This is a genomic window from Novosphingobium sp. GW835-FHT14H07, from assembly GCF_058793515.1.
Window position 1 is genome coordinate 1 of record NZ_JBXAFX010000021.1, and the last position, 56,841, is coordinate 56,841.

General features: G+C 63.5%; 52 protein-coding genes and 1 tRNA gene (1 of these 53 only partly in view). 21 read left to right on the forward strand and 32 right to left on the reverse strand.

Annotation, left to right across the window (positions count from 1 at the left end; genetic code table 11):
- Positions 1-152: 152 nt before the first annotated feature.
- From AC1Q5P_RS16260 to AC1Q5P_RS16270, 3 genes are all read right to left on the reverse strand, one after another.
- Positions 153-341, reverse strand: coding sequence for a hypothetical protein (locus AC1Q5P_RS16260; RefSeq protein WP_039337629.1), 189 nt, complete (start codon positions 339-341; stop codon positions 153-155).
- Between the two features lie 202 nt (positions 342-543).
- The gene (locus AC1Q5P_RS16265; protein ID WP_492519541.1) at positions 544-1,911 is read right to left on the reverse strand and encodes an alkaline phosphatase family protein; all 1,368 of its coding nucleotides are present in this window, start codon (positions 1,909-1,911) and stop codon (positions 544-546) included.
- A 2-nt stretch (positions 1,912-1,913) separates the two neighbouring features.
- Entirely contained in the window at positions 1,914-4,226 is a 2,313-nt protein-coding gene (locus AC1Q5P_RS16270) for a TonB-dependent receptor domain-containing protein (protein WP_492519495.1), read from the reverse strand.
- A 177-nt stretch (positions 4,227-4,403) separates the two neighbouring features.
- Between AC1Q5P_RS16270 and AC1Q5P_RS16275 the strand changes: the two genes are divergently transcribed.
- The 4 genes from AC1Q5P_RS16275 to AC1Q5P_RS16290 all read left to right on the forward strand — a co-directional run bounded on the left by AC1Q5P_RS16275 (position 4,404) and on the right by AC1Q5P_RS16290 (position 12,084).
- Complete coding sequence (locus AC1Q5P_RS16275; protein ID WP_492519542.1) at positions 4,404-6,590, forward strand: RNA degradosome polyphosphate kinase; 2,187 nt, start codon at positions 4,404-4,406, stop codon at positions 6,588-6,590.
- Positions 6,591-8,042: a Ppx/GppA phosphatase family protein gene (locus AC1Q5P_RS16280; RefSeq protein WP_492519496.1), complete on the forward strand. Its 1,452-nt coding sequence runs from the start codon at positions 6,591-6,593 to the stop codon at positions 8,040-8,042. It begins immediately after the preceding gene.
- A 164-nt stretch (positions 8,043-8,206) separates the two neighbouring features.
- A complete protein-coding gene (locus AC1Q5P_RS16285) occupies positions 8,207-11,005 on the forward strand; it encodes a TonB-dependent receptor (RefSeq protein WP_492519497.1) in 2,799 nt (932 codons plus the stop codon).
- Positions 11,005-12,084, forward strand: coding sequence for a phytase (locus AC1Q5P_RS16290; RefSeq protein WP_492519498.1), 1,080 nt, complete (start codon positions 11,005-11,007; stop codon positions 12,082-12,084). The genes AC1Q5P_RS16285 and AC1Q5P_RS16290 overlap by 1 nt, the downstream gene beginning before the upstream one ends.
- A 42-nt stretch (positions 12,085-12,126) precedes the next feature.
- Here the strand turns inward: AC1Q5P_RS16290 and AC1Q5P_RS16295 are convergent, their stop codons facing one another.
- Positions 12,127-13,818, reverse strand: coding sequence for an MFS transporter (locus tag AC1Q5P_RS16295; protein WP_039337633.1), 1,692 nt, complete (start codon positions 13,816-13,818; stop codon positions 12,127-12,129).
- A 273-nt stretch (positions 13,819-14,091) separates the two neighbouring features.
- Between AC1Q5P_RS16295 and AC1Q5P_RS16300 the strand changes: the two genes are divergently transcribed.
- Positions 14,092-14,715, forward strand: coding sequence for a response regulator transcription factor (locus AC1Q5P_RS16300; RefSeq protein WP_039337634.1), 624 nt, complete (start codon positions 14,092-14,094; stop codon positions 14,713-14,715).
- Here AC1Q5P_RS16300 and AC1Q5P_RS16305 read toward each other — a convergent pair.
- Positions 14,689-18,039 carry a hybrid sensor histidine kinase/response regulator gene (locus AC1Q5P_RS16305; RefSeq protein WP_492519499.1) on the reverse strand — a complete coding sequence of 1,117 codons (3,351 nt, stop codon included), beginning with the start codon at positions 18,037-18,039 and terminating at the stop codon, positions 14,689-14,691. The genes AC1Q5P_RS16300 and AC1Q5P_RS16305 overlap by 27 nt on opposite strands.
- A gap of 77 nt (positions 18,040-18,116) precedes the next feature.
- Positions 18,117-19,562, reverse strand: coding sequence for a S8 family serine peptidase (locus tag AC1Q5P_RS16310; RefSeq protein ID WP_492519500.1), 1,446 nt, complete (start codon positions 19,560-19,562; stop codon positions 18,117-18,119).
- A 162-nt stretch (positions 19,563-19,724) separates the two neighbouring features.
- Between AC1Q5P_RS16310 and AC1Q5P_RS16315 the strand changes: the two genes are divergently transcribed.
- Both AC1Q5P_RS16315 and AC1Q5P_RS16320 read left to right on the forward strand, forming a co-directional pair.
- Positions 19,725-20,231, forward strand: coding sequence for an RNA polymerase sigma factor (locus AC1Q5P_RS16315; protein ID WP_492476622.1), 507 nt, complete (start codon positions 19,725-19,727; stop codon positions 20,229-20,231).
- Entirely contained in the window at positions 20,228-20,971 is a 744-nt protein-coding gene (locus tag AC1Q5P_RS16320; protein WP_492519501.1) for an anti-sigma factor family protein, read from the forward strand. Before AC1Q5P_RS16315 ends, AC1Q5P_RS16320 begins: the two co-directional genes overlap by 4 nt.
- Before the next feature lie 35 nt (positions 20,972-21,006).
- Here the strand turns inward: AC1Q5P_RS16320 and AC1Q5P_RS16325 are convergent, their stop codons facing one another.
- The 9 genes from AC1Q5P_RS16325 to AC1Q5P_RS16365 all read right to left on the reverse strand — a co-directional run bounded on the left by AC1Q5P_RS16325 (position 21,007) and on the right by AC1Q5P_RS16365 (position 31,762).
- Positions 21,007-22,164, reverse strand: coding sequence for an OprO/OprP family phosphate-selective porin (locus tag AC1Q5P_RS16325; RefSeq protein WP_492519502.1), 1,158 nt, complete (start codon positions 22,162-22,164; stop codon positions 21,007-21,009).
- A complete protein-coding gene (locus AC1Q5P_RS16330; RefSeq protein WP_492519503.1) occupies positions 22,161-22,979 on the reverse strand; it encodes an alpha/beta hydrolase in 819 nt (272 codons plus the stop codon). Before AC1Q5P_RS16330 ends, AC1Q5P_RS16325 begins: the two co-directional genes overlap by 4 nt.
- Complete coding sequence (locus AC1Q5P_RS16335; protein ID WP_039337639.1) at positions 22,976-23,911, reverse strand: ABC transporter transmembrane domain-containing protein; 936 nt, start codon at positions 23,909-23,911, stop codon at positions 22,976-22,978. The genes AC1Q5P_RS16330 and AC1Q5P_RS16335 overlap by 4 nt, the downstream gene beginning before the upstream one ends.
- Before the next feature lie 23 nt (positions 23,912-23,934).
- Entirely contained in the window at positions 23,935-25,059 is a 1,125-nt protein-coding gene (locus AC1Q5P_RS16340; protein ID WP_492519504.1) for a P-loop NTPase family protein, read from the reverse strand.
- 85 nt (positions 25,060-25,144) lie between these two features.
- Entirely contained in the window at positions 25,145-26,143 is a 999-nt protein-coding gene (locus AC1Q5P_RS16345; protein ID WP_492519505.1) for a hypothetical protein, read from the reverse strand.
- Between the two features lie 271 nt (positions 26,144-26,414).
- Positions 26,415-27,809, reverse strand: coding sequence for an alpha,alpha-trehalose-phosphate synthase (UDP-forming) (locus tag AC1Q5P_RS16350; RefSeq protein ID WP_492519506.1), 1,395 nt, complete (start codon positions 27,807-27,809; stop codon positions 26,415-26,417).
- Entirely contained in the window at positions 27,806-29,590 is a 1,785-nt protein-coding gene (locus tag AC1Q5P_RS16355) for a glycoside hydrolase family 15 protein (protein ID WP_492519507.1), read from the reverse strand. Before AC1Q5P_RS16355 ends, AC1Q5P_RS16350 begins: the two co-directional genes overlap by 4 nt.
- Positions 29,587-30,297 (reverse strand): trehalose-phosphatase, encoded by a 711-nt coding sequence (gene otsB, locus AC1Q5P_RS16360; protein WP_492519508.1) that lies wholly within the window; start codon positions 30,295-30,297, stop codon positions 29,587-29,589. The genes AC1Q5P_RS16355 and otsB overlap by 4 nt, the downstream gene beginning before the upstream one ends.
- Positions 30,298-30,427: 130 nt before the next feature.
- Positions 30,428-31,762 (reverse strand): SLC13 family permease, encoded by a 1,335-nt coding sequence (locus AC1Q5P_RS16365; RefSeq protein ID WP_492519509.1) that lies wholly within the window; start codon positions 31,760-31,762, stop codon positions 30,428-30,430.
- A 127-nt stretch (positions 31,763-31,889) separates the two neighbouring features.
- Between AC1Q5P_RS16365 and AC1Q5P_RS16370 the strand changes: the two genes are divergently transcribed.
- The 10 genes from AC1Q5P_RS16370 (at position 31,890) to AC1Q5P_RS16415 (ending at position 38,270) form a co-directional block, all read left to right on the forward strand.
- Positions 31,890-32,732 (forward strand): hypothetical protein, encoded by an 843-nt coding sequence (locus AC1Q5P_RS16370; RefSeq protein ID WP_492519510.1) that lies wholly within the window; start codon positions 31,890-31,892, stop codon positions 32,730-32,732.
- 639 nt (positions 32,733-33,371) lie between these two features.
- Entirely contained in the window at positions 33,372-34,616 is a 1,245-nt protein-coding gene (locus AC1Q5P_RS16375) for a tyrosine-type recombinase/integrase (protein WP_492519511.1), read from the forward strand.
- Positions 34,613-34,927, forward strand: a complete 315-nt coding sequence (locus tag AC1Q5P_RS16380) for a hypothetical protein (RefSeq protein WP_492519512.1) — start codon at positions 34,613-34,615, stop codon at positions 34,925-34,927. Before AC1Q5P_RS16375 ends, AC1Q5P_RS16380 begins: the two co-directional genes overlap by 4 nt.
- Positions 34,924-35,670 carry a hypothetical protein gene (locus tag AC1Q5P_RS16385; RefSeq protein ID WP_492519513.1) on the forward strand — a complete coding sequence of 249 codons (747 nt, stop codon included), beginning with the start codon at positions 34,924-34,926 and terminating at the stop codon, positions 35,668-35,670. Before AC1Q5P_RS16380 ends, AC1Q5P_RS16385 begins: the two co-directional genes overlap by 4 nt.
- 114 nt (positions 35,671-35,784) lie before the next feature.
- Entirely contained in the window at positions 35,785-35,970 is a 186-nt protein-coding gene (locus AC1Q5P_RS16390) for a helix-turn-helix domain-containing protein (RefSeq protein WP_492519514.1), read from the forward strand.
- A gap of 184 nt (positions 35,971-36,154) precedes the next feature.
- Positions 36,155-36,358 (forward strand): hypothetical protein, encoded by a 204-nt coding sequence (locus AC1Q5P_RS16395; protein ID WP_492519515.1) that lies wholly within the window; start codon positions 36,155-36,157, stop codon positions 36,356-36,358.
- Entirely contained in the window at positions 36,355-36,645 is a 291-nt protein-coding gene (locus AC1Q5P_RS16400) for a hypothetical protein (RefSeq protein WP_492519516.1), read from the forward strand. The genes AC1Q5P_RS16395 and AC1Q5P_RS16400 overlap by 4 nt, the downstream gene beginning before the upstream one ends.
- 368 nt (positions 36,646-37,013) lie before the next feature.
- On the forward strand, positions 37,014-37,469 hold the full coding sequence (locus AC1Q5P_RS16405) for a hypothetical protein (protein ID WP_492519517.1): 456 nt from the start codon (positions 37,014-37,016) through the stop codon (positions 37,467-37,469).
- A 2-nt stretch (positions 37,470-37,471) separates the two neighbouring features.
- Positions 37,472-38,158 carry a hypothetical protein gene (locus AC1Q5P_RS16410; protein ID WP_492519518.1) on the forward strand — a complete coding sequence of 229 codons (687 nt, stop codon included), beginning with the start codon at positions 37,472-37,474 and terminating at the stop codon, positions 38,156-38,158.
- Entirely contained in the window at positions 38,067-38,270 is a 204-nt protein-coding gene (locus AC1Q5P_RS16415) for an HGGxSTG domain-containing protein (RefSeq protein WP_492519519.1), read from the forward strand. The genes AC1Q5P_RS16410 and AC1Q5P_RS16415 overlap by 92 nt, the downstream gene beginning before the upstream one ends.
- 7 nt (positions 38,271-38,277) lie before the next feature.
- Here AC1Q5P_RS16415 and AC1Q5P_RS16420 read toward each other — a convergent pair whose 3' ends face one another.
- Both AC1Q5P_RS16420 and AC1Q5P_RS16425 read right to left on the reverse strand, forming a co-directional pair.
- Positions 38,278-38,781, reverse strand: coding sequence for a hypothetical protein (locus AC1Q5P_RS16420; RefSeq protein ID WP_492519520.1), 504 nt, complete (start codon positions 38,779-38,781; stop codon positions 38,278-38,280).
- Positions 38,782-39,238: 457 nt separating this feature from the next.
- Positions 39,239-39,328, reverse strand: a tRNA-Ser gene (locus AC1Q5P_RS16425).
- A 177-nt stretch (positions 39,329-39,505) separates the two neighbouring features.
- On the opposite strand from AC1Q5P_RS16425, the gene hspQ reads away from it, so the two are divergent.
- Positions 39,506-39,886: a heat shock protein HspQ gene (gene hspQ / locus AC1Q5P_RS16430; RefSeq protein WP_062345547.1), complete on the forward strand. Its 381-nt coding sequence runs from the start codon at positions 39,506-39,508 to the stop codon at positions 39,884-39,886.
- 46 nt (positions 39,887-39,932) lie between these two features.
- Here the strand turns inward: hspQ and AC1Q5P_RS16435 are convergent, their stop codons facing one another.
- On the reverse strand, positions 39,933-40,811 hold the full coding sequence (locus AC1Q5P_RS16435; RefSeq protein WP_492519521.1) for an ABC transporter permease: 879 nt from the start codon (positions 40,809-40,811) through the stop codon (positions 39,933-39,935).
- A 110-nt stretch (positions 40,812-40,921) separates the two neighbouring features.
- On the opposite strand from AC1Q5P_RS16435, the gene AC1Q5P_RS16440 reads away from it, so the two are divergent.
- Positions 40,922-41,620, forward strand: coding sequence for a GcrA family cell cycle regulator (locus tag AC1Q5P_RS16440; RefSeq protein WP_492477626.1), 699 nt, complete (start codon positions 40,922-40,924; stop codon positions 41,618-41,620).
- Between the two features lie 85 nt (positions 41,621-41,705).
- Positions 41,706-42,869 carry a GGDEF domain-containing protein gene (locus tag AC1Q5P_RS16445; protein WP_231735576.1) on the forward strand — a complete coding sequence of 388 codons (1,164 nt, stop codon included), beginning with the start codon at positions 41,706-41,708 and terminating at the stop codon, positions 42,867-42,869.
- A gap of 28 nt (positions 42,870-42,897) precedes the next feature.
- Here the strand turns inward: AC1Q5P_RS16445 and AC1Q5P_RS16450 are convergent, their stop codons facing one another.
- From AC1Q5P_RS16450 to AC1Q5P_RS16485, 8 genes are all read right to left on the reverse strand, one after another.
- On the reverse strand, positions 42,898-43,116 hold the full coding sequence (locus tag AC1Q5P_RS16450; protein ID WP_322788221.1) for a hypothetical protein: 219 nt from the start codon (positions 43,114-43,116) through the stop codon (positions 42,898-42,900).
- 356 nt (positions 43,117-43,472) lie between these two features.
- A complete protein-coding gene (locus AC1Q5P_RS16455) occupies positions 43,473-43,946 on the reverse strand; it encodes a hypothetical protein (RefSeq protein ID WP_492519522.1) in 474 nt (157 codons plus the stop codon).
- A 131-nt stretch (positions 43,947-44,077) separates the two neighbouring features.
- The gene (gene pnp, locus AC1Q5P_RS16460) at positions 44,078-46,393 is read right to left on the reverse strand and encodes a polyribonucleotide nucleotidyltransferase (RefSeq protein ID WP_039337766.1); all 2,316 of its coding nucleotides are present in this window, start codon (positions 46,391-46,393) and stop codon (positions 44,078-44,080) included.
- 162 nt (positions 46,394-46,555) lie between these two features.
- The gene (gene rpsO / locus AC1Q5P_RS16465; protein WP_039337765.1) at positions 46,556-46,825 is read right to left on the reverse strand and encodes a 30S ribosomal protein S15; all 270 of its coding nucleotides are present in this window, start codon (positions 46,823-46,825) and stop codon (positions 46,556-46,558) included.
- A 5-nt stretch (positions 46,826-46,830) separates the two neighbouring features.
- Positions 46,831-47,742, reverse strand: coding sequence for a tRNA pseudouridine(55) synthase TruB (truB, locus tag AC1Q5P_RS16470; protein ID WP_492519523.1), 912 nt, complete (start codon positions 47,740-47,742; stop codon positions 46,831-46,833).
- A gap of 2 nt (positions 47,743-47,744) precedes the next feature.
- Positions 47,745-48,452, reverse strand: a complete 708-nt coding sequence (locus AC1Q5P_RS16475; RefSeq protein WP_492519524.1) for a site-2 protease family protein — start codon at positions 48,450-48,452, stop codon at positions 47,745-47,747.
- Complete coding sequence (locus AC1Q5P_RS16480; protein ID WP_492519525.1) at positions 48,449-49,000, reverse strand: GNAT family N-acetyltransferase; 552 nt, start codon at positions 48,998-49,000, stop codon at positions 48,449-48,451. Before AC1Q5P_RS16480 ends, AC1Q5P_RS16475 begins: the two co-directional genes overlap by 4 nt.
- The gene (locus AC1Q5P_RS16485; protein WP_492519526.1) at positions 48,997-49,587 is read right to left on the reverse strand and encodes a thymidine kinase; all 591 of its coding nucleotides are present in this window, start codon (positions 49,585-49,587) and stop codon (positions 48,997-48,999) included. Before AC1Q5P_RS16485 ends, AC1Q5P_RS16480 begins: the two co-directional genes overlap by 4 nt.
- 52 nt (positions 49,588-49,639) lie before the next feature.
- On the opposite strand from AC1Q5P_RS16485, the gene AC1Q5P_RS16490 reads away from it, so the two are divergent.
- The gene (locus tag AC1Q5P_RS16490; RefSeq protein WP_492519527.1) at positions 49,640-50,218 is read left to right on the forward strand and encodes a YceI family protein; all 579 of its coding nucleotides are present in this window, start codon (positions 49,640-49,642) and stop codon (positions 50,216-50,218) included.
- Between the two features lie 3 nt (positions 50,219-50,221).
- Here AC1Q5P_RS16490 and rbfA read toward each other — a convergent pair whose 3' ends face one another.
- From rbfA to rimP, 6 genes are all read right to left on the reverse strand, one after another.
- Positions 50,222-50,620, reverse strand: a complete 399-nt coding sequence (gene rbfA, locus AC1Q5P_RS16495) for a 30S ribosome-binding factor RbfA (RefSeq protein ID WP_039337760.1) — start codon at positions 50,618-50,620, stop codon at positions 50,222-50,224.
- 2 nt (positions 50,621-50,622) lie between these two features.
- Entirely contained in the window at positions 50,623-51,159 is a 537-nt protein-coding gene (locus AC1Q5P_RS16500; protein WP_492519528.1) for a DUF1697 domain-containing protein, read from the reverse strand.
- A 430-nt stretch (positions 51,160-51,589) separates the two neighbouring features.
- Positions 51,590-54,178, reverse strand: a complete 2,589-nt coding sequence (infB, locus tag AC1Q5P_RS16505) for a translation initiation factor IF-2 (protein ID WP_492519529.1) — start codon at positions 54,176-54,178, stop codon at positions 51,590-51,592.
- Positions 54,179-54,183: 5 nt separating this feature from the next.
- Entirely contained in the window at positions 54,184-54,918 is a 735-nt protein-coding gene (locus AC1Q5P_RS16510; RefSeq protein ID WP_039338735.1) for a DUF448 domain-containing protein, read from the reverse strand.
- The gene (gene nusA / locus AC1Q5P_RS16515) at positions 54,899-56,533 is read right to left on the reverse strand and encodes a transcription termination factor NusA (protein ID WP_039338736.1); all 1,635 of its coding nucleotides are present in this window, start codon (positions 56,531-56,533) and stop codon (positions 54,899-54,901) included. The genes AC1Q5P_RS16510 and nusA overlap by 20 nt, the downstream gene beginning before the upstream one ends.
- 3 nt (positions 56,534-56,536) lie before the next feature.
- On the reverse strand, positions 56,537-56,841 hold the 3' portion of the coding sequence (gene rimP / locus AC1Q5P_RS16520) for a ribosome maturation protein RimP (protein WP_492519530.1). It continues 256 nt past the right edge of the window; 305 of the gene's 561 nt are visible here — the last part of the coding sequence; its start codon lies beyond the right edge, outside the window — the gene reads right to left on this strand; it ends in the stop codon at positions 56,537-56,539.

Genomic DNA, 56,841 nt, shown 5'->3' on the forward strand with positions numbered 1-56,841 from the left:
GGCCATGGAAGCCGCCGGCATCAAGGTCTCCGCCTCGCCCTCGCTGCTGGGCGAGACGCTGGCCGAGGTGCTGAAGGAAAGGGTGTAAACCCAACGCCTTGTGGCAAGAACATCAGAGCCCCTGCGAAAGCGGGGGCTCTTTTTCTTGTGCGTCAGGCCCGCCGCCGTGCCGCAGCCTCAGTGGCATCTGCGCGAAAAGGCAGTTCTTCGTAGGCCGGGGTAAAACCAAGCCGGCGATAGAGTTCGGGACGGAGGTAAGGAAAGGCGTCGCCGGCGTCTTCGTGGACGCGGGCGCATTCCCCCAGGAATGTGTCGATCGTGCGAAAAAGGCCGCGTTTCATGGTTTGCCAATTGTTAGCGGGAATGCGCCGTAGACTTTTGCGGCAGGCCTGCTGAGTCGCGCCAACGCATTCCAATCTCGTCAAGATTCCGCAACGTGGTCGCCATCCGGAGAGCTTTCCAACTCTTTCGGACTCTCGGGCAACTCTACCCCAACTCTCCGGGGCAGAGCCCCAACTCTCCCCGGAGATTGAAGGGCAAAGCCTATTCGCCGACCTTCACAGCAGGGACCTGTGCATCGGGCAGTTTCGCCCCCATGGCATTGGCCAAGGTCGGAGCGATCGCGCGCATATCGATCTCGCCCAGACTGCGCCCCCTGGCCACGCCCTTGCCCATCACGAGGAAGGTCGATCGCATCTCGGGCATTGCCGGAAAATAGCCGTGCATCCCCTTGTAGCGCGAGGGTTTCGAGAGCGGCGCGTCGACCGCAAAGTTCCCTGCCAGTGCGCCCGGCTTCAGATCGACGAAGAAGCTGGCCTGCGGATTGCCACCCAGTCTGGCAATCTCCGCCCTGTCGATGACCTTTGCGATCTTCGCCTGTGGATCGGCGGCAAGCTTTTCCAACAGTGCTCCGACCAGACCGCTGAGCGCGGCGTCATCGGGGCGGGCGAGGACGATGGCGATCGAGCCGCCCGACGGCCACGGCATGGCGTCCCACGATGCAACCTTGCCGTCGGCGCCAAGCTTGATGAGGCCAGCGTCGATGAAGGGGCGGAACAGGTTCACTTCGGTGTCGGTGGCGACGAAGCCGTGGTCGCTGACCAGCGCGATTGTCGCGTCGGGGCGCGCGGCGAGTTCGGCGGCGACGAGCTTGCCGACAGCGGCATCCAGACGTTCGAGCACGGCGTTCGCCTCTGCGCTCCCCGGGCCAAAAAGGTGTTCCTCATGGTCGAGCGCCGCGAGGTAGACCGTCAGGAACTCCGGCTTCTTCGTCTCGATCAGGCGCACGGCGAACTTCGTGCGGTTCTCGTCCGCCTCGACACCTTCGTCGATCCCGTCGGCATAGGCGCCGCAATCGTGTTCGAGCGCTTCGTAGAGGCCGTCCGTCGCCAGCGCGCGGATCAGCTTGCGGTCATCGCCGTGGCCCGAACGCCAGATCTGCGGCATGTTCCAGGTGAGCGACTTGACCCCGACGCTGACTGGCCAGTGGACGTTGCCGGTGGTGAGGCCCGCCGCCTTGGCGGCGTCCCACAGCGTGGGCGCGGTGATGTCCTGCGCGTACCAGTACCAGCCGCCGTAGTTGATCTGCCTGGGATCGAAGGTGGTGTTGCTGACGATGCCGTGCATCGCCGGGGCGACGCCGGTGAGCAGCGTAGTGTGACTGGGATAGGTGACAGTGGGAAGATTGCCCATCACACCAGTGGCATAGGCCCCTTCCTTGAGGAACCGGCGCAAGTTGGGAATCCTGAGGCCACGCTTGTCGGCTTCAAGCACGTCGCCGGGGCGCAGACCGTCGATCGAGATCAGCAGGACGGACTTGCGCGCTTCCTGGGCCTTAACGACGACGGGCGCCGTGCTACCAAGCAGCACGACGCCCGCAATCAGGGCCCTTGCAGATGAAAGGCCGCGCATCATCAGAAGCCCGCCTTGAGCGTGACGAAGACCTGGCGTGGCGCGCCCGCCAGCAGGGTCTGGTTGTCACCGCTGAAGCCGAAGCCGTTCGAGCCGATTGTGGCGACATAACGCTTGTCGAACAGGTTCACCGCGTTCACCTGCAGTTCGATCGGCTGGCGCTGGCCGATGTTCAGGCGATAGCCGATGGTGGCATCGACGAGCGCGCGACCGGGCACCGACTGGTCGTTGAGGTAGGTGAAGTAGCGCTTCGACATCCAGTTCACCCCGACCCGTCCGAACACGGTGTCGCTGTCATACGACAGTTCGCCGCGCAGCAGGTGCTTGGGGGTATCGACCACGGTCTTGCCCTTGGTGGGACGGATCGTGGTGACGCCTCCTGCAGTGATGACGACATCATCGCGGTACGTGGTATCGTTGTAGCTGTAGGACGCGAAAGCGCCGAAGCCACCCGGCAGCTTGACGTCCACTGCCGCTTCGATGCCGAGCGCGCGGACCGAACCGACGTTCTGCAGGGCGTTGGTGGCCCCGACGATGCCGAGCGAAGTCGGGATGACCAGCAAGCGATCGCGGAAATCGACATAATAGCCTGCAAGCGAGGCATTCACGATGCCGGTGTTGTACCGCAAGCCCGCTTCGTAGGTGTCCGAGCTTTCCGGCTTGATCGTGTCCTTGATCGCATCGAAGCCAGCCTGCGTTGACGAGAACGGGCCGCTGGTGGTGGAGGCCTGATAGGCGCGCGTCACCTGCGTAAAGCCCGCAAAGGCTTCGAGACCGTTGCCGAACTTGTAGTTCAGGCCGACATGCGGCTGGAACCAGTCCTCGACCTTGAGGTCGCCGGTGGCGCGGCTGTTGGTGTTGACCAGCGCAAAGGCGTTGGTGTCGACCGAGTAGCCCTTCCAGCCCAGATTTACCTTCAGATCGCCAAGGTCGATATCGTCCGAGACGTAGTATTGCAGCGTGTCGGTTTCGAACGCGATGGACCACTGTGTGAAGAATGGGTTGCGCTGGAAATCAAGGTGATCGCGGCCCGGATTGGTGCGGCTTTCGTATCCATAGAAGCGGCGCGACTGGATGAAGTCGTTCTTTTCGTACCAACCGCCGATCAGCAGCTGGTTGAAGCCGAATTCGCCCGTCCACGAGGCGAACACGCCCTTGCGCTTGATGTCGTATTCGGTCGTGCGGATCGACATCGGCACGCCCGATGGACTGGCCAGATACGGCGTGCCCCAGGTGCCCTGCCCGTCGTTCTCGTGGTAATAGCCCTTGACGGCGAGCTTGCCGGTATCGCCGGTCTGGATGGTCAGGCCCAGCGCGGCAAGCGTATCCTTGCGCAGACCGGAGGCGTCGTAATAGGCGTCATCGGCGATGATGAACGGCGACGGATAGGTGGTTCCTGCAGCGGGATTGGTCGGCGTGACGCCGCTGTAGCCCGTATTCGCGGCAATATCGGCAATGTTGATGGCTTCGGCATAGCGCGAGGGGCCGAAGTTGTCCCAGTCATAGCCGAGACGATCGATCATCTCGAGGCTGAGATCCTGGTAGTCCTGCTCGGCGCGGTCGGAATAGCTGATGTAGCCATCGAGATCGACGGTTTCGCCCAGCGGCAGCACGGCCTTGGCATTGGCCATGAACGTGCGCTGCTTGCCATCGCCCTTCCACTTCTTGCCATCCTGATACTGTACCGAGGCATAGCCGCGCGCGCCGTCAGCCGTGCCGAGCGCGACACGGACGAAACCACGGTATGTCTCCGCCGAACCATAGGAGGCTGAAACGTCGGCGCCGAGCACGTCCTTGGGATCGATCGAGAAGAACTCGAGCGTGCCGCCGAGGTTGTTGGTCGACTGTGCCGCAATCGAGCCCGATCCCTGGCTGACGCGCGTGACGCCAATGTTCTCGGGGCTGATCGCGCGGCTGATGTGGAGGCCGTTGGCATTGCCGTAGGACATGTCGCCCAGCGGAATGCCATCAAGATTGAAGCCAAGCTGGTTCTGGCTGAAACCGCGGATCGTGACGCGCGTGGACCATTCGTAATTGCCGAAGGCGTCGGCCGACTGGAAGTTGACCGAGGGCAGCTTTTCGATGGCCTTCAAGGGGCTGGTGCCCGAGGCGAGGATGGTCAGCTCCTGCGTGGAAAGTTCCTGCACCTGGCGGGTCTGGCCCGAACCCAGGACGACGATTTCGGCGTTGGCGGAATCCGCAGCGGCAGCCGCGTCAGCAGCTGGGGCGACGTCTTCTGCGGCAAAAGCCGGGGCAGCCACTGCAAAAGCAGCGATGGGCGAAGCGCTGGCGAGCAGCACGGCGACGATACGCATGGTGTTATCCCTCATAGACCACATCGGTGTGGCGAGGGCCTGCTAGGCGTGTGCTGTTGCAGGATGATGGAGATTCGGCGTCAGATCAGCGACATCGGCGTGACGATGAGTTGACAGCAATCATCCGGAACAGGACTGTCACGCGACTGTAACGCGAGATGCGCAATGGCCTTGAAGATGTCAGCGGGGGAAAGCAGCGTGCAGATTGAAGACTTGCCGCCGGTTCAGGAGCGGTTCTTCAATCGCGAGCTGAGCTGGCTGGCCTTCAACCGGCGTGTCCTGGCCGAGGCAGTCAACCCCGACTATCCCTTGCTGGAGCGGCTGCGCTTTCTTTCGATCAGCGGCAGCAATCTCGACGAATTCATGATGGTGCGCGTGGCAGGGATCGCTGCGCAGGTCCGCCGCCAGATCGACGAGCTTTCGATCGACGGAAAGACTCCGCAGCAGCAGCTGGGTGCGCTGCTGGACGCGGTGAAGGACCTGATCGATTCACAGCAGGACGTGCTGGCCGACCTGAAGGACGAACTGGCCGAGGCCAGCATCCGCATCATAGACAACGATGCCCTGAACAAGGGCGAGGCCGAGTGGCTGCGCGACTACTTCGAGGAGCACGTTGTCCCTGTCCTGACGCCGCAGGCGATCGACCCGGCGCACCCCTTCCCGTTCATCGCCAACCAGGGCACCGGCATCCTGTTTCAGCTGCAGCGCACCGCCGATGGTGCAGCAGTGACGGAAATGATCCTGATCCCCCCTGCCCTGCCGCGCTTCGTGCGTCTGCCGGGGCCCAAGGCCTCTTGGGTGGGGATCGAGGAACTGGTTCGGCGCCATGCGACACTGCTGTTTCCGGGGTTCAAGATCCTCGGTAACGGCACCTTCCGCGTGCTGCGTGACAGTGACATCGAGATCGAGGAGGATGCCGAGGATCTGGTGCGCTACTTCCGCACCGCCATCCAGCGGCGGCGGCGGGGCAAGGTGATCCTGCTGCACCTGCAGGAGAACTTCGACGCCGACGCCGAGAAGCTGCTGCGGCAGCAGCTCAGGCTCGATCACGCGCTGGTCATCAAGAGCCGGGGACTTCTGGCGATCAGCGGGCTTTCCGCGGTGATCGAAGAGGACCGCCAGGATCTGAAGTTCGATCCATACAACCCTCGCTATCCCGAACGCATTCTCGAGCATGACGGCGACTGCTTTTCCGCCATCCGCGAGAAGGATCTGGTGATCCACCACCCGTACGAAAGCTTCGAGGTGGTGATCGACTTCCTGCGGCAGGCCGCAGCCGACCCTGACGTGGTGGCGATCAAGCAGACGCTTTATCGCGCCGGCAAGCAGTCAGCCGTGATCGCAGCGCTGATCGCTGCGGCCGAGGCGGGCAAGTCGGTGACGGCGGTGGTCGAACTCAAGGCGCGCTTCGACGAAGAGCAGAACCTGATGTGGGCGGCACAGCTGGAACGCGCGGGCGTTCAGGTCATCTACGGCTTTGTCGACTGGAAGACCCACGCCAAGGTGAGCATGGTGGTGCGGCGTGAAGCCCAGAGCAATGGCGGTAGCGGATACCGGACCTACTGCCACTTCGGCACCGGCAACTATCACCCGATCACCGCGCGCATCTATACCGACCTGTCGTTCTTCACCGCCGATCCGCGCATGGGGCGCGATGCCGGGCAGCTGTTCAATTTCGTGACGGGCTATGTCGAGCCCAAGCACACCGAACTGCTGGCGATCAGCCCGATCAACCTGCGCGAGAAGCTTTACGAATGCATCGAGCGCGAGGTGACGCTGGCGAAGAAGGGCCGCCCGGCGATGATCTGGGCCAAGCTCAACCAGCTGACCGATCCCGACCTGATCGACCGGCTCTATCTTGCCAGCATGGCAGGCGTGGAAATCCGGCTGGTGGTGCGCGGGATATGCTGCCTGAAGCCCGGCGTGCCGGGGCTTTCGGAGACGATCGAGGTCAAGTCGATCATCGGACGCTTCCTCGAACACAGCCGCATCTGGGCCTTCGGCAATGGCGCCAACCTGCCGAACAAGCGGGCGCGGGTGTTCATCTCGTCGGCCGACGGGATGAGCCGCAATATGGGTCGGCGGGTGGAAGTGCTGGTGCCGGTGAAGAACCCGACCGTGCATGACCAGATCCTTGACCAGGTGATGCTGGCGAACCTGCTGGATACCGAGCAGAGCTGGGAATTGGGGCCGGATGGCGAGTACGAGCGGTTCGAGAAGCCAAAATCCGACAATGCCCCCTCGTTCAACCTCCACGGCTATTTCATGACCAACCCGTCGCTTTCAGGGCGCGGTGCGGCGCTTTCCAAGGGAAGAAAGGTACCAAAGCTTGCGTTGCGGCGCGGGGCGGCTAACCGTGGCTGAGTGAAGGCTCGACAGACCATCTACGATTGGACGCAATCGCGCGCGATCATCGACATCGGCTCCAACACCGTGCGGCTGGTGGTCTATGGCGGACCGCCGCGCGCGCCGGTGACGCTGCTGAACGAGAAAGTGACGGCCAAGCTCGGCAAGCACGTGGCCGAAACGGGCAGGCTTTCGGACAAGGCGGTGGAGAGCGTGCTGGCGGCACTGCGGCGCTACAAGGCTCTGCTTGACCTTGCACGGGTGCCGCGCGTTGACGTGGTGGCGACGGCTGCGGCGCGCGATGCGACAAACGGGCCAGAGTTCCTGGCGCGCATTCGCGAAATCGGCTTTGAGCCGCGACTACTTTCGGGCGATGAAGAGGCCGAGACGAGCGCGACGGGCGTGCTTGGTGCATTTCCGGGGGCTTCGGGGATCGTTGGCGACCTTGGCGGTGGCAGCCTCGAACTGGTTGACATTGCTGCTGGCGGGACGAGCCATGGGGTAAGCCTGCCGCTGGGCTCGCTGCGCCTGCCCGCGTTGCGGGCGCGGGGCGACAGGGTGTTCGTGCGAGAGATCAGCCGGATGCTGGCGGGGGCCGACTGGGTGGCCGAGCCCGAAGCGACGCTCTACCTCGTCGGCGGGTCAATGCGTGCGCTGGGCCGTGCGATGATGGTGCAGCTGGACTGGCCGCTGGATGACACCCACGGCTTCGCGCTCGATGCCGGCAAGGCGCTGGAGCTGGCAAAGCGGTTCGCGCGGCGGGGGCAGGCGCTGCAGCAGATCGATGGCGTTTCGGCGAGCCGGGCCGCAAGCATTCCCGACGCCGCGGCGTTGCTGGCGGTGCTGCTGCAGAAGCTGGAGCCGAAGGGCATCGTGTTCTCGTCATGGGGCCTGCGCGAGGGCGTGCTGTTCGGATCGCTGCCCGACGCGGTGCAGCGCGAGAATCCGTTGCTGGCCGGAGTCAGCGCCTTCGTAGAGCCGCTTGGCGTCGATGCAGTGCTGGTCGCGGCGACGGTGGCGGCGATGAGGGAGGTTGCGGCGCTGGCGGACTCGGCAGTCGGGCGTGCGGCGGTGATGCTGTGCCTTGCCGCCGGCAGGGTCGAGCCGAACCTGCGGCGCGAGCTGCCGATGGAATGGGGCCTGCAGAAGCGCTGGGTGGGCGTGGACAACGCCGGGCGCGCCGCGCTGGCCAGCGCCTTGCGGGCGAGCCTTGGCAAGGGCGGTGCCGGCCAGGTGCCGTGGAGCGCCCTCGCCCCGGACGACCTGCTGTTCGAGGCGCGGACCCTTGGACATGCGGCGCGGCTGTGTCGGCGGCTGAGCGCGGGATCGGCGCGGGTGCTGGAAGAGGTGCGACTGCGGGCCGAGGGCGACACAATCGTGATCGACAGCCCTGACCCGGACCTTGTCGGCGACAGCGCGTTGCGCGACCTGCGCGAGCTGGTGCAGCACTGCAACTTGCCTGCCGCCTGACATTTTGCGTGACAGCTTGTCGCGTGTGAACCGAACACGCGCCCTTCTTTCCGCAATTGTTACGGCTGTTTGAAACGCATTCTTCGTTCTGCCTTCGAACTGTCGCGTGACCGTCAAACGCAGTGCCTAGGGGCTCCCCAGCCAAGTCATTCAGGGGGCTTACCATGACATCTGTATTTTCCGCGGCGAGCAGCCGCACCCTTGTTCGTGCGATGCTGCTGGGTTCGGTTGCCGCACTCGCTTCCACGCCAGCCTTTGCCGAAGACCTCGCCGCCGAGGAAAGCGCCGAGACGCCGATCGTGGTGACCGGCGAGCGTCCGATTGCCGAATCCGAAGCCGCCGCGCTCGACGTGCAGAAGAAGTCGGATTCACTGGTGACGGTGTTGTCGTCCGACGGCGTCGGCCGCCTGCCCGACCAGAACATTGCCCAGGCCACCAGCCGCCTGCCGGGCGTTGCCATCGAGCGCGATCAAGGCCAGGCGCGTTACATCTCGCTGCGCGGTGCGCCGAACTACTGGACCACGTTGAGCTTCGACGGGATCAATGTCGTCAGCCCCGAGGGGCGCGATGCGCGGTTTGACTCGATCCCCTCGGCCATTGCCAAGCAGGTCATCGTGTCCAAGGCGGTAACGCCGGACATGCCGGGCGAGACGGTTTCGGGCAACGTCAACGTCATCACCCGGTCGGCCTTCGATTTCGACGGGCTGCACGTGCAGGGCAAGGCCGGGATCGGCTATGCCGAACTCGGCGACCGGCGCGAATACGAAGGATCGCTGGTGGTATCGGATCGCTTCAAGGCAGGCGACGGCGAAATCGGCGTGCTGCTCTCGGGCAGCTTCTTCGAACGCAACATGATCACCGACAATTTCGAGATCGACTGGGAGCGCGTCAGCCAGGATCAGCGCCCCGGCAACGGCACGCGCTTCTGGGCGCGCGAGACCGAGAACAAGCTCTATCGCCTGCGCCGCCGCAACTGGTCGGTGTCGGGGCGCATGGACTGGAAGCCCGACAGCCAGAACACGATTTCGCTGCGTTCGATCTACACGATCTTCACCGACGACGAGGCGCGCGACAACTACATCTTCGACATGGATGACAAGCAGAGCGACCTTCCGAACAGCTCGGCCGCCTGCCCGACCACGGTCAACACCATGCCGACGACGACTGGCTATGCCGACGTGTGCATCGGCAACACGCCGCTGAAGGGCACAGTCTACGGAATCGACATCAACCAGCGCTCGACGCTCCGCGCGTTCCGGCAGTCGATCTTCACCAATACCCTCGAAGGCACGCACGAGTTCTTCGAAGGCTGGAAGGTGAACTGGCTGGGCAACTACACCGAGTCCAAGGACGACCGTTCGGTGGTGGGCGAAGCGCGCTGGAACAGCCCTTCCACGCGTTCTGCCCGTCCGACGATAGCTTATGACTTCACCAATCCCGGCCGCAACACGCCGCTGCTGTTCACCACCGTGCAGCTTTCCAGCCCGACGCGCTACACGGCGGGCAATGCGGTTACGGCGATCGACACCTTCGCCAAGCCTCTTGCCGAGTTGCGTCTGCTTGACGCGGTGGACACGACCAAGGCCTATACTGGCCGGCTGATCGTGGCGAAGGACACAAGCTTCCTTGGCAGCGATGCCACATTCAAGCTGGGTTTCCAGTTCGACCAGCGCACCAAGATAGTGGACGAAAGCCAGATCTCGCTGACAGCGGCGGGCGACTTCGCCACGATCGGGATTCCCACCAACTACAACGACTTCTCGCTTGATCAGGCGTTCCTCGGCGCGATCCCGATGGGCTACAACTTCCGGTATTTCGATACCGACAAGATGCGCCAATATGCCGATGCGGCGCGGGCCAATTTCACCTTCACGCCCAACACCGCGAACATCTATGACGTGCGCGAGCAGGTCTTTGCCGGATTTGCCATGGGCACGCTGCGGTACGACTGGGGTTCAATCGTCGGCGGTGTCCGTGTCGAACACGTGAAGAACCGCGGGATTGCCGAGGCCGACATCGCCGGAACCAAGGGCATTGTCACCGCCGAGGCGAGCCAGACCCTCGTTTTCCCGAGCCTTCACCTCAATTATGACTTAGCCGAGGACAAGAAGTTCAGGCTTTCGTTCAACAGCGGCGCGGCGCGTGCGGACTATGACCAGATCCGCCCGAACGTGACCGTGAACGATGCGAACCTGACGATCTCGGGCGGCAATCCCGGCGTGAAGCCGGAACGCGCCTATGGCGTGGATGCCTATTTCGAATGGTACGTGCGTCCGCAGGGCTACCTGATGGCCGGCGTCTTCTACAAGAAGGTCGAGGACGTGCTCTATTCGCAGCGCCGCACCTTCAATTCGGACGTGCTCAACAGCGGTGGCGTGGATCGTTCGCAGTACACCTTCACCGGCATCACCAACGGCGGTGACGGGCGCATCTTCGGCTTCGAGGTGGCGGCGCAGCTGCAGCTGGAACCGTGGACCGAAAGCCTTGGCCTGCCAGACTTCATGGGCGGCTTCGGCGTCAGCGCCAACCTCACGTACAACGACAGCGAGGTGACCAAGCCTGCGGTGGGCGACGTCCCTGCCCGCAAGGTACGGCTGCCCGGCACGTCCGACTGGGTCTACAACCTTGGCGCCTATTACGAGAAGTACGGCCTGTCGCTGCGCCTGCAGTACCAGCGCCGCAGCACCTGGCTTGATGGCTATGCCGACGACCTGACCGATGCCGGCGATACCTATTGGGCCGCCGACGACGAACTCGATTTCTCGGCACGCTATGCGATCACGAAGAACTTCGAGGTCTATTTCGATGCCTCCAACCTGCTGAACAAGCCGGGCCGCCGCTATTCCGAGCCGGGTAACCTGCTGACCGCCACGGGAATCCCGACGCCGCACACCGACATCTACACCATCGAGTACGAACGCTTCGGCCGTCGCTATGCGGCGGGCGTGCGGGTGAACTTCTGATGGCCGCTTTCGCCAAGTTCGTCACGGCAGGATCGGGGGCTTTGCTCCCGGTCCTGTTCCTCTCTTCTTGCGCCAGCGTGGAGGAGTTCCCGCGACCATCCTATCCGGCGGTGGACGTGGCAGCGACGGCTGAGACCGCGCCGGTCGGATCCGCCAATGCCGATGCCGCCGATGACCCGGCGATCTGGCGCAATGCTGCTGATCCCGCGGCCAGCCTGATCGTCGGCACCGACAAGAAGGCGGGGCTGTATGTCTATGGCCTTGACGGCAAGGTGCGCGATTTCGTCGCGGCGGGTGCGCTCAACAATGTCGACTTGCGCGAGGTGCGGCCCGGCTTCGTGCTGGTGGCGGCAAGCGACCGCAGCGACTTGGCTGAGCCTAAGATCGCGCTGTTCCGGCTGGATGGCGCGACGGGCAAGCTGACCAGCCTTGGCGTGAGGAGCTTCCTTGGGGCCGGTCACGCTCCAGCCGAGGCCTATGGCTTCTGCATGGGCAAGGCGCTGGCTGCAGGCGAACTGGCGCGGGCCTATGTCGTGCTCAAGGACGGCACGGTGGCGGAAAGCGCACTAGAAGAGGTTGGCGGCATGATCACCGCGCGGCATCTGCGCTCTATCCGCTTCCGCACGCAATCCGAGGGATGCGTGGTGGATGACCGCACCGGCCTGCTCTACGTGGCCGAGGAGGACGTTGGCATCTGGCGGGTCGACTTGCGCGCCGCGGTCCTTCAGGCGGATGCCTTTGCCATGGTCGGCGCGGAAAAGGGGCTGGCAGCCGATGTCGAAGGGCTGGCGCTGGCACCCGAAGGACGGGACGGCGGAATGCTCGTCGCATCAAGCCAGGGTGACAATGCCTATGCGCTGTTCGATCTGACCACAGCGCAACCGCGCGGCCGCTTCCGCATTGCCGCAGGCCAGTTCGGCGCAACCAGCGATACCGACGGGATTGAACTGATGCTTGGGGACTTCGGCCCTGCCTTTCCTACTGGCCTGTTCTTGGCGCAGGATGGCGATAACGCGCCGCGCGCGCAGAACTTCAAGATGGTGCCGTGGCAGGCGGTGCTGGACAACCTCAAGCCATAAGCGGTGCGACGGGGGCGTCTTCGGAAGCCCCCGCGCTCCGCGTCAGTCGTCGATGCTGCGCTTGTAGGTTTCCGGCAGGAAGACCAGGCCGATCACGCAGGTGGCAGCGGCGACGATCACCGGGTACCAGAAGCCGTAATAGATATCCCCGTTGGCCGCGACCATGGCAAAGCCGATGGCGGGTAGCAGGCCGCCGAGCCAGCCGTTGCCGATGTGGTAAGGCAGGCTCATCGAGGTGTAGCGGATACGGCTGGGAAACAGTTCAACCAGCATCGCCGCGATCGGGCCATAGACCATGGTCACCAGCAGCACGAGGTAGAACAGGATCGCAACGACCAGCGGCTTGTTGATCTCACCGGGATCGGCCTTGGCGGGATAGCCAACCGTCTCCAGGCCAGTCGCAACCTCCTTGGCGAAGGCGGCGATGGCGGCTTTCTTTTCCTCGCCGGCAACCTTGCGCGGATCGGGCGCCGCCAGTGTCGTGGTTCCGATCAGGATCGTGGCCGGCGTTCCCGCAGCAGCGGCGACGTTTTCGTAGTTCACGGCCGCCTTGGCGAGCGCGTTCTTGACGATGTCGCAGCTGGTCGTGTCGAACTTGTTGGCGCCGACCGGGTCGAACTGCGAGGAACATTCCGCCGGATCGGCCATGACCTTGACCGGGGCATTGGCCTGGGCATGGGCGAGCGCCGGGTTCGCCGCTGCGGTCAGTGCCTTGAACGCCGGGAACATGGTGAGCGCAGCCAGCGCACACCCCGTCAAGATGATCTTCTTGCGGCCGATCTTGTCGGACAGCCAGCCGAAGAACAGGAAGAACGGGGTGGCACAGGCCAGCGCGATAATGATCAGGGTATTGGCGGTCAGGCCATCCACCTTGAGCATCTTCTCGAGGAAATACATCGCGTAGAGCTGTCCGGTGTACCAGACCACCGCCTGTCCGGCGATGGCGCCGAAGAACGCGATCAGCACGATCCTGAGGTTCTTCCATTCGCCGAAGGCTTCGGACAGCGGGCGCTTGGAGGAGGTGCCTTCCGCCTTCATCTTCTGGAACACGGGTGATTCATGCAGCTTGAGGCGCAGCCACAGGCCGATGCCCAGGAACAGGCCCGAAAGCAGGTACGGCACGCGCCAGCCCCAGTCCTTGAAGGCCGCTTCGCCAACGCCGGTGACAGGCGAGCGTACGAGGATCACGATCAGCAGCGCCATGGCAAGGCCCGCCGTGGCGGTGATCTGGATCCAGCTGGTATAGAGGCCGCGCTTACCCTCGGGCGCGTGTTCGGCAACGTAAGTCGCCGCGCCGCCATATTCGCCGCCAAGAGCAAGGCCCTGGAACATGCGCAGCACGACCAGCATGATCGGCGCGGCGACGCCGACGCTTTCATAAGTGGGCAGGCAGCCGACGAGGAAGGTCGACAGACCCATGACCAGCAGCGTGACAATGAAGGTGTAGCGACGGCCGACCATGTCGCCGATCCGGCCAAAGACCAGCGCGCCGAACGGGCGGACGATAAAGCCCGCCGCGAAGACCAGCAGCGCCATGATGAACGACGTCGTCTCGTTGAGGCCAGTGAGGAACTTGGCGGCGATGATCGCGGTGAGGAGGCCGTAGAGGTAGAAGTCGTACCACTCGAACACTGTGCCCAGCGATGAGGCCGTGATGATCAGCTTCTCGCTGTGAGTGGCCTGGTGATGCTTCGGCAAGGCCGAGATATCATCGGGAGTTTCCAAGTCGGGCATCCTCGTTCCATGTTCTTGTTGGCTTCTTGATAAGGTCTTTGGCGGCAAATCGGAATTTAATCGACGGCCTGAGCAATGCATTGCACAGTCTTCGAGAGTGCGACGACGCGACAGGCCGCCGATGGTCGTAGGTATGCGACCAAAGTCGAAGGGCAGGACGGGTGCTACAGGGCGGGATGGTGGGGGTTGTCCACGGTGCGGCAGCGGATAAGCTGCATCACGGCACCGCGCTGATGATCCTTTTCGACGCGGCAAGGGCCATGAAGGAGCGACGTGAGCGAAACTGTCCTGGTAGCCGACGACCACCCGCTGTTCCGGCAGGCGCTGGCGCTGGCCGTGGCGAACGTGGCGCCCCGCGCCCGGGTGATCGAGGCGGGAACGCTTACGGCAGCAGCGCGGGCAGCAAGCGAAGCATCCGACCTCGCGCTGGTCACCCTCGACCTGAAGATGCCCGGAGCGATCGGCTACTCCGGCATTGCCCTGCTTCACGCCGAACGCCCCGACGTGCCAATCCTGGTGGTCTCGAGCGCCGAAGGGGCGAAAGTTGCAGACGAAGCGCGCGCATTCGGTGCGGTCGGCTTCCTTCGCAAGGATGCCGACCTGGCGGCGATCGAAGATGCGATCCGCGCAGCCCTGAGCGGACAGGCACCGGCCAGCGCGAACGCCGAGCCGGTTGAAGAGATGCGCCGCGAAGTGGCGGACCTGACACCAACCCAGCTCAAAGTTCTGCTTGCCGTGCTCGACGGCAAGCTCAACAAGCAGATCGCCTATGACTTGGGCATGAGCGAAGCGACAGTGAAGGCGCACATGACCGCGATCATGCGCAAGCTCGACGTGCAGAACCGCACGCAAGCTGCCCTGATTGCCCGCTCACTGGGTCTCGACCTGAAGAGCTGAGGCGCAACGGGCAAGAAAACCTGCGATCTCGTCGGCATCGACAGGCTTGGAAAACAGGGGGATCTTCCGCAGTCTCAGGCGATTGCGCAGCGCCGTGCCGTTCTCGGCTGACACCATGGCCAAGGCCAGCGCGGGATTGCGGAGGCGGGCCTGATCGATCAGGCACAGGCCATCTTCGCCCGCTTCGAGGTGATAGTCCGCCAGGAGCACATCGGCATGCACGACCTGCGCCAGCGCAGCGTCAGCGTTGTTCGCGACCATGACGGTGTGCCCCAGACTCTCGACCAGTGCGACCGAGGCATCAATGATGTCCTGCTCGTTGTCGACGACGAGAACCCGGAGGGGGCGCAACGGCGCCAGCGTCAGCGGCACTGCCGAGGGAGCAGCATCTCTCGGCGGCGCTCCGTCAAAGGCCGGAAGCGTCACACTGAAGCGGCTGCCCCGCCCGACATGCGACACGAGGGCAATGCGCGCACCGACAAGGCGAGCAATGCGTTCGACAATGGCGAGGCCAAGCCCCAGGCCCTCCGCCTCCACCACGCCGAGCCGGGTGAACTCGGCGAAAATCTCGCGCTGGCGTTCGGGGGGGATGCCGACGCCGCTATCGACCACATCGATACGCAGGTCCGCCCCGCGCCGGCGCACGCCAACAAGCACGCCGCCCTTCGGGGTATAGCGAAGGGCATTGGCAAGAAGGTTCTGCAGTATCGAGCGCAGCAGGGCGCGGTCGGTCTCGACGGCACCGGGCAGCGGCCCGAGCCTGATCGCAAGACCTTGTGCCTCGGCCAAAGGACGCAAGGTCTCGACCAGTTCCTCGACAAGCGGAGCCAGCAGGATCGGCTCGGGATTGGGGTGGATGCCGCCGGCATCGAGCTTCGAGATATCCAGCAGCGTGCGCAGCAAGGCTTCGCCCGAGACAATGGAGCGGTCGATCCTCTCGGCAAGAGCCTTTTGCGAACCCTCGAGGTTGCGCCCCAGCGCGGCCGCGAACAGGCGGGCAGCGTGAAGCGGCTGAATCAGGTCGTGGCTTGCCGCCGCCAGGAAGCGCGTCTTGTCACGGGTGGCAGCGGCGAGACGATCATTCACCTCGCTTAATTCGCGGGTGCGCTCGGCCACGCGCTGTTCAAGTTCGTCAAGCGTGCGTGTGAGCTCTGCACGGACCTGCGCTTCTTCGGTGATGTCGGTGAACGACGTGAGATAGCCTCCGCCCGGCATCGGGCCGCCGACCGACTTGATGATCCGCCCATCCCCATGCTTGCGTTCCGATTGATAGGCACGGCGGGCGCGCAAATGATTGAGGCGCTTGGCGACCTCTACCTCGACCGGATCGGAAAAATCCCCCCGCATGACGTTGAATCGGATGAGATTTGCAATAGGGACGCCAACCCTGACGAGGTCAGCCGGATAGCCGAAAAGTTCGACATATCGCGTGTTCCAGGCCACCAGATTAAGATCGGCGTCAATCACGCTCACGCCGGACTGAAGGTTCTCGAACGTAGCGGCGAGCAATTGGCGCGAGAAGCCGAGAGATTGCCCGCCCTCATCCAGCAGGCGCGCCACATCTGCCGCAGTCATCCTTGCGCCGGCCAGGGCAGAGGCAACCAGCAGCCGCGCGGAGGAATTACCGACCACGCCGGAGATCAGATCCTGCGCCAGGCGGGCTGACAGGCGGTCGACTGGCTGCCCGTGACGTTCGGGCGGGAATGCGGCAATCGCTCGCTCGTTTCCCACGAACCGGGCAGTGAGAGCAGCCAGGTCCGCGAGGTTTCCAGCCGTGCGCCCGGAAGACAGCAAGCGCGGCAGGCGGGGCGCACTGCGCTTGCCCGCCCTGACCAGCGCAAGCACGGCAAGGTTGGCCAGAAGGCTCCACGCGACACCGTGGACCAAGGGGCTGGCATTACCCAGGCCAAGGAGGCGCAAGGGATTGAACAATGAGCCCTCGAGCCATGCCAGCACGGCATCAGGCAGGACCGGCGGCAGGGCGAGCGTGTAGAGCCACAGCGCGAAGCCGGTAAGCAGACTGGCCCGCGCCGCAAGCGGATCGTGCCCTGGCGAGGCAACCGCCATAAGGAGATGGGGCACGAACTGGACCATGGCCGCAAAGGCAACCAGCCCGATCGAGGCAAGCGAGTGCGAGGGGTCGACCAGCATGGCCCAGAGCAAGGCGAGGCCGACGATACCGACGATGGCGGCGCGCCGTACCAGCAGCATCCGGCGTCCGAGATCCCCCGGTGCAGGTCGGCCCTCGTTGCGCAGCAGTGCCGGGAAGATCAGGTCGTTCGAGACCATGATGCCAAGCGCGGCGGCATCGACGATGACCATGGCCGAGCCAGCACTGATCCCGCCAAGAAGCGCTACGAGGCCGATGCCTTGGTACCCGCTGCTTTGTGGCAGGAGCAGCACGTAGCTGTCTGGCGGAACGCCCGGCGGAAGGGCAACCAAGCCGGCCAGCGCGATTGGCAGGACGAGTGCTGCCATTGCCAGCACATAGGCCGCCAGCCCGAGACGCGCGTTGGGCAGATCGCGCGAGGAGTGGGCTTCGGCCAGGCCCATGTAGAACTGGCGCGGCAGCACCACGATCGCGAAAGCCGAAATCACGCATATCACCAGCGTTTCGACGGTAAACTGGCTGGGTGCGAACTGCTGCTCGACGACCAGCCAGGCCCTCTGCCATGCGACCGGCGGCGCCTTGGCAAGCACGAGCACGGCAACGAAGCCGACGAGAGCAAGGGCGATGAGCTTCAGCAGCGATTCAAGCGCAATCGAGAAGACCAGCCCCTCGCTGCGCCCGGCAATCTCGTAGCGTCGCGCACCGAACAGGATGGCGAAGACTGTCAGCACGCAAGCCGCCGCCAGCATCGCCGGAAAAGCAATGGGGCTGCCGGAGGAGATGGCCATCGCCGTCCCGATGGAACGCAATTGCAACGCGATGTAGGGCACCGTGCCGCATAGCGCCATGACCGTGATGATCCGCGCAACGCCTGGATCGTGGCCAAACCGGGCAGCGATGAAATCCGAAATGGTCGAGGCTCTTTCGCGCTGGACCTCTTCGGCCAGGCGAGAAAAGAACGCTGGCGCAAACAGAAGCAGCAGTGCTGGCGCCACATAGATCGGGAGATAATTCCACCCCTCGCTGACCGCGCTGCCGACCGCGCCATAGAACGTCCAGCTGGAGCAATAGACGCCAAGCGCGAGAGTATAGGCGACGTGCCGCATCTTCGGGCTGCGGCGCAGGGACATGTGTCCGCGCTCGGTCAGTGCAGCGACGCCGAATAGCAGGGCGAAGAGCACCAGCGCCAATAATCCTGCGATCTGTCCGCTCATCCGCTGTCAGTGTTCCAATGCGCTGCTGACAGGGTGATCCACGATGCCGGTTTCAGCAAGGAAAGCCATCCGCGTCGCTACTCGATCAGTCCAAAGCCGTAGGTCTCGTCGAAACCCTGCGCCCCCAGATCCTTCGCCGCTTTCCTGAGCTGCAGCCGGCAGGCAGAAGCATCCGCGCCGGTAGCGCGACAGCGGCCGAGCCAGGCTGAAACGACCGGCGTGGCGAACGATGTCCCGGTGAACCTCGCTAGATTACCCCCGGCCTCTGCCGCCAGGACATCGACTCCGTAGCTGGCAACGGCGATATGCCTGCCGCGCTGGGCCAGCCGATAGACCCGGCGATCTTTATCGACCGCGGTTACTGCGATTACGCCCGGAACGGCTGCCGGATAGGACGGCGGTGCCGTGGGGCCACCGTTTCCGGCCGCGGCGACCACCACCTTGCCAGCCTTCACCGCATCACGAATGAGGCGGTCGAGAATAGCGTTGCGCGGTCCGGCCAGGCTCATGTTGATGACCGGAGCGCCCTGGAGCAAAGTCCATTCCAGCGCTGCGGCAATGACTTCGGCAGAGGTATATGGGCGATCCGCCGGGCCCCTGAAGATGTTGGCGCTGTAAATGGTCGGACGACCGGCACTGGCCAGCAAGGAGGCCACTGCAGTGCCATGCCGGGCCTGCGCCTGCGGCGTGGCCCCTTCACTCCACGGAACGATCCGGGCCTTGGCGAGCGCTTGATGCGACACGACTGCGGTATCGATCACGCCAACCGAAAAGCTTTCGTTTGCGCGGGTTGGCATTGTTCTTTCACGTGTCTTGTGCGGTTTGCTGCCAGCTGTCAGGTCCATGCCGTAATAATGGACGACGTCGACTGTGGCGCCTGGGGCAAGTTCACGCAGCCGATCCCTGGCGAGAGTTGCGCTGGTTCCGCTAGGGGCCGCAAGGCGCAGCAGGTCGCGGTCGAGCGCTTCGAGACGGGTCCGCTCGATGATCCGGTAACCGGAGCGCTGTATCTGCACCAAGACGCCTTCGGGCACATCCAGAGCAAAGACTTCGCCGCGCCGGACCGGAAATCCGCGCTCGTCATGTTCGGCGCGTTCGCCATCGGCGATGTCCCGGATTTCGGCGCTGCTTCCCCGTTCAAGGCTGTCGTCGTCTGACTGCTCGGCAAGCTCGGCGGCATCCTCAAGCTCGTCCTCGGCTTCGTCTGCCAGTTCCTTTTCGTAGTCCGCTTCGGCCCTTTCGGCATCCTCGGCAGCCTTGGCTTCATCCTCGGCGCGATCGGCTTCCAGCTTGGCGAGATCCTCGGCGGCCTTTGCCGGTTCGCGCACCTCCCGTTCTTCAATGCGACTGCGATCACGTTCGAAGCGGGCGGCGCGCTCTTCCGCGCGCTGGGCAGCGCGATCCTGCTCGCGCTCCAACCGTTCCTGCGCACGCTGGGTTTCGGGCGGATCGCGGTCATGCGGGAACACGGGCACTGCAAGCAACCCGATGGCAATTCCTGACAGGATGGCGCGCATGTCCATGGATGAAATCCTGCTTGATACGCGCCGACAACGACTGCAAGTGCCTGCTATTCCGATGGTCGGCAACTTTTTTGTAGCGCGACCGAGAGCGGGTTGGAATAGCCGGACGCACAAGACGTTGTGGGGGCATGGATGGAGCAGGCAAATCACGATGCAGGAGCAATGCGCGCGGCTATAGTCGCCACATTGCCGCGCCTGCGGCGGTTCTGCCAGGCCATGGCCGGCAATGCTGCCGATGGAGACGATCTCATGCAGGCCACGGTTGAAAGGGCGCTGCGGCGTGCCGACCAGTTCGAGCCAGGCACGCGGCTCGACAGCTGGATGTATCGCATCGCGCAGAACATTCACATCGATGGTGCGCGCGCTGCCCGGCGGCGCGGCACGGCAATCGATGTCGATGCCCTCCACGGTATTGCCGGCAGCGATGGGCGCGAGACCGTCGAGAACCGGTCGCAACTGTCCGCTGCCCAGCGCGCGCTGCAGGCGCTGCCCGATGATCAGCGTGCGGTCTTTGCCCTCGTGGTGATCGAAGGCCGCAGCTATCGCGATACCGCCGAAACACTGGAGGTGCCGGTGGGCACGGTCATGAGCCGACTTGCCCGGGCCAGGGCAAGGATCGCCTTATGCCTTGGCGAAACGCAATTCACGCAGAAGGATGCCCAACCATGACCCCTTCGCGCGAAGAACGGCTTGCCGCATGGCTTGACGGCGAGCTTACCGGCGCAGACCTTGACGCATTCGAGGCTGAACTTGCTTCCGACCCCGAGCTCAAGGCCCTTGCCGACGAATGGGGCGCAAACGACGCCCTGATCGCCGGGGCTTTTGCGCCGGTGGCAGAGGCGCCAATCGATCCGGCAATGCTCGAACGGCTCGGCCTTGGCGAACCGGCTCCGCTTGCGGTTCCGCCCCCACCCCCGTCCCCACCCTCATCCTTGGCCGCCAACGACAATCCGCCATGGTGGAGACGCCATGCCCTGCCACTGGGCGGAGCGATTGCGGCGAGCCTCGTGGCCGCTGTGGTGCTTGCCCCTCGCGGTGGCTCGCCTGATCGCGATCCGTTCTCGCTCGCTCTGGATCGGACGCCTTCGCTGGCTTCGGCAGAGCTGCCCGATGGCCGCAGGATCACCCCGGCGCTGACCGCGCGCGCGGCCGATGGGCGCTGGTGCCGCGAATTTGGCGAAGGTGGCAAGGTGGCCGTGGCCTGCCGCGACACGAAAGGCGTCTGGACGATCGAAGCGCAGGGGGCTGGCGGAACCTCTTCCAACACCGGGGACTACGCAGTGGCAGCCGGAGCCGACGATGCCGTGCTGGAGGCAGCCCACCGTCGTCTGCAGCTGGCCGATCCGCTTGATGCGGCTGCAGAACAGGCGCTGATCGCAAACGAATGGGGCGGCCACCCCAGCAGGTGACCGCCCCGGCGGAAGCCAACCCGAAAGGCTCCGCTTTAGAAGTTCACCTGAGCACGCAGGACACCCACGCGATTCTTGACCGGCGCGCCCCCGCTGGGGAAGCGGACGCGGTTGTCGGTGTATGTGGCCAGCAGGCGCAGATTGGTGCTGATCGTCCAGATTGCGCTGGCACTGAGCGCGCGGCCGATGCCCCTGTCGAAAGTGCCATCGACCAGATCGAGGCGGCTGTAGCGCGCGGCGATTTCAACAGCACCTCCGCCCTTGCGACGTTCCGGACCGCCGAAGATTCCACTCGACGCACTGTAAGCATGGCGCTGACCTGTCACGATCCAGCCGACCTGGACGGTCTGGCCATTGAAGCTGCGATCGTCCCGCAAGGTGCGATGCAACTTGAGCGACAGGGCCTGCGCCTGAACCAGCACCGGGCCAAGCGAGACGGCTGCTTCGACGTTCAAGGCCCTGAGCGTTTCGAGCGATCCGAGCGTACCGCTGGACATGATGTTAGGAGCGAAGACGGAGCCAGGGTCGGCGGTAAAGCGTACGCGCTCGATCGCTGAGAATGTCCTGCGTTCTCCTCCGACGCCCAGATGCACGATTGCCTTGCGTGAGCGAACCGGCGCAAACGTGAGCCTGCCCACCACACCCTTTCCGCGCTCGGTGGTGCGGCCTTCATCGTTGGCGAGAGCATCGGTGAAATACCCCACGCTGGCGCTCCAGTTCCGGCCGCCGGAGGAGATCGCGCTGCCAAGGCCGAAGCCGCCGGTTAGGGCAGATGCCATCGAGCGTTCGGCAAATGGCGTGGCATTCGAACTTTGCATATCCTCCATCGAGAACGGCACGATCATGTTGCCGCTCTTGATCTCGAGGTTTTTCACCGGCTCGATAGAGGCCCAGAGATTGCGCCAGCCTCTGGCCCCGGCGAATTCACGGTCAACGCGAAAGCCCAGGATCTCGCCAACCTTGCCGGACAGCTCGATGCGGGCGCGGCGGACGTCGGCGCTGGTCACTCCTGTACGTTGCAAGGCGGGATCGTCGAAGACGCTGGCGTCAAGATGCAGGCGTCCGCCGAGGTTCAGTTGCAGCGGGCCTGCATCAAGCGTGAGGCCTTTCTCATCCGCTTTGACCTCTTGCGCATGGGCAGGCAGAGCACAAAGGGCGATTGCGGGGGCGATAGCCCTTGCAAAGGTGTTCATGTTTCGGGTTCCTCGGGTTTGGCCCGGCCCGCGCCGAGCTGGTGTAGGACAAGCGGGACGAGGCCGAGCTGGACGGCATCGCCGAAGGCGTGGCTCAGGCCTGGAATGATCGTCAGGCCGCATGAAAAGCCCGCCTTGCGCATGGCCCGGTCCCAGCGTCGGGCGCGCTGGAGGCGATGGACGCCCTGCACGGCGTCAATGGCATCGGAGCGCCGCAAGGCTTTGTCCTGCCGCCGGTCAAGCGAGCCGACCAGCACGTCGAAACGGACATCTGCGAGCGCGGCGTGATCGATCGGGCCAGGAGCGTCCTGAAGGCCGAGTGGCCACGGGAGGCAGCAATCGGGCATGGTGTACCATCCGGAGGCGGCAGCGATGCAATGACGCACCTTGTGAGGGTGGAGCATGGCGAACCGGTGGGCGAACTGAGCCCCGCCGGAAAAGCCGAACAGGTTGCACTGCGCGCCATGCATGCCGAACCGGACAGCCGCATCTGCAAGGATGTCGAAAAGGGCATCGTCGCAATGCAGAGCGCCATCCGGATCGCGCACTTGCTGATATCTGCCGAAGCTCCCGCGCTCGAACAGAGGGGCGATCACCGGGATGCCGTGCAGCGCAGCAAGTTCGCCAAAGCGCAGCGCCAATTCTGCGGCGTTACGTGAAATCCCATGGACCACCACGAGCGGGACGGCATCGCTTGCGCAGTTCTCGGGGATCACCGCGTAATAGCGGCGGGCTGGCGTCGCCGGCAGGGTAACGAACTGCGGCAGGGTCATTGTGATTGCAGCCGTTTGCGGGATCGGGAACAGAGCGGTCATGCGCAGTCCTGTCTGTTTGCAGGTCGAAAGCGGTGCCTGGGCTCGGCAAGGTCGACCAGCACTAGGGAATCCGGTTGCGGAGGCGCCTTGGGAAGGCGCATCAGGCGCCGGATGCGAAGCGCCGAAATACGCGCGGAGATCCATAGCTCTGCCGCGCGGGCAAGGTCGTTCAGGGCAAGGCCAGCTGTGCCGATCACCACGACCGTTCCTGAAATCGCGCCACCATCGAGCAGCACGACCAGCACGATCAGGCTGGTCAGCAGGTGCGGCAGACCACGCAGGGTTCCGGTCCACCAGGCACGCCGCAACGCGGCACGGTTCAGGGCATCGCTGCGCCGCCGAAGGCGCCGCAGCCGGGCTCGCTGCCGTGGGGGAACGGCACCGTCCGCCATTTCTGCAATCGTGTCAGAAGCAAAGGCGGACAGGCGCCCACGGGTGCGCCGCACCTCGCGGACCGCGCGCGACATCGGGCCCAGCAGGGCGGCTCCTGCCGCCATGCCAAGCAACAGAAGGGTGGCGATCCTTGCGCAAAGCCATGGTGATTGCGCCGCGGCCCAGGCCAGAAGGGCAGCCACGAGGATTGGCGCTGTGGCGGCACGCGGCAACCCGTCGCTCAACCACTGGCGCCGGGCGGACAGGTCGCCAACAAAGACCTGCAGCAGGGCCCCATGGCGCTGGCGGGCGATCTGCGACGGATCGGCCCGCAAGATGCGCCGGAACAGCCCGGCGCGCACTTGCGCCACTTCGTGCCAGCCAATCGCCTCGCACAGCCTTCGGCGCGCCACCTCCAGCCCGAAAGCGCAGAGCAGCGCGACCACCGCTAGCGCAACTATGGGCGAGGCGGCCGGCTGCTGCGCTGCGCGGTGCACAAGCGCGGCGCCGACGAGCGTTGCGCAGGCTTGCGCAACGGCCACCGAAACCGGAGGCAGCATGCGCCGCGCGATGGATGGGGAAATCAGGCGAGGCACGATTTCGCATCGCCAGCGAAGCAGATCTTCGGCGCAGTCAGGGGATCGCGCAAATCGGCCAGCGACAGGACCGGCCAACCGAGCGCCGCTTCGGCTTCTCGCACGGCAAGCGGTGACGCACTGAGCAGACCGGACACGCCAAGCACCCGATGCCCCGCCCTCACCAGCCAGTCATGGCCAGCCACCGCGCCCATTGCATCGCCTGCCGCGAACAGCACGCCGTGCAGCGCCTCACGCAGGCGGCCACACTTGAGGAGGGCGCCGGTTTCGCGCTGCAGCAAGCCGTCGGCCACTTCGATGACGATGATGTCCGGTTTCGATACCGCGCTGTGGGCGATGAGCGAAAGGGCGACACTCTCGATGCGGTCAAGCGTCAGGCCAGCGGTCGAAGTATGACCATGATCGGTGAAATCGAGAACAGAGCGCGCGCCAGCATCAAGCATGGTCCACAGATCGCCACCGGAGCCCGTCCCCGTGACCTTGCTCGCAGCGACATTGAGGCCGGCCCGCGACAATCCATGGATCAACCCGGCCGCAGCAGTCGTCTTCCCGGCATTCATCGACGTACCGACCACCGCGACGACGGGGGGCAGGAGAGGTGGCAGGGTCAGGCGAGGCAGTCCGAACCAACCGAGGTTGATGACCTTGCCATCATCATCGGCCAGCAGGCCAACCGGCTCGATCCGCGTGGCCGACCGCATCTTGGCGTGGCGGCTGAGGACAAGACCGGCGACGCCACCACCGGCGACCAGATCACAGGCCGAAAGGTCCTGAGGTACGATGGCCTCGAACTGGTCGGGTGCGTAGCGTTCGCCATAGGCGACGATGATTTCGTCGCCGACATAGAGCTGGGCGCGGCGACCATGGGGGGATTCAAGCTTCTGGTGCTGGCCGAGCTGCGCCACCCGCGCCAGCACCAGATCCCCCGCACGCGGCCTTACGTCGCTGCGCAGCCGTGTCGCCAGATCAAGGTCGACACGGCGGGTGGTAAAGGCCCGCTTTGCAGCCATGCGGCGATCCTCGCGCAAGGGCCGCCCCTTGCGCGCGATGGTCCCTGTTACGTCCTGGCTTGGTGCAACCAGGCTTCCCTGGGCTTGCAGGTCCTGCAGCATGTCCAATCACCCCTTCTTTCCAATCGGGGCGACAACGACAGCAATTCAGGCTTATTCCATCGGCTGCAGAATTTTCTTCAACCCCTCAGTTCAGGCGCCAACTGAGCGACAGGCCACCGGCGAAATCGGTGCTGCGTGCGTTGAAGCCGGTGCTGGCAAAGACCTGCAGGCGCAGCTTTCGCGAAAGACCGAAGTTGATCCAGCCGGTAGCTTCACTGCTGGCAATGCGACCCGGCGTCGCCGATTCCTGCCAGTCATAATCAGCACCGACGATCGTGCCGCCAGGAAGCCGGTAGCTCACCCCACCGCTTGCCCCCCAGGTGTCCTGCAACGCCGATCCCGCCGGTTTGCCGAGAAAGCGATAGCGCGCACCGGCAAACAGGCTGAAGCTTCCGATGTCCTGCACGATATCACCGCTCACGGTGACGTCGGCCTTGCCGGTACCAAGGCGCTTCGCTCTGGAGGCAGTGGGCAGCTTCACGCGCGTGCCAAGGTCGAGCCAAGTCGACCGGCCGAGTTCCAGCGAGTAGCCCAGTGCAACCGAGACATCGCCCAGCCCGCCCCGGCTGTTGGATATGGGCGCACCGGGCACTGGCGGCGTGATGATGCCTCCGCTGCCGCTGTCATCATCGCCGCCCGATGAACCCGAACCGCCGCTGCCAGAGCCTCCAGAGCCGGAATCGTCAGATCCCGAACCTGAACTTCCCGAACCGGAACCCGATGAGTCATCGCTTCCGGACCCACCGCTGCTGCTATCCTCGCCCGAACTGAGGTCTCCGAATCCGGCATCGCGCCCCTGCGGCGTGTCGAGAATGCTTCCCGGGCCATCGATATGGACCCAGGGAACGGAAAGGCGGATCGAAAACCCGCCCTTGCGGTACTTGATGGCGACAGGCGCGGAGACGACTTTGGTCGTCGCGGTATCGCCATATTTGCCTTCGGAGTAATTGGCTCCGGCACTTGCGCGCCAGACCGCCGGCTCATCATCCTGCTGCGTCTGCGCTGCCGCCTCTTGCGCTGCCGCTGCCTGCACAGAGGCTATGCCCGCCAGCAGGATAGCGCCTGCACGCAATGCATTCTTCATCGTACCCCCCTCGTCTGGCCGTGTGGTGATCCATCACAGCCCCCCATAACGACACGACTTGCAGCATTATTCCGGGCAGAAAAGCAATTTTCGCACGGCCGGAGCATCCGGCACCCAGACAGATGCGCGAAAATCGATCGCTGCGTGCAGGTTCGCCAGAGCTTGAGGCGCTCGACGCAGTCGTCATGGTAGCAGGCACGTCATCTTTGCGATGAAAAGCATGGGGCACCTGGGCTCTCTGCCGGGTGGCCTGGAAGCAGCTGTACGCCCTTCAGATTCTTTCCATTGTGCCGCAAGTCGGCTGCTGGCAATCCTGAAGGGCGTAGGTGAATCGCTTCGACCACCACATCACGTCCTGCTCTTCCACGCCGTTCATGAGCGCTCGCCAGCGGCGGATCCTTTCCTCGCGCGGCATCCTGATGGCGCGGCCCAAGGCGTCCGATATCTCTTCGGCGCTATGCGGATTGACCAGCAGAGCCTCGGGCATCTGCTCGGCGGCACCGGCAAAGCGTGACAGGATCAGCACGCCCGGATCATCGGGGTCCTGCGCCGCGACATACTCCTTGGCGACAAGGTTCATGCCATCGCGCAGGGGCGTGACGAGGCCCACCTTGCTGGCGCGATAGACCCCGGCGAGCATGTCGCGTGTGTAGCCCTGATTGACGTAACGGATCGGCACCCAGTCAAGCCCGGCATGCGCCCCATTGATGCGCCCTGCCAGCCCTTCAAGATTGCTGCGGATGCGCTGGTAGCTGTCGACCGTCCCGCGCGATGGCGGTGCGATCTGCAGGAGGGTCACCTCCTTGCGCTCCTCCGGGTGCTCGGTAAGGAACCGCTCATAGCCGAGGAAGCGCTCCTCGAGGCCCTTGGAATAATCGAGCCGGTCCACACCGACGATCAGCGTGCGGCCAACGGCGCTGACGCGGACACGTTCGTAAGTTTCCCTCGCCTTCTCGCTCGCGGCAAGGGCGGCGAATTCCTTCGCATCGATGCCGACCGGGCAGGCGATAAGGCGCAGGCGACGCTCGCCCACTGTCAGCCAGCCATCGTCATCGATCGTGCCGCCCAGCTCATGTGACACGTAATCGCCGAAAGATTGCAGCCATTCATCGGTGTGGAAGCCGATGAGGTCGTATGCCAGCAGGCTTTCGGTCAGCGCGCGCGCCTCGGGCAATGTCGCCAGCAGACGACGAGGCGGCCAGGGAATGTGCAGGAAGAAGCCGATGCGGTTCTCAACGCCGCGTGCCCGCAGTTCCCTGCCCAGCGGGAACATGTGATAATCCTGCACCCAGACAAGATCGTCCGGCTCGATCAGCGGTAGCGCGGTCTCGGCAAAGCGTTCGTTGGCGCGCCGGTAGCCATCGGCAAAGCTGCGTTCGTATTCGGCAAGATCGATACGGTAGTGAAACAGCGGCCACAGCGTGCGATTGGCGTAGCCGTCGTAGTACTCCTCGATGTCCTGCTCTTCCAGATCCACCGTGGCCGTGGTCACGCCGTCAATGCGCTCCATGTTGATATGGCCGGTGAACTCGCTGGTCTCGTTGCCTGACCAGCCGAACCAGATGCCGCCATGTTCGCGCAGCGCAGCGGAGAGAGCGACTGCAAGCCCGCCCTGCGCACCGCCGCCGGCACTCACCCGGTTCGAAATGACTATCAGCCTGCTCATCGTACGGTGTTCCAGGGTTTGCTCAGCAGGACGGCGCAATTGATGAGCCCGACCAGAGAGTAGGTTTGGGGATAGTTGCCCCAGAGTTCGCCCGTTGCCGGATCGATATCTTCGGAAAGGAGGCCAGATTGGGTGCGGCGGCTCAGCATCTCTTCGTAAAGCGCCCGCGCCTCGGCGCTGCGTCCGGTCAGGTGCAGGGCCTCGATCAGCCAGAACGTGCAGACGTTGAAGGCTGTTTCCGGCAAACCGAAATCGTCCTCGGTGGCATAGCGCAGCATGTGCGATCCCCGCCGAAGGCCCTCTTCGATGGCCGCCAGTGTCGAGACAAAGCGCGGATCATCCGGCGCCAGGAACCGCAGATCGAGCAACTGGATCACGCTTGCATCGAGATCGTCGCCCGAGAACGTGGCCGACATCCGCTCGGTGTCGGGCCGCCATGCGGCGCGCTCTATCCGCTCGCGGATCGTGGCCGCGCGCTGGCCCCAGAACGTGGCCCGGTCATCAAGGCCGATGGCTTGCGCGGCGTTGCCCAGCCGGTCGCAGGCCGCCCAGCACATCGCCGCCGAATAGGTATGGACCGACTGCCGCGTGCGCAGTTCCCACAAGCCTGCATCGGGCTTGTCGAACAGGTCCCATGCCCTCTCACCCACTTTCTCCAGCGCTTCGAAATCGGCAAGGCCCGACATGCGCAACAGGCGCTGGTCGAGGAACGCCTGCGTGTTTGACAGGACGATCTGGCCATAGGCGTCGTGCTGGACCTGGGAATAGGCAGCGTTACCCACCCGTACCGGACCCATGCCGCGATATCCGGGGAGCTTTTCGGCCACCCCCTCGTCTATCCGCGCCTCGCCCAGCACGCCGTACAGCGGCTGAATATGGCCGCCGCGGGCATTGTCGACGATGTTGCGCAAGTAGGCGAGATAACCTTCGAGCACGTCCAGCGCGCCAAGCCGGTTGAGCGCCTGCACGGTGTAATAGGCATCGCGGATCCAGCAGTAGCGATAGTCCCAGTTGCGTTGCGATCCCGCATGTTCGGGGACCGAAGTGGTCAGCGCGGCGACGATGGCGCCGGTCTCTTCGTGCTGGCACAGCTTGAGCGTAATGGCCGAGCGGATGACCACGTCCTGCCATTCGACCGGCGTGGCCAGACCGCGTACCCAGTGGCGCCACTCGGTAACGGTCGCATCCAGCATCTGTTCGAGCGTTTCGGCAAGATTGCCGGAGAAGCTCTCGTCCGGTCCCAGAAAGAAGTACTGTGCCTGCTCGACCCGGAAGACACGTTCCTCCGCCACAAGGCCGACCGGTGCAGAAGTGGTCAAGCGCATCGTCATGGCTTGCGAAAGGAAGCGGATGTGGTTCGATCCGCCGATGGTCACGGCGCAGGCGTTACCCCAGTTACAGGTCGGCCGAAGGTGCATGCGGATGCGCGGGCTGCCGGCCACCGGACGCACGATCCGCGCATAGGCGACCGGACGATAGGTGCGGCCATTGCGCCGGAAATAGGGGCAGAAGTCGATGACCTCTATCTCGCCGCCATTCGCATCGCGGTGGCGCGTGACGAGCACCGGCGTATTGCGCAGATAGCGCTGGGTGGTTTCCACACGATCTTCAAGATCGATGGACCACAGGCCTGTTTCCGGCTCTGCCCCACCCACCAGCGCAGAAAAGAACGGATCGCCATCGACTCGCGGAATGCAACCCCAGACAAATGCGCCGGAGGTATCGATCAGCGCCGAGACCTGGCAGTTTCCGATTGGCCAGAGATCGAGCGATGCCGTCATGCGAGCGCCTCCCACAGCCATTCGCGCAAGTCGCCCGGAGACCGCAGGCCATAGGTTGCAGCAGTAGGTCGCGGCTCGCCGACAAGGATGGCGTGTCCGCCAAGGTCGCGAACCGCTGCAAAGCCCGGTTCGTCAGTCAGGTCGTCGCCTGCGAAAACCGGCGTCGTGCCTGAGAGGTCAGGATGCGCCATCATCGCCCGGATGGCACTGCCCTTGTCCGAACCTGCATCGCGCAGTTCCGCCATCATCCTCCCTTGCTGAAGAAACAGACCGTGGCTTTCGGCCAGTTCATGAGCGAGGGCGACAGCGTCCGCCTCGGCCTGCGGCATCATGCGATAATGCAGGGCAACGCCAAGGCTCTTCTCCTCGACAAGCACGCCGGGGTGTTCGTCTGCGAATGCACAGAACCGCGCTGCCACGTCATCCAGCTGGCCGGGCCGTGGAGGACTTATCGTCACGCCACCCCAGCGATGCTCGCCACCGTGGCTGCCTGAAATCCAGATGTCCCGGCTGACTGCACCCAGCATCCCGTCGATCTGTGCCAGGGAGCGCCCACTCACCACCGCAAGCCTGCCGTCCAACCGGTCGAGCAGTGTATCAAGCAGAAGCCGGGTCTGCGCGTCGGCACAAACAGCTCCGGGACAGTCATCAAGCTCGAACAGCGTTCCGTCGAGATCCAGGAAAAGCGTGCTGTCTTCAAAAGCCAAGCCGGCCGGAGGCGATAGGGGCATTGCCGCAAGCTTGATTGGGTCTCTCCTGAAAAGTCCCGGCCGCAAAGGGCTGCGCCCGCCTCTTCCGAACCAGGGCACAGCAGGTTTTGTTCCTGCGATCAGCCAATTAGAACGGGAAGTAGTGGGGTATCGCCAAAACCGCCACGGCCCATGTCAGCAGATTGAGCGGCAGGCCCACCTTCACGAAATCCATGTAGCGGTAACCACCCATCTGGTAGACGAGGACGTTGGTCTGGTAGCCGAAGGGCGTGGCGAATGCGGCGCTTGCCGCCATCATGATCGTAACCAGAAACGGGCGCGGGCTGACCGAAAGGCTCTCGGCCAGTGCCACGGCCACCGGCGTCAGCAGGACCGCAACAGTCGCATTCGACAGAAGTTCGGTAAGCAGCAGCGTCGCGCCATACAGCAGGATCAACGCCGTCAGCGGTCCGACCCCGTTGACCGAGCCGATCATCCACTGCGTGACTTCGGCGGCGAGGCCGGTCTGTTCCATGGCAATGCCGATGACCACCATCCCTGCGATCAGCAGCAGGATCTCCGGCCGCAATCCGGCATAGGCCTGATCGGGTGAAATCACGCGCAGCACTATGAGCAGGACCGCGCCGGCAAAGGCCGCTGCGGCAATCGGCACGAGGTTGATCGCCGCCACGGCAATCACCCCGATGAACACCGCTACGGAAATGAGCGCCATCCTCGGCTGGAACTCGTGGGCCTCGGCATAGACCCTCGTGTCTTCGAGCGAGTCTCCCGTGAGATCCACATGGCTGACGGAATGGCGCTCGAAATCGGCCCGGGACGATGTCCCTTCAGGCTCCCCGACGGGTGCCGGCGCGCCTTTGACGAGCTTGCCGGTAAACAGCACGAGATAAAGGCCTCCCACTGCCGCCATGGCCAGCCCGACCGGGGTGATCTCGAATATGCCGAACGGCGCTTGTCCGGACGACCGTGCCATGTCGTCGACCAGCAGGTTGGTGGATGTGCCGATCAGCGTGCAACTGCCCCCCAACACCGCGACATAGGACAGGGGCATCAGGAAGCGTCGCGGATCGAGCCCGATGGATTTCGCCACATCCCTGATGACAGGCGCCGCAACCACCACGATCGGCGTGTTGTTGAGGAAGGCCGACCCGAAGCCGGACATGCCGATAAGCCCCCACAAACCCGCCGCGCCGGTCCTGCGGCAAAGCACGACGGCTTTCTCGATGGCCTTGTCGAGCAGCCCCGAAAGCTCCATCGCATAGGCAATCACGAACAGCGATGCGAGCGTGAGAATGGCGGGGCTGGCAAAAGCTCCCTGGACTTCGCTGGGGCGCACGGCGCCTGTCACCAGCAGGATGGCAGCGCCGCTCAGGGCAATGACATCGGCCCGCATTCGATCGGCAATCAGCGCGACGACAACGCTGACAAGGACCACAAGGGTCAGAATTTGCTCGATCGTCATGATTATCGAGCTCTTACAGACACATGACCTTTCCGACAATCGGTGCTAGGTCTTGGCGATGATAAGGGCATGTCGCAGTACGGAATGGTCGGCCAGTCGATCATCCAACTGGTCGTTGGGCCGAATGTTGGTGCTGACAGCCTTGTTCGCCACCACCCTCTTCGCCCTCGCCGGTTGCCAGCAATCCGATCCGGAACCGCAGGCATCCTCTGCCCCAAAGGTCGCCATCGAGGCTTTGCCGACCACGACGCCCAAGGCGCTCTCGGCATTGGGCCGTGCCGATATCCTGGCCGCGGTTGCCGCGGCAGCAGACGAGGTCGCCGCTGGCAACCCCCTGCCGCAATCGAACCTCGAACTCGCGAACAGAAGCTTCGAACTGACCATGCCGATCGCCTGCGCGGACGGCGTGACCGGCGCCTGGGGTTCCTGGCGCCTGGATCCTTCATCGCGTGTCCTGCGGGTTAGCTTCAGTCGGCAAAACTGGGCCGCCGAGCCGCTATTTGCGGACCTTGCAAACGGCCAGCCGTTCGAGGCGGCCGAGGGCTTCTGGGTCGAACGCCCCTGGACACGCTCGGAACAGTGCCCGCGGCCGTTTGTCAGTGCGGCCGCGCCGGGAATTCCTGAGAAGGCGCCGCCGAAGATCGCTGAAGCTGCGCCACGGGACCAAGCCGCGCCGGACAACAGGCTCGCGCTCGTGCAGTATTTCTCGTCCGACGCGCCGCGTACGCTACTTCGGGGCAAACGGCCTTATGCCTATACGGCGAAGGTGCAAAAAGATGCAGAGCCAACGGTGCGTGCTTTCGGGGTCAGGATCGAAGGACGGATCTCCGCCTTTGGCGATGGCCAGCCGGTGCATTGCGTGAATCGGCAGACAAGCAAACCGCCAGTTTGCGCGGTGGCGGTCGAATTCGGCAAGATAACCCTTGAGGATGCCGCGACCGGCGAGACATTGGCAGACTGGGACAGCTAGGCCCTCGCACCAGGCGGGGTGTATCTGTAGGCAATCGGGCGTTGCATCACCATCGCGGGTCGCCCGGCGCTCAGGATTGGGGAATATCACGGCATCGGCATTGCCGGCATGGGGCATCGAGACAGTCATGCGCTTGATCGGCCTCTAGAGCGATGCATGGCAGCACCAATCGGCCTTACCCCGGCAATGTACGAAGCAGCGATCCCATCCTCATCGAACGGCACCAGCGTCTACGGCGCAATGACCTCGACGGACATGCCCTTCTCCTCAATGCTTCAAACACTCGTCATTAATATCGGGGCTGCACATCCACTGCGTCGAAATCGGAACCGCCCTTGTCATCGTCGCTGGCCTTGTGCCGAACGTAGTTGACGAAAGTCACGCTCAAGTTCCATCGACCGACGTTTCGACGAAGAATCGAAGCGTTGGGCAGTTCAGTGGAAACTTTCAGGCTAATGGCTGGCGGAGAGGGTGTCCCCGAAACTAGCGTCCCGATGCATCCGCCAGCATTAAAATAGGCACGAAAAATAGGCGGTAATTGGCTCTGTCCAACTCCGTTCCCGTCCCGTTCTATCCGGTTGCGTTCCCATAAAACCGGCGTATTATCGGGGAACGGATTTGGGAACGGAGACGACAGCCATGCCGCGCAAGCTCAGCAACGCCCTTACGCCCTTGGCGGTTAAGAATGCGAAGCCCGGACGCCATGCGGACGGGGGAGGACTGCACTTGCTGGTGAAGGAAACCGGCGCGCGGTCATGGGTCTATCGCTTCATGCTCAAGGGCAAGTCGCGTGACATTGGCTTGGGTGCGGCTGGACAAGGCGGCATTTCCCTTGCCGATGCCCGGACGGCGCGCGATGCCCTACGGCTCAAGGTGAAGGCCGGGATTGATCCTCTGGAGGAACGCCAGCGGGAGGCCACAGAGGCGCTTGCGGCGGCTCAAGCGGCTGCGATTGCCGGAATGACGTTCAAGGCCGTGGCAGAGGCTTATATCGGTGCGAATGAGGCGAGCTGGCGCAATGACAAGCACCGGCAGCAATGGCGCAACACGCTGGCCAGCTACGTCTATCCCGTCATGGGCGAATTGCCGGTTGCCGACATTGGCACGGCGCACGTGCTGAAAATCCTTGAGCCGATCTGGCAGGACAAGCCCGAAACTGCCAGCCGCATCCGGGGGCGGATTGAAACCGTGCTCGATGCCGCCAAGGCGCGCGGATACCGGGAGGGAGAAAACCCGGCTCGCTGGCGCGGCCATATCGCGCAAATCCTGCCGCCCCGTTCCCGGCTCACGCGCGGCCACCACAAGGCCATGCCCTATGAGGCAATTCCAGCATTCATGGCGAAACTGCGCGAACGGAATGCAACGGCGGCTCTGGCGCTAGAGTTTGTCATTCTCACGGCCACGCGCACCAGCGAAGTATTGGGGGCAACTTGGGCCGAAGTCGATTTGGACAAGGCAATCTGGACCGTGCCAGCGTCCCGCATGAAGGCAGGCAAGGAACATCGCATTCCCCTGTCGCCGCGCGCTGTCGAAATTCTGGAGGCCGTTAAGCCGCTGGGCAAGGCCAGCCTGTTTCCAGCCGACAAGGGCGGCAAGCTGTCCACTATGGCAATGTCGATGCTGCTTCGCCGCATGAAGCTGGATTGCACCGTTCATGGCTTCCGCTCTGGCTTCCGCGATTGGGCAGCCGAATGCACCGGCTATGCTCATGAGGTTTGCGAAATGGCGCTGGCCCATGTGATCGGCAACAAGTCCGAAGCGGCTTACCGGCGCGGCGATCTATTCGACAAGCGGCGGCGGCTCATGGCCGATTGGGCAACCTATTGCGCCAGCGACGGCGCGGCTGGTGCCAAGGTTTCGCCAATCCGGGGGGCAGCGGTATGAGCGATGAAAGCGCGGCAGTCCTGCCCTTCGCGCTCAAGGACCGCTGGATTGTTACGGTCGAAAGCGAGCGGCATTTCGTCAAGGTGCGCCATCGCACCCGATGGTATGCCGTTGCGCGGCGCATAGGGCACGAGGAACGCCGTCACTGGTGCGCCAGCCGCGCGGATGCCCTTGTCATTGCAGGATGGCAGCGGGAGGCTTTCGAGCGGCTGGCTTGGGCTGAGCAATTCGAGGCGCAATATGACCGACTACCAGCGGCAAGGCGGGCAGAGGTTGACGCCTATCTGGAAAGCCTACGGGGGCAGGAATGAGCTTTGCCGATGATGCCGAATTTGCCGCATTCATCGGCAGGGATCACGTGCTGACGGCAATCACGCCGGAGGCTGTTGCCAGCGCTATGGCGGGCTTCGGTCTACCACTGGCGCCGGGCAGAGATATGGATTGGCTGGCAATGGCCGTGCGACGGGCGCTTGGCATTTCCATCCCAAACGTCAGTGACGGCCCGGAACGACCCTCGAACGCGGAATTTCGGGACGAACTTCTTTCGTTAGCCGAGCAAGCCACCGCAACGTGGATCGCAATCTTCCAGCGCTCGCCTGAGGCTGACTCCAGATTGTGGGACGAAGCCTTCAACCAATGGGAGGGGTGTAATGCGCTTGCGGCAGGAGACGACCCAGAATTTGGGTACAATCGCTTCCGCGCTGCTTTGGCAGAGTTGAATTGGCTCTCAAGCTTTCTGGGCAACGCGGTGAAGGGAACAGAGCAGCAAAAGCCAAACTGGCGCGCCGCTGAGCGAAAGCGTATCAGAGTGCACCGAGGCCTTTACCTTGCACCGATTTTTGAAGCCGCCTTCGGGACGGTAGTATCGGCGAATAACTGGCCGAGTGGCGTTCATCGTACACCGTCAGCATTCATGGATTTTTATCAGCGGATGGTTGCGCTAGCGTTCGGGGAACAGAGGACACCTGACATATCGGGTGTATTGAAGGCGGTTTGCCGCCTGCATCGGCAGTACCCCACGGAATTTGCCGACGGCGTAATTCCTGGCCTGTAGTGGGGCGCAAGCTGCCCTGAAACCAACCGTAACGATCCCCACCACAGGCCTGCCGGTTAGCGGCATGTCCCTGCTTGGCCGCATCTGTCGCGGCGGACAAGAAGGGACAACTCCATGACAAAAGCATACGGCACCTTGCCCGAGGCCGTTCAGTATTCGGGCATGTCGCGCACCTCAATCTATGAGGCGTTGAAGCGCGGTGATCTCAAGGCTCGCAAGGCCGGGCGGCGCACGTTGATCTCATTTGCCGATCTCGAAGCCTATCTGGCCAGCCTTCCGACCTATCAGGCGGGAGCATGAGCGATGGCAGCAGATATGCAAAACCCCGGCGTGCAGGCCGGGGCTTCGCGCAATCAACTTGGTGGCTGGTTGCACTCCCCCTCTACCGCATCGGACTTGCGAGCGCAAATGCTTGCCTCCCGTTTCTGCCTGTCGCCTTGGATGGCGCGGGATATGGCGCGGCTCTGCTTTGGGGAGGGCTGCAATGATTGACAGGCCCTTTCCTAATCACAAGGCAGCGGCGCTTGCGCTGCTAAACGGCAATCACCGGCTCAGCCGCAAGGCCGGGCAATTCCTTGGCCAGCTTGCCGTCGATTCCACGCCCATGAGCGAAGCGCAGGCCGATTGGCTGGCGAAGCTGCTGGACCGTGCGGGCTTGCCGCCGATGGCAGAGGGAGGCGCGCAATGAGCACCTATCCCGATGCACCGGGGCACCGGAACGTGGAAACCTCGATTGCCGCTGCCGATGCCCTTGCGCCCAAGCTGGGGCGGCTCCAGCGCATGGCAGAGGGCGCAATCCGCGATGCTGGCGCGCACGGCCTTACCGCCGATGAACTGGCGGCGCGGCTCGATATGGACCGTTGGTCTATCCAGCCGCGCACCAGCGAATTGAGGCGCAAGGGGCTTATCCGTGACAGCGGGCAGCGCAGACCGAATAGCACCGGCAAGCTGGCCATTGTCTGGATTGCCGCATGATCTCTGCCGCCATGCCCAAGCCGCACAATAGCGCCCGGCATGGCGGCGCTTTGAAACTCCACCGGGATAGCGGTTTCGGTGGAGTTTCAATTGCACCGCTCCAGCCGCAATCGCCCGCAAATCCGCCGATTACCAGAACTGGCACGGCGCTTGCGATTAATTACATTACCTCTGGTGTGGCAGCCCTTTCCGCTGGAGGCACTGGCAGGGGCGGCGCGCGTAACCGTGCCGATCGGGAAAGCCATGCCCTGACAGCCGCTCAAATTGGCAATCTAAGGGCCGCTGAGCGCCATGCCGAAAAAATCGGGCTGCCATTCACCCGCATGATCTCGATTCACTGGCAGGCCACTGGAGTGCCCTTGGCGGGCTTGGCGAAGGCGACCGGGCGCTTTACCGACCTGCTGACAAAGGCGCTGGCCCGGCATGGCAGCCGCACGGCATGGCTCTGGACGCATGAGAACGTGCCCGGCAACGGCCATGACAAAGGCGGGCACTGTCACTTGCTTGCCCATGTGCCTGCCGATCTGGTGTCCGTTGTTACGGCGCTGCAACGGGGCTGGCTTCGTCGGATCACCGGGCAGCCTTACCGGGCGCGCGTGATCCACAGCAAACCGATAGGCGGGCGGCTGGGGCTGGAGACAGGCAATCCCGATCTCCACGCCGTCAATCTGGAGGCGGCGCTTGCCTATGTCTTGAAAGGCGCAAGCCCTGAGGCAGCGTCACAATTCGGCCTGGAGCGGCTGGAGCCGGGCGGGCGCGTGATCGGCAAGCGTTGCGGAACCTCTCAAAACATCGGCGCGAAGGCGCGCAAGGCAAAGGACTGACAATGGCCAATCGCAAGAAACCGGACGGCGGCATGAAGCCGAACAACGCCCTTACAATCGAGCAAGCCACGGATGAAACCGGCGCTCAGGCGATGGCGCGAAAGCTCCTTGATCCGGCATTCAAGAATGCGGCGGCATCGGCGGGCTTTCTCGACAAAATGCTGGGCGGGATCGAAAAGCCCGGCGTCACTGACTACGCGGACGATCTGATTGCAAAGGCCGACAAGGCAGCGTCTGGTGATCTGGCGATGGCCAGCCGGATGCTCGCAACACAGGCTGTCACACTGGACGCGATGTTTGCCGAACTGGCGCGCCGTTGCGCTATGAACATGGGTGACTACATCAACGCCGCCGAACGCTATGGGCGGCTGGCGCTCAAGGCTCAGAGCAATTGCCGCGCCACGCTGGAGGCGCTGGCCAAGCTGCACCAGCCGCGCGAGCAAACCGTGCGGCATGTGCATGTAAACGAGGGCGGGCAGGCCGTCATTGCCGAACAATTCCATCACCATGCCGGGGGGCACCGAAATGCAGAATCCGCCGAACAACCCCATACAGCCGGAACCGGCGCGGCTGGCCGCGGCCCCGCGATGCTTTGCCATGACGCGCAAGGGAACGGCTTGCCAATCCCCGGCGATCAAGGGGGCGAAGCGATGCCGGATGCACGGCGGCAAGGGCAGCGGCGCACCTGAGGGCAACCGCAACGCATGGAAGCATGGCGGGCGCTCTGCCGACACATTGGCAGCCGCTCGATACATACGGGGTATTGCGAGATTGATTGACGAAGCTGGCGATCAATCCTGACTAGCCGCTATTCGATTGTAATGTGATGGAAAATTACCGTGCCGGAACTGTTTTCAAGAGCCTTTCCCTGAATCCAGACATCCCGCTCTGGCTGTGCTCGCATCTGATCGAGCATTTGGCGCGCAACGAGATATGGCAGGTGCAAGACACATTTTAGCACGCCATCTGCAACGTAACTCTTACGGCCAATCGTGCTGTCGTCGAACCATTCCCCGTAGGGAATTACGCTAACAACTATCTTTGTCGCGCCCCCAATGTCGAAGGCGGCTTCACCGTCGCGGCAATCCCGAATGACACCGAAAATCTCGAACTCGTTGCCGATCTCCCAATAGGACACGAAGCCAACCTTGAATTGCTTTTCGCGGGTTCCGGTTGACCGGAATGTAAGGTGAAAATCCCCATTCCCGTAGTCGTAAGCTTTGGGTGAAGCACCTTTAGGAAACCGGCTCAGGATAGCATTGCCGTAATAGAGAACGCCTAACAGGATCAGGCTGGGCAGGACGTATTCCATATTTCCCCCAATCGGTCTGCTACCCGCCAAACTTGCCGCAATCTCTCTCAATACCTTGCAAGGCGCAAGTCGCGGGCAGTCTGCCGTCAAGTCTGCAACCTCAATCACAATTGAGCGATTGCACGGCTGGCAAAGCTTTGACCTGAATATGATTGGCTCGCCTCCCGCGCTTTTCGGCCCTTTCGGTCAATCTCCCGTTACCAGTCATTTTCGACGGAGAAGCTGCCATATGAGGGAATGCGCGGCTCCCCGCCATTTCCAGCCGCGATTTGTCGCGTAGGGTGTGTATCGAACTGCACCCGCACCAGCCGGAAAATTCATCCGATCTGGCCTGCCCGATCTGCAATCTCATTCCGGCGGCATAGTGAGGCTAAGCGCCTAGCGCCCGATCTATCGGGGAGCGGTTATGGGAACTAAGCCGCCACTCTGAAAAAAATCCTACAAAATCAGAGATAATTGGCGGAGAGGGTGGGATTCGAACCCACGGTACGGTTGCCCGTACACCGCATTTCGAGTGCGGCGCATTCGACCACTCTGCCACCTCTCCATGGTGCCAATCAGGGTGCCGCAAGGGGCGTTCCCGGTCGAGGAAGCGCGCCGTTAGCGCATGCAAACCGGCTTGCCAAGTAGAAAGCGGAAAGCTTTTTCCACAGGCGGCCTTTGGGATGAACCTTTATTGGCAAGCGGCTTGTTTGCACCGCGGCGAAACCCTATATCCTTGGGCATGGATCGTGCGAGTTTCTTTTCGCCACAAGCTGGACGCGATATTTCGGCCCCCCCCGTCTCATCGGCGCGCTTCTCGATTGGCGACGTTGTTCGCCATCGCATGTTCGGCTTCCGCGGCGTCGTCTTCGATATCGACCCGGTCTTCGCCAACAGCGAGGAATGGTACCAATCTATCCCCGAGGACATCCGTCCCCCGCGTGACCAGCCGTTCTATCACCTTCTCGCCGAGAACGACGAGAACAGCTATGTCGCCTATGTCAGCCAGCAAAACCTCCAGTCTGATGCAGAGGCCGGGCCGGTTGACCACCCTTCGCTGGACGAGATGTTCGAGGGTTTCCGCAATGGCCGCTATCGGCTGAGGCGCAGCCTGTCGCACTGACGCCCAAGGGAGACCCGGCTCTCCCTTGTGGCCCGAATTGTGCTCGTCAGTTCTTGAGCTTCCAGCCGGACTTGAGCAGCCAATACAGCAACGCACCCAGAGCGACATTCACGACACCAAGGCCGATTGCGCCGTGCAGCACGGCCATGTTCGTGTCGCCGATGTCGCTTTGCCCGAGAAAGCCGAAGCGGAAGCCCGAGATCACGTAGAAGATCGGGTTCAGTCGACTCACTGCCTGAAACGCCGGAGCAAGATTGTCGATCACGTAGAACGTGCCCGACAGCATCGAGAGGGGCGTGATGACGAAGTTGGTGACGGCTGCGTTGTGATCGAACTTCTCGGCCCAGATCGACGTCAGCACACCGACGATGGCAAGCAGGATCGAACCCATCAGGCCAAACCAGACGACTGCCCAGGGATGGGCGATCTTCAGCGACACTCCCGGCCAAAGCAGCATTGCCCCTGCCACGGCAAGACCGACAAGAACCGCGCGCGTGACTGCCGCGCCCACCAATGCCGTCATCAGTTCGCCGGTGGAGATTGGCGGCATCAGGTAATCAACAATGGTCCCCTGGATCTTTCCGCCAAGAAGACTGAAACTGGAATTGGCAAAGGCATTGTTGATCATGCCCATCGCGATCAGGCCCGGCGCGACGAAGCTGGCAAAGTTCACGCCAAGAACCATGCGCCCACCATTGGCACCGCCGCCAAGCGCGAGCGTGAATATCATCAGATAAAGCAGCGTGGTGACCGCTGGAGCCCAGATCGTCTGGGTCTGGACCTTGAAGAAACGGCGGACCTCCTTCATATAGAAAGTCCACAGCCCCAGCCTGTTGAAGCCGCGGAAGACCGGTTGTCCGGGCGGGGCAAAGGTTCCGGCGTTGCGGGTTGTCGCCCCTTCACGGGGTAGCGGTTGATTGGCCATGGCCATCGCGGTATCGCGCTGGCACGCCGATGGCAAGCACGTGTCGGAACTTGCCGACCGGGCAGATTTTAACGGCCGGACCATTCCGGCACGGAAGGAAACGTGAAGGCATGAGCTGGACCGAAGAGCGGATCGAAAAGCTGACCAAGATGTGGGAGGGCGGGTCAACCGCCAGCCAGATCGCCGATGAACTCGGTGGCGTCAGCCGCAATGCGGTGATCGGCAAGGCACACCGCCTTGGACTCAAGGCGCGCCCTTCCCCGGTAAAGGCCAACGACAAGACGGATGCGTCGGCTTCTCCGGCAGCGCCCAAGGTTGCCAAGCCGGCCACCCCGGCTCCAGAACCCAAGGTCGCCGCGCCGCGCCCGGTCGTGGCGGCGGCACCGCCAGCTCCGGCACCGGCACCTCGCGTTGCTCCCTCACCAGCCCCCGAAGCAAAGCCTGCCAGCGATGCTGCACCCGCTGCACCCCAACCGCGAATCGTCTCGGTTGGGCCCGGCGGCTTTTTGCGTCAGGGTCCCGGCGATCAGCAGGCGCCTATCCCGCCCGCGCCGCCACGTCGCCTTGTGCCCGCACGCCCAAGCCCGGAAATCGCCGACAAGACCAGCCTGCTCGATCTCAACGATCGCATCTGCCGCTGGCCGATGGGCCACCCCGGCGAGCCTGATTTCCATTTCTGCGGCGAGAAGGTGAATCCGGGCTTCCCCTACTGTGTGGAGCATTGCGGCCGCGCCTATCAGGCGCAGCTCCCGCGCGGCCATCGTCGGCCTCCCCCGCCGATGCCTTTTGGCGGACCTCGCGTTCGCTGAGATCCACCTCAGGACGAACACGTATTCCCGGAATACTGCGGCGCCGCGTGGTTAATCTCACGCGGCGTTGGCCGTTCTGGCAGACATGACAAATGATCCTTCCTCGCGCGGGTCCCGGTCGCGCCTGCTCAGATGGCTCGGCCTTGCCGGAGAAGCGGAGTCCGGGGAGGAAACACTCGACAGCATCGGCCTCATCCGTGACGTGACTGCGCGCGAAATCTGGCTACCGGCCAAGCGCCGGCTTCTCGCGAAAGTAGCGGACTTCCTGATCGATCACGATCTCGAGGTGATGCCGTGGACGCTCGAGATCGCTTACGACTGTGTCACCGGTGCCAAGCCGAAGCTAGCCCAGATGATTCTCGAACGTACTGAAGCGGGTCAGCCGATCACGATTGTCTGGCTCGAACAAGTCGTTCGTGAGGAGGAAGGTGAAACCTCATCCGAACTCCTCGCCGCCCTCATGTCACGGTTGGAAGACACGCTCGAGGAGTTCGCCAGCGCCACGACCCACGCGAGGTCGGCGACGACCGAATATGGCGCCGCGTTGCAGCAACACGTCGATGATCTCGAACAGGTCGGTCGTGCCGGCGCGGTGATCACAGAGCTTGCCGCCCTCGCCAAGGCAATGATGCATCGCACGCGCGAGATCGAACACAACCTCTGCGAGTCCGAGCGGCGAGCAATGGAACTCCAGAAAAGTCTCGACGAAGCGCGTCGGGTAGCCGACGAGGATCACCTCACGGGTCTTCCCAACCGCCGCGCGTTCGAAACCCTGTTCGAAAAGGAATATGCCGCAGCCAAGGCTTCCGGCGAACCGCTCTGCGTGGCGTTTTGCGACATCGATCACTTCAAGCGCATCAATGACTGCCATGGCCACGCCGCAGGCGACCGGGTACTCAAAGTGGTTGCCGAGACCCTCAGCCAGATTTCAGACGCCCGCTGCCATGTGGCGCGGCACGGGGGCGAAGAGTTCGCCGTGCTGTTCCGCGCCCTCCCGCCCGAGAAGGCGTGGGACCGTCTAGATCAGGCGCGCGAAAGCATAGCGGAACGACGCCTCGTCAATCGCGCCACCGACATGCCGTTCGGCCGTGTCACGTTCTCCGGCGGGATCGCCGACGTCTTCGCCTACAAGACCCGCAGCGATGCGCTGCGGGCGGCCGACGAAGCCCTCTATGCGGCAAAGCAGTCGGGTCGGAACTGTATCCTGGTGGCCGGACAGGAACCGCCACCCTTGCGAGACGCGGCCTAGCCGCCTCGAGGCCTGACCCTGTTCGCGATCAGCCGTACTGCGAGTTCTGGCTGCGTTGGAAGGCAAATCTCGGGACGCGTCCTTCGATCATGGTCGTCTTCAGCACGATCCGCATTTCGTCAGCGCCCTCCTCGCGCGTGCAGACAAGCCGCGTTCCACCCGAAGGCAGGACTTCGAGCGCGCTGATAGCGACGCCGGATTTCTCGCAAAGTGCTCGGACGCGGGCTTCGTTCAGTGTGGTATTCATGGCTCGGCTCATGCGAGGTACTCCGTTGCGAACACGTCTGCGATCGTGTTCTGTGTGCTCGGTCGCGCCCACCCTGCCGCTGCAGGCGCGCGCTCGGATCTTCGACAGGTGGAGATGTTGCTGGCGCAGTCTTGCACAAGCACAAGCTTGTTAGCGCGGTCCTGCCCGCAAGCGCTGGCCACAGCGCCCATCACCAACCTCTGGTGCTTTCCATATTGTTGGTTGAGGTCCACGACAGACTCCCATTGCGTAAGCGGGAGCGCGACAGGTCTCTCAGCCGGTGATGCCTACGATGGTCATCTCACCGATGCCCCCGCTGTGGACCGTTGGCGCGGGAATAGCAAACTTAAAGCGTCTCAATCCTGCAGATCGAACACGATCCGGGGTGCAAACAAGACAAGCTTGCGCGCCCACTCTTCGGGAGTTTCACCGATTACCTCGCTGTCGAAAAGCCGCAGGCGCTCACCCTGCTGGTCGTAAAGGCTGATGAGATCGCTGCTATCATCGCCCCGACGGACGACGATGCGCGAAATGTCGGCAAGCGCGATGAAACCATGATTGCCCGGCCGTCGGCGCGTGCGCCCCTGCCACCACTCCAGCGTACCAGCCTCGAGATCCAGTCGGCTCCCCCGCCGGGTGTTGGCCACAAGTTGACCCGCCGCACCCACGAGGCCAAGCGCACCGACCGCGCCTGCAACGGGCACCAGCCAAGGCGCACACTCGCCACCTTCGCTGCAATTATCCTTGGGGTTTACCATCAGCGACGCCGACACGAAGGCGGCGCCCAGCACTCCCATCAGCCACAGCGTGGATCGCGCCGCGCACTGCATTCGAAAACCACGATATTGTGTGACGGCCTTGCCATGTCTCCGTGTCTGCCAGCGAATGATGACCGTTTTGCAAATGAAAAAGGCCCCACCTTGCGGTGGAGCCCCTTTCTGTCTGGCCTGCTGGCCGTTCCTCAGTCGTCGGACTTGAGGAACGCCGGCATGTGATCCGGAGCCGGACCGTCTTCACGGTCACGGCGAGGACGATCACCGCCTTCACGGCCCCGATCGCCTCTGGGGCTACGGTCACCACGGCCACCACGATCATTGCCGCGCGGGCCACGACGGTCGCCGCGATCACCACGATCGCCGCGCGGTTCACGCGGTTCACGGGCGGGGCGGGTGTCCTCCAACTCCGCGCCAGTTTCCTGATCGACGACGCGCATCGACAGGCGAACCTTGCCGCGCTGGTCGATCTCGAGGACCTTGACGTAAACGTCCTGGCCTTCCTTCACCACGTCGGTCGGCTTTTCCACGCGCTCGTTCTTCATTTCGGAGACGTGGACGAGGCCGTCCTTGCCGCCCATGAAGTTCACGAAAGCGCCGAAGTCGACGATGTTGACGACCTTGCCCTTGTAGATCTTGCCGACCTCGGCTTCCTCGACGATGCCGAGGATCCAGTTCTTGGCGGCTTCGATCTGGGTCAGGTCCGAAGACGAGATCTTGATCAGGCCTTCGTCGTCGATGTCGACCTTTGCACCGGTGGTGGCCACGATCTCGCGGATCACCTTGCCGCCGGTGCCGATGACGTCGCGGATCTTCGACTTGTCGATCTGCAGCGTCTCGATGCGCGGCGCGTGCGCCGAAAGCTCGGTGCGTGCTTCGCCCAGCGCCTTGGTCATCTCGTTCAGGATGTGCGCGCGGCCTTCCGAAGCCTGCTTGAGGGCAACCTCAAAGATTTCGCGCGTGATGCCGGCGACCTTGATGTCCATCTGCATCGTGGTGATGCCTTCGGACGTGCCTGCCACCTTGAAGTCCATGTCGCCGAGGTGGTCCTCGTCGCCCAGGATGTCCGAGAGGACGGCGAACTCGCTGCCTTCAAGGATGAGGCCCATGGCGATGCCCGAAACCGGGCGCTTGATCGGCACGCCCGCGTCCATCATCGAAAGGCAGCCGCCGCAGACGGTGGCCATCGACGACGAGCCGTTCGACTCGGTCACGTCCGAAAGGACGCGGATGGTGTAGGGGAACTCGTCCTTGGTCGGGAGCACCGGGTGCAGTGCGCGCCATGCCAGCTTGCCATGGCCCACTTCACGACGGCCCGGAGCGCCGAAACGGCCAACTTCGCCAACCGAGTACGGCGGGAAATTGTAGTGGAGCATGAAGTTTTCGTAGCGCAGGCCTTCAAGGCCATCGATCATCTGCTCGGCGTCCTTGGTGCCCAGCGTGGTGGTGCAGATGGTCTGCGTTTCACCGCGCGTGAACAGCGCCGAACCGTGGGTGCGCGGCAGGAAGCCGACCATCGATTCGATCGGGCGGACCTGCGTGACCGAACGACCGTCGATGCGGGTGCCGTCCTTGAGGATGGCGCCGCGCACGATGTCGGCCTCGACCTTCTTCATGGTCTTGATGGCGACCATCTGGGTCTGCGGCGTTTCACCGGCGAACGCTTCCTTGGCCTTGGCGCGGGCGGCGTTCAGCGCGTCGGAACGGGCCGACTTGTTGGTCAGCTTGTAGGCAGCGGCAATGTCCGCGCCGACGAGGTCCTTGAGCTTCTTCTTGATGTCGGCGGTGTTGTCCGACAGGTCGATTTCCCAGGGATCCTTCGCAGCCTTCTCGGCCAGTTCGATGATCGCACCGATGACCTTGCGGCACTCGTCATGCGCGAACAGCACGGCACCGAGCATTTCGTCTTCGCTCAGTTCCTTGGCTTCCGATTCCACCATCATCACGGCAGAGTCGGTCGCGGCGACCACGAGGTCGAGGCGGCCATCGGTCAGCGCGGCGTCCTGCTTCGGGTTCAGCACGTATTCGCCATCGACGAAGCCGACGCGCGCAGCGCCGATCGGGCCCATGAACGGAACGCCCGAGATGGTCAGCGCAGCCGAGGCCGCAATCATCGCGACGATATCGGGTTCGGTCTCGCCGTCATAGCTCAGAACCTGGGCGATGACGTTGATTTCGTTGTAGAAACCTTCGGGGAACAGCGGGCGAACCGGACGGTCGATCAGGCGGGAAACCAGCGTTTCCTTTTCCGTCGCGCCGCGCTCGCGCTTGAAGAAACCGCCCGGAATGCGGCCAGCTGCCGAATACTTTTCCTGGTAGTGGACGGTCAGCGGGAAGAAGTCCTGGCCTTCCTTGACCGACTTTGCCGCGGTGACCGCGCAAAGGACTACAGTTTCGCCGTAAGTGGCGAGGACCGCGCCGTCAGCCTGACGGGCAATGCGGCCGGTTTCGAGGGTGAGGGTCTTTCCGCCCCACTCCAGCGATACGGTTTTGACGTCGAACATTTTACATCCTTCAGCCCGCGCGCCCTATTGCGAACGGGGTTTGCTGCCGGGGAATGCCGTCCCGGTCCGGTGCGGGGCCGTTTGTCTTGCCCCGGAGGCACCTCGCCGAATTGCGAGGACGCCAGAAAGCAAAAGCGGCCCGCTTGGGGCCGCTCCGCTTGGTTACTTGCGAAGACCGAGCTTCTGGATCAGGTCGTTGTAACGACCCACGTCCTTCTTCTTCAGGTAGTCGAGCAGCGAACGACGCTTGTTGACCATCATCAGCAAGCCGCGACGCGAGTGGTTGTCCTTGTGGTTGGACTTGAAGTGCTCGGTCAGCGTCTGGATGCGGCTGGTCAGGATCGCGACCTGGACTTCCGGCGAACCGGTGTCGCCTTCGGCGCGAGCGTGAGCGGCAATGACTTCCTGCTTCTTTTCTGCGGTAATCGACATGTATTCTACTCCGCGACATCCTTCAGATTAAAGCCCCTCTGGACCTTCAGGCTTCCGCCCGAAAGCTCCACCAGCGCGACCGGAACAGATCCGGCCTTCGCCCAGTAAAGCCCGTCCTCGAAGGGCAATCCCGCCAGAACGCGGCCCTGACGGACCGCCCTTGCCTGCTCGGGATCGAGGGAGAGAGCCGGGATGTCGACCAGCCCTGCCTCCAGCGGCAAGAGTATGTGTTCAAGGGGCGCGCCTTTACCCACATCGTTCAATTTGTCCAGCGAAATCGCCTGGGCAATGTCGAACGGCCCGGCCTTCAGGCGGCGCAGCATGGTAACATGCCCCACGGTGCCGAGCGCGCGGGCAATGTCGCGCGCCAGGCTGCGGATGTACGTTCCTTTCGATACATGGGCAGTCAGGGTTAGTTCTTCAACCCGCGCCGGATCTGCAACAGGTTCGGCAACCAGCGAGCGGATCACCACATCACGCGATTTCAGCTCGAACGTCTCGCCCTTGCGCGCAAGGTCATAGGCACGTTCACCATCGACCATCAGTGCTGAATAGGCGGGCGGAACCTGCGAAATCGGGCCGGTAAAGCGCGGCAGCACTGCCTTGATCTCTTGCCAGGAAGGCCGGACGTCGCTTGTCGCCACGATCTTGCCCTCAAGGTCGAGCGTGTCCGATTCCTCACCGAAACCCACCGTGAAGGTATAGGCCTTGCTCGCGTCGAGCATCCGGCCGCACAGCTTGGTCGCCTCGCCAATGGCAATCGGCAACACACCTGTCGCCAGCGGGTCAAGCGTGCCGCCATGGCCCACCTTGCACTTGCCGAACCCCGCCGCCCGCAGGTTGCGCTTCACCGCCGCCACGCCCTGCGTCGAGCCGAGCTCGAGCGGCTTGTCGAGAATGATCCAGCCATCAACCATGGTCAGAGCGGCTCAGGCCCAGCAACCAGCGTCGCCAGTCTGGCAAGGTGCTGCCCAAACCACTCCACCGGTGGTCCGATCAGCCGCTGCACCAGATGCAGCTCCGGCCAGAAGTACGGCAGGATCACGAGGAACGCGAACACCACGAGCAAACCGTAAGGCTCAATCTTGCCATAGACGCGTGCCAGTGGCGCAGGCAGCACGCCCATCACGATGCGCGACCCATCGAACGGCGGAATCGGCAGCAGGTTGAACGCGCCGAGGAAAAGATTGACGATCAGGAAATTGCGCAGGTTGTCCGAAAGGAACAGCGCGCCCAGCCCCGGCTCGGCCATGCCGTCCGTTGCCCTCACCAGCAGGCCCAGCCCGATGGCGGCAATCAAGGCAAGCACGAAATTGGTGAGCGGCCCCGCAGCCGCCACCAGCACCATGCCCCAGCGCGGATTGCGCAAGCGGCGAAAGTCCACAGGTACCGGCTTGGCCCAGCCGAATACCGGCGCCCCGCTCAGCTTCAGCAGCCCGGGCAGGATGATCGTCCCGAATGGATCGACATGGCGCAGCGGATTGAGGCTCAGCCGCTTCTGCTCCGCCGCCGTCGGATCGCCCAAAGCCCGCGCCACCCAGCCATCGGCCACCTCGTGGAACACGATCGCCAGGATCATGGGAATTGCGATCGTGGCAATCTGCCAGACCAGACCTTCGGGGTTCATTTCTTGTTGCTCATCCAGTCGTTACGCAGGATCGAAAACAGCACGGTATCGCGCACACGGCCCGTCCACGTCCGACGCTCGTGCCGCATCACGCCTTCCTGCACTCCGCCAACCTTCCTGACCGCAGCCTGACTGCGCAGGTTCATCGTATCCACCTTGAACGCCACGCGCTCCAGCCCACAAGCAAAGGCGTGGTCGATCATCAGCCGCTTGAGCCGTCCGTTGAGGCCGGTGCCGCGAACCGACGGCACGATATAGCTGTTGCCGATCTCGATCGACCAACCTGCCGCGCCATGTTCGATCCACGCCGTCATGCCGACCAGCTCCTCGCCCGAGAAGACAGCATAGGGCCGACGCTGCGGCGCAGAGTTCAGCAGGCTGTCGAACTGCGGATCGAAAGCCTCGCCCCGGTAGCTGAACGGATAGACGTCCCAGATCTCGTCGTCCTGCGCGCAAGCATGGCGCAGGCCCTCGCGATGATCCTCGCGCAGCAGCTCGAGCCGCAAGTCGCCATCGGCGAGCGGCACGTACAGTCCATCTCCGCTCATGCCTGCATCGCCTCCGAAAAGTGCCTGCGGCACAGCGCGACATAGCGGTCGTTCCCGCCAATCTCGGTCTGCGCCCCTGCCCGCACTGCTGCACCGCTTTCATCCACGCGCAGGTTCATCGTCGCCTTGCGCCCGCAGTGGCAGACCGCTTTCAATTCCACCAGCGAGTCCGCAATGCCGAGCAGCGCTGCTGCCCCTTCGAACAACTCCCCCTGAAAATCCGTGCGCAGCCCATAGCACAGCACCGGCACCCCCGCCTCGTCGGCAATCCGCGCCAGTTGCCAGGCCTGTGCCTTGGACAGGAACTGCGCCTCGTCCACCAGCACGCATGAGAGCGGCTGTACCACATGGGCAGCTTTCACCGCTCCCCACAGGTCGGTAGCATGATCGAAACGATGGGCCTCGGCGTGAAGGCCGATGCGGCTTTCGATGGCAAAGTCTTGCCCCTTGGCGCCGCCCCGGTCATCCAATGCCGCAGTCCACAGCATCGTGGCCATCCCTCGCTCGCGGTAGTTGAAGTCCGCCTGCAAAAGATTGGTCGATTTGCCGGCGTTCATGCTGGCGTAGTAGAAATAGAGCTTGGCCATCGCGCACAGCCATAAGCACCACGTTCTGGATTGCCAGAGGGATCGCCGACCAATGCGCAGGAAAACTCGACGGATCATCAGCGCACTGGCCCTCGTGGTCCTGACCGGAAACACGCCGCCGCAAAAGCTGCGCTATCGCATCGACGCCCCACACAGCGACGTCCACGCCCGCGTCGGCTTCTTCGGCATCGCCAGCAAGACCGCGCGCTTTCCCGCCATCACCGGCGGCATCGAACTGGATCCGGCACATCTCGACAGCGTGAAACTCGATGTCACGCTCGATGCGACCGCGCTAGAAGCCGGGGATTCCGTCACGCTCAAGCGTCTGAAAGGCCCGGACTTCTTCGATGTCGAACAGCACCCTCATGTCCGCTTCATCGGCCGTTCGATGACGATGACCGGGCCGGTCACGGCGGTCGTCAGTGGCGAACTGACCGCAAAGGGTGTTACCCGCCCGACCACGCTGAACGTGAGCTTCGCCGCACCACCTGCCAAGGCCACCGGGCGCGAGGCGATCCGCCTTTCGGGGCGGACCAGGATCGACCGCACCAATTTCGGAATGAACGCCTATCGCCTAATCGTGTCAAAGTCCGTCACGATCACCATCAATGCGCAGATGGTCCCGGCCTGAAGCTCAATCCTCGGCGTCGAGATCGCGCCGCACCTTCGGGTCGCTCAGCAGCTGCTCGATCCGGCTCGCCTCGTCAAAGCTTTCGTCGGGCAGGAACTTCAGCCGCGCCGCATATTTCAGCCGCAGCCGCTGCGCCACTTCACGCTGGAAGAATGCGGTATTGGTCCGCAAGGCCTTGAGCACGATTTCCTCGTCCTCGCCCAGCAGCGCCTTGATGAACACCGTGGCGTGGCGAAGGTCGGGCGACATGCGCACTTCGGTGACCGAAACGGTATGTGCCGAAAGCACATCGTCATGCACTTCCTGCCGCGTCAGCAGTTCCGAAAGGATATGACGCACCTGCTCACCCACCTTCAGCAGGCGGACGGAACGGGTTTCGGGGGAGGTTTGAAACTTGGCCAATTCTAACTCATCTTCGAAAGGATGCGTGCAATCGATCGCACGTTGCGCGCGGTGCCCCGGCAACCAAGACGGCGCTCGATGAACGCACTCGTCAGCTTGCTTTCGGCCACGCTGCTTACGAAATCGATATAGATACTGCGCTCGCCGATTGCCAGTTTCTCGAAACCGCGCATCGCCTGGTCGGCTGCCAGCTTGTCAAAAGCCGCCTGGTCGGGCTGACGTTCGAGGAACAGCGTGTGGACCAGATTGTCCTTGCCGATGCCGGTAAAGGGATTGCCCTCCACCGCTTGTGCGATTGCTGCCCGATCGCGCACCGCGACAAAGCTCTTGATGTCGAACCGCTCCAGCATGACGTGCGCGAACAGGTCTTCAAGGCCATCCAGCGGACGATCGTCATAGTCGAACAGCAGGTTGCCGCTGGCGACCACGGTCTCCAGCCCGGTCAGCCCTTCCCGCTCGAACGCCCAGCGCAGATCCGCCATCGTCACGCGATTACCGCCGACGTTGATGGATCCGAACAGGGCGACATAGCGGGTCATGGCAGGGGGCCGTTCTTGCAATTTAGAGCAAATGTGCTATCAGCAGCGGATCACTACGGTTGCTGATTTCACAATCACCATCCCGGAACCCGGACGCTGCTACGTCCGGGTTCTTTCTGTATTGGGGGTGCCGCTGCTACAGCACCCCCGCACTGGTTTTACTTGCGGCCAAGCTCGATGAGCTTGATCACCAGTCCGACGAGCCCCACGATCAACGTGGCCACGCCGAGAACCAGAATCACTACGGTATCCAATTTCAAAAACATCACCTCCCGTTCTGTCGCCGGTAGCGACCTCGGAAAGGCGTTTTTGGAACAAGACCTGTGTGACCCTAGTCTTGTGCTTTGAAGCTATTGACCAGTCAGACTGCCGCCAGAATGGCAGGATGCCCCGCCGCCCCTGAAGGCGGACGAAGCATCCCCTTACATCATCAGAGCGTACGATCGCGCATCTCGACTTCGAAGACTTCCAGCTGGTCGCCAGCCTTGATGTCGTTCGTGTCCTGCAGCAGCACGCCGCATTCCAGGCCTGCGCGGACTTCCGGCACGTCGTCCTTGAAGCGGCGCAGCGAGGCGATGGTCGTGCGGCTGACAATGACGTCGCTGCGCGTAAGGCGTGCGTGCAGCCCCTTGCGGATGACGCCCTCGACCACGAGCAGACCGGCTGCCTTGTCCTTCTTGCCCGCCGGGAAGACTTCCTTGACCTCGGCACGGCCGACGACCGTTTCGATCGCCTCCGGACCCAACTCGCCCGCCATTTCCGAACGAATGTCGTCGGTGAGCTGATAGATCACGTCGAAGTACTTCATCCGCACCTTGTTGCGCTCGATCAGCTCGCGCGCCTTGGCGTTCGGACGGACGTTGAAGCCCACGATCGGCGCGCCGCTGGCCTGCGCCAGGTTGACGTCGCCTTCGGTGATGGCGCCCACGCCGGACTGCAGGATGCGCACCTTGATCTCGTCGGTCGAGATCTTGTTGAGCGCGTTGACGATCGCTTCGACCGAACCCTGCACGTCGGCACGGACAACCAGCGGATACTCGATGACCGTGTTCTTTGCGGCCAGCGCGGAGAACATGTTTTCAAGGCTGGCAGGCGCCTGCACGGTGCGCTTGGCGGTCGCGCGTTCCTGGCGGTACGCCGCCACTTCACGGGCACGGGCTTCGCTTTCGACCACGGTCAGCGTGTCACCGGCCATCGGCACGCCGCCGATGCCGAGCACTTCGACCGGCAGCGACGGACCCGCCGCCTTCACCTGACGACCCTTGTCGTCGAGCATGGCGCGGACGCGGCCCGACTGGGTGCCGACCACGAGGATGTCCCCGACCTTGAGCGTGCCGCGATTGACCAGCACGGTCGCAAGCGGACCCTTGCCCTTGTCCAGCTTGGCCTCGATCACGGTGGCTTCCGCTGCGCGATCCGGGTTCGCCCTCAGTTCGAGCAGTTCTGCCTGCAGCAGGATCTTCTCGATCAGCTCGTCAAGGCCCGCGCCGGACTTGGCCGAGACTTCCACGTCCTGCACGTCGCCCGACATCGCCTCGACGATGATCTCGTGCTCGAGCAGGCGCTCGCGGATCTTCTGCGGGTTGAACTCGGGCTTGTCCGACTTGGTGATCGCCACGATCATCGGCACGCCGGCCGCCTTGGTGTGGTTGATCGCCTCGATCGTCTGCGGCATCAGCCCGTCGTCACCGGCAACCACCAGAATGACGATGTCGGTGACATTGGCCCCGCGCATGCGCATTTCGGTGAAGGCTTCGTGGCCCGGGGTGTCGAGGAAGGTGATGAACTCACCGCCCTTGGTCTTGATCTGGTAGGCACCGATGTGCTGCGTGATGCCGCCGGCTTCGCCGCGCACCACGTCGGTGCCGCGCAAGGCGTCGAGCAGCGAGGTCTTGCCGTGGTCGACGTGACCCATGATCGTCACCACCGGCGGACGCGCCTGCAGCGTGTCTTCGGCGTCAACGTCCGAGGACGTATCGATATCGGCGTCGCTGTCGCTGACGCGCTGGATGTTGTGGCCGAACTCGGTGACGAGCAGTTCGGCGGTATCCTGGTCGATGGTCTGGTTGATGGTGACCATCATGCCCATCTTGAACAGCGCCTTGACGAGGTCCGCAGCCTTTTCGGCCATGCGGTTCGCCAGTTCCTGAACGGTGATCGCATCAGGCACGACCACGTCGCGAACCTGCTTTTCACGCGGCTGCGACTGGCCGGCGAAGTGCGCACGGCGCTCCTTCTCGCGGGCACGCTTCAGCGCAGCGAGCGAACGGGCGCGTGCACCTTCGTCCTCGTTGAGCGCGCGCGTAACGGTCAGCTTGCCGCCACGACGGTCCTCGGTCTTGCGATCGCGCGGATTGGCGGCGGGCTTCTTCGCAGCAGGCTCGGGACGCTTGATCGGCGCGGGCGAGGCAACCGGGGTAAAGCGGCGCGGTGCCGGGATTACCGGCGCGGCTTCCTCTGCCTTCGGCTCGGCAGCCTTGGCTTCGACCGGAGCAGGCGCGGCTTCCGGCTGCTTGGCCACTTCAGGCGTCGCCACTGGCGCCGGCGCAGGAGCAGGTACAGCTTCCGGTTCGGGGGTCGGCTCTGGCGCGGGCGCGGGTGCGGCTTCGGCCTTGGCCTTTTCCTCGGCGCGACGACGCTCTTCCTCGATCGCCTTGAGCTTTTCTTCCTGCTCGCGACGGTTCGCCGCTTCCAGCGCAGCGAGGCGGGCTTCCTCGGCTTCGCGCAGCAGGCGAGCCTGCATTTCCTGGCGGGTTTCGCGGCTGGCCGATGGCGGCGGAGGCGGCGGGGGCGGCGGAGGCGGCGGAGCTACCGGCGCGGCAGCAGGTGCCGGTGCGGCAGGCGCAGCAACAGGAGCGGCCTCGCCGGGCCGGCCCATCAGCTTGCGCCGCTTCACTTCGACCACCACCTTGTTGGTGCGACCATGGCTGAAGGTCTGCTTGACCTCTCCCGCCTCCACCGAGGTCTTCAGACCCAGCGGCCTACGGCCCAGTGTCGGCTTCTTGTCGCTATCGCTCATCGAACTCATTCGCCCTTCGTATCAATATCGTCGTTCGCCACTGCACCCGTCTCGGATCCGGCGGCTTCAGTCTCGTTTCCGAGAAAATGTATCAGGCGCTGCAGCGGCGCTTGCAGCCTTGCGGCGGCAGCGGGGTCGGTCAGCGCGACGTGAACGACGTTGTCGCGGCCCAATGCCACAGACAGCGCCGCTCGGTCCAGCGGCAAGATGACACCTTTCATCCCCGAACCCTCGGCGCCTTCGCCCACGCGCCAGGCTTGCGCCAGTTTGTTGGGTCCATCGGTGCCAGCGTCCGAGGCATGGCCGAGGAACGTCACAGCCCCCGCCCGGCAGCCTTGCGCAATCTTCTCTGTGCCCAGCAGCACATTGCCCGCCCGCAGCTCGATGCCGAGCCGGTCGGTCACCAGGCGACGCAGCGCCTGTTCGATGCGTTCGGGAAGATCGGCCGGAATGGACAGCGCAGCACCCTTGAAGGCACGCGCCAGCGCTCCCTTAAGTTTGCCATTGGCAATCGCTTTTTCAAGGGCTTGCCGGTCCACGCCGATCCAGGCCCCGCGCCCGGGGGCACGCGCCATCACGTCAGGCAGCACGTCGCCGTCGGGCGAGATGGCAAGACGCGTCAGTTCGTCCCGCGCATCATGGCGCCCGGTCAGCACGCACTTGCGCTCCGGCGAGGCCTTCCCCGCCGGTGCAGTTCCGGAGATGTCGGAGCTTAGCGGCTCATTGTGAGGAATCCGCATCGGCGGCCTCCTCAGCTACTGGCTCGTCATCGAACCAGTGGGCACGCGCGGCCATGATGATCTCGTTGCCCTGTTCTTCGCTCAGGCCATACTCGCCCAGCACGCCACCCTTGTCCTCGACGCGCTCGGGGCGATCGCTCTTTTCGCGCGGGCCCTTGTCGTTGCGGCGGCGCTGTTCGGCGCGCTTCTTGGCGATCAGCTCGTCGGTGGCGAGATCCGCCAGGTCGTCTAGCGTTTTGATACCGGCCTTGCCCAGCGTGACGAGCATCGCTTCGGTCAGGTGCGGCAGCTCGGCCAGCGCATCTTCGACGCCAAGGCCACGACGCTGTTCGCGCAGGGCTTCCTCGCGGCGCTCGATCGCTTCAGCGGCACGGCTCTGGAGTTCTTCGGCGAGCTCTTCGTCGAAGCCTTCGATCGTGGCCAGTTCGCTGGTCTCGATGTAGGCGACTTCTTCCAGCTCGGTGAAGCCTTCGGCCACCAGCAACTGCGAGAGCGTTTCGTCCACGTCGAGCTCTTCCTCGAACATCTTCGAACGCTCGGCGAATTCCTTCTGGCGCTTCTCCGAAGCTTCCGCCTCGGTCATGATGTCGATAGCCGAACCCGTCAGCGACGAGGCCAGACGCACGTTCTGGCCGCGACGACCGATGGCGAGCGACAGCTGGTCATCGGGCACGACGACTTCGATGCGGCTCTCTTCCTCGTCGATCACCACGCGGCTGACCGTGGCGGGCTGCAGCGCGTTGACCACGAAGGTCGCGGTGTCCTCGCTCCAGGGGATGATGTCGATCTTCTCGCCCTGCAGTTCCTGCACGACGGCCTGCACGCGGCTGCCCTTCATGCCGACGCAGGCGCCGACCGGGTCAATGCTGCTGTCGCGGCTGATCACGCCGATCTTGGCGCGGGAGCCCGGATCGCGGGCAGCGGCCTTGATCTCGATGATGCCGTCGTAGATTTCGGGCACTTCCTGCGCGAAGAGCTTCTTCATGAACTCGGGGTGCGCGCGGCTGAGGAAGATCTGCGGCCCACGATTCTGGCGCTCGACCTTCATGATCAGCGCACGGACGCGCTCGCCCACGCGCGGCACTTCGCGCGGGATCTGCTGGTCGCGGCGGATCACGCCCTCGGCGCGGCCGAGGTTGACGATCACGTGGCCGAATTCGACCGACTTGATCACGCCGGTGATGACTTCGCCCGCACGGTCCTTGAACTCGTCGTACTGGCGATCCCGCTCCGCATCGCGGACCTTCTGGAAGATCACCTGCTTGGCCGACTGCGCGTCGATGCGGCCCAGGTCCACCGGCGGCAGCGGATCGACGATGAAGTCGCCAACCTTGGCGCCCGGCTGCAGCTTTTCGGCAGCCTTGAGGTCAACCTGCTTGAAGTAGTCCTCGACCACTTCGACCACTTCCACGACGCGCCACAGGCGCAGGTCGCCGGTGCGCGGATCGAGCTTGGCGCGAATGTCGTTCTCGGCGCCATAACGGTTGCGCGCCGACTTCTGTATTGCCTCTTCCATCGCCTCGATGACCACCGACTTGTCGATCATCTTCTCGGTGGCAACCGCGTTGGCGATTGCAAGCAGTTCGGCGCGGTTGGCGGAAATCGCACTGGCCATGGGTCAGTCTTCCTGTTCTTCGAGAATTTCGTCCGCACCGCTGGTATCCAGCGGCCGGGAAGCGGCAATAAGCTTGTCCGTCAGGATCAGCTTGGCATTGGCAACGAGGGCGAACGGCACCTCGAACACGATACCATCGTCCTCGATCGAAATGGTCTGGGTTTCGGCATCGTAGCCGGCAAGATCGCCACGGAAACGCTTGCGCTCGCCCAGCAGCTCGGAAAGCTCGATGCGAGCCTCCTGCCCGACCCAGGCGGCAAAGTCCTTGGGTCGCGTCAGCGGACGGTCGATGCCGGGCGATGACACTT

Coding starts and splice junctions, on each gene's coding strand:
- AC1Q5P_RS16260 (WP_039337629.1), bottom strand. CDS start 341: ATGAAACGCGGCCTTTTTCGCACGATCGACACATTCCTGGGGGAATGC.
- AC1Q5P_RS16265 (WP_492519541.1), bottom strand. CDS start 1,911: ATGCGCGGCCTTTCATCTGCAAGGGCCCTGATTGCGGGCGTCGTGCTG.
- AC1Q5P_RS16270 (WP_492519495.1), bottom strand. CDS start 4,226: ATGCGTATCGTCGCCGTGCTGCTCGCCAGCGCTTCGCCCATCGCTGCT.
- AC1Q5P_RS16275 (WP_492519542.1), top strand. CDS start 4,404: ATGTCAGCGGGGGAAAGCAGCGTGCAGATTGAAGACTTGCCGCCGGTT.
- AC1Q5P_RS16285 (WP_492519497.1), top strand. CDS start 8,207: ATGACATCTGTATTTTCCGCGGCGAGCAGCCGCACCCTTGTTCGTGCG.
- AC1Q5P_RS16290 (WP_492519498.1), top strand. CDS start 11,005: ATGGCCGCTTTCGCCAAGTTCGTCACGGCAGGATCGGGGGCTTTGCTC.
- AC1Q5P_RS16295 (WP_039337633.1), bottom strand. CDS start 13,818: ATGCCCGACTTGGAAACTCCCGATGATATCTCGGCCTTGCCGAAGCAT.
- AC1Q5P_RS16305 (WP_492519499.1), bottom strand. CDS start 18,039: ATGAGCGGACAGATCGCAGGATTATTGGCGCTGGTGCTCTTCGCCCTG.
- AC1Q5P_RS16310 (WP_492519500.1), bottom strand. CDS start 19,562: ATGGACATGCGCGCCATCCTGTCAGGAATTGCCATCGGGTTGCTTGCA.
- AC1Q5P_RS16315 (WP_492476622.1), top strand. CDS start 19,725: ATGCGCGCGGCTATAGTCGCCACATTGCCGCGCCTGCGGCGGTTCTGC.
- AC1Q5P_RS16320 (WP_492519501.1), top strand. CDS start 20,228: ATGACCCCTTCGCGCGAAGAACGGCTTGCCGCATGGCTTGACGGCGAG.
- AC1Q5P_RS16325 (WP_492519502.1), bottom strand. CDS start 22,164: ATGAACACCTTTGCAAGGGCTATCGCCCCCGCAATCGCCCTTTGTGCT.
- AC1Q5P_RS16330 (WP_492519503.1), bottom strand. CDS start 22,979: ATGACCGCTCTGTTCCCGATCCCGCAAACGGCTGCAATCACAATGACC.
- AC1Q5P_RS16335 (WP_039337639.1), bottom strand. CDS start 23,911: ATGCTGCCTCCGGTTTCGGTGGCCGTTGCGCAAGCCTGCGCAACGCTC.
- AC1Q5P_RS16340 (WP_492519504.1), bottom strand. CDS start 25,059: ATGCTGCAGGACCTGCAAGCCCAGGGAAGCCTGGTTGCACCAAGCCAG.
- AC1Q5P_RS16345 (WP_492519505.1), bottom strand. CDS start 26,143: ATGAAGAATGCATTGCGTGCAGGCGCTATCCTGCTGGCGGGCATAGCC.
- AC1Q5P_RS16350 (WP_492519506.1), bottom strand. CDS start 27,809: ATGAGCAGGCTGATAGTCATTTCGAACCGGGTGAGTGCCGGCGGCGGT.
- AC1Q5P_RS16355 (WP_492519507.1), bottom strand. CDS start 29,590: ATGACGGCATCGCTCGATCTCTGGCCAATCGGAAACTGCCAGGTCTCG.
- AC1Q5P_RS16365 (WP_492519509.1), bottom strand. CDS start 31,762: ATGACGATCGAGCAAATTCTGACCCTTGTGGTCCTTGTCAGCGTTGTC.
- AC1Q5P_RS16375 (WP_492519511.1), top strand. CDS start 33,372: ATGCCGCGCAAGCTCAGCAACGCCCTTACGCCCTTGGCGGTTAAGAAT.
- AC1Q5P_RS16380 (WP_492519512.1), top strand. CDS start 34,613: ATGAGCGATGAAAGCGCGGCAGTCCTGCCCTTCGCGCTCAAGGACCGC.
- AC1Q5P_RS16385 (WP_492519513.1), top strand. CDS start 34,924: ATGAGCTTTGCCGATGATGCCGAATTTGCCGCATTCATCGGCAGGGAT.
- AC1Q5P_RS16390 (WP_492519514.1), top strand. CDS start 35,785: ATGACAAAAGCATACGGCACCTTGCCCGAGGCCGTTCAGTATTCGGGC.
- AC1Q5P_RS16395 (WP_492519515.1), top strand. CDS start 36,155: ATGATTGACAGGCCCTTTCCTAATCACAAGGCAGCGGCGCTTGCGCTG.
- AC1Q5P_RS16400 (WP_492519516.1), top strand. CDS start 36,355: ATGAGCACCTATCCCGATGCACCGGGGCACCGGAACGTGGAAACCTCG.
- AC1Q5P_RS16410 (WP_492519518.1), top strand. CDS start 37,472: ATGGCCAATCGCAAGAAACCGGACGGCGGCATGAAGCCGAACAACGCC.
- AC1Q5P_RS16415 (WP_492519519.1), top strand. CDS start 38,067: ATGACGCGCAAGGGAACGGCTTGCCAATCCCCGGCGATCAAGGGGGCG.
- AC1Q5P_RS16420 (WP_492519520.1), bottom strand. CDS start 38,781: ATGGAATACGTCCTGCCCAGCCTGATCCTGTTAGGCGTTCTCTATTAC.
- hspQ (WP_062345547.1), top strand. CDS start 39,506: ATGGATCGTGCGAGTTTCTTTTCGCCACAAGCTGGACGCGATATTTCG.
- AC1Q5P_RS16435 (WP_492519521.1), bottom strand. CDS start 40,811: ATGGCCAATCAACCGCTACCCCGTGAAGGGGCGACAACCCGCAACGCC.
- AC1Q5P_RS16440 (WP_492477626.1), top strand. CDS start 40,922: ATGAGCTGGACCGAAGAGCGGATCGAAAAGCTGACCAAGATGTGGGAG.
- AC1Q5P_RS16445 (WP_231735576.1), top strand. CDS start 41,706: ATGACAAATGATCCTTCCTCGCGCGGGTCCCGGTCGCGCCTGCTCAGA.
- AC1Q5P_RS16450 (WP_322788221.1), bottom strand. CDS start 43,116: ATGAATACCACACTGAACGAAGCCCGCGTCCGAGCACTTTGCGAGAAA.
- AC1Q5P_RS16455 (WP_492519522.1), bottom strand. CDS start 43,946: ATGCAGTGCGCGGCGCGATCCACGCTGTGGCTGATGGGAGTGCTGGGC.
- pnp (WP_039337766.1), bottom strand. CDS start 46,393: ATGTTCGACGTCAAAACCGTATCGCTGGAGTGGGGCGGAAAGACCCTC.
- rpsO (WP_039337765.1), bottom strand. CDS start 46,825: ATGTCGATTACCGCAGAAAAGAAGCAGGAAGTCATTGCCGCTCACGCT.
- truB (WP_492519523.1), bottom strand. CDS start 47,742: ATGGTTGATGGCTGGATCATTCTCGACAAGCCGCTCGAGCTCGGCTCG.
- AC1Q5P_RS16475 (WP_492519524.1), bottom strand. CDS start 48,452: ATGAACCCCGAAGGTCTGGTCTGGCAGATTGCCACGATCGCAATTCCC.
- AC1Q5P_RS16480 (WP_492519525.1), bottom strand. CDS start 49,000: ATGAGCGGAGATGGACTGTACGTGCCGCTCGCCGATGGCGACTTGCGG.
- AC1Q5P_RS16485 (WP_492519526.1), bottom strand. CDS start 49,587: ATGGCCAAGCTCTATTTCTACTACGCCAGCATGAACGCCGGCAAATCG.
- AC1Q5P_RS16490 (WP_492519527.1), top strand. CDS start 49,640: ATGCGCAGGAAAACTCGACGGATCATCAGCGCACTGGCCCTCGTGGTC.
- AC1Q5P_RS16500 (WP_492519528.1), bottom strand. CDS start 51,159: ATGACCCGCTATGTCGCCCTGTTCGGATCCATCAACGTCGGCGGTAAT.
- infB (WP_492519529.1), bottom strand. CDS start 54,178: ATGAGCGATAGCGACAAGAAGCCGACACTGGGCCGTAGGCCGCTGGGT.
- AC1Q5P_RS16510 (WP_039338735.1), bottom strand. CDS start 54,918: ATGCGGATTCCTCACAATGAGCCGCTAAGCTCCGACATCTCCGGAACT.
- nusA (WP_039338736.1), bottom strand. CDS start 56,533: ATGGCCAGTGCGATTTCCGCCAACCGCGCCGAACTGCTTGCAATCGCC.